Here is a 57671-nt window from a genome sequence, read left to right on the forward strand (position 1 = left end):
CATTTGCCGGTCGGTCTAAGGTCAGCCGTTCCGCAGAAGCCGCAGGTAGTGGTGGTCACCGCAGGTGCCCCAAGTCGCTCCTCAGACGGTGATGCCGACCGTGGACGACCCGCGATGCTGAGGCCATGGAGATCGAGATCCTCGTCGTACCGACTGTCTGCACGGCGAGCCCGCGGCCGAGCTGCTGCGGCAGGCGCTTGACGACGTCGGCCTGCACGGCGTCACGGTTACCACGCGTGTGGTCACTGGCCAGGGCGAGGCCGAAGAGCGCGGCTTCACCGGGTCCCCGACCTTCCTGATCGACGGACGCGACCCGTTCGCCGAGGCCGGTCGCCCGGCGGGGCTGGCGTGCCGTGGTCTTCTTCCGACCCGACGGCCGTCCGCTCGGACCCCACCAGGTCCTCGACCGGCTCCGCCGGCTCTCCGCCGAAGCTGGTGTTCCCCGAATCACGGTGCACGACCTGCGGCACCTGGCCGCCACCATCACCATCACCGCCGGTGTGCCGCTCACCGTCGTCTCCAAGACTCTGCGGCACTCCACCCTGTCGACGACCGCCAACCTCTACAGCCACCTCACCCAGCAGGCAGCCCGCGAAGCCGTCGACACCATCGACCACACCCTCACCGGAGACGAGAACGCCAGCCGTCAAACGGGCCGCACGCCGTGGCTGCGACCACCACGCGACCACATCCAATCCGCGAAGCCCTCCGCCAACTCCGCTCCCCCGCCGTTGCCGGGTTCAGTGCCACGGCCGACCGGCCACAGACCGGACGTGCGACCACATTGCGACCACCATGGCTCCGGGCGCACGAAAGGCCGCCCTCTCATGGATGAGAGAACGGCCTCCGACCTGCGTAATCGCAAGTCGGGACGACAGGATTTGAACCTGCGACCCCTTGACCCCCAGTCGGCCCGCCCAGCCGTCTCGGACGGCTAGGCGGGCGCGGCGAGTCAGGGAGCGGTGTGGAGCCGCCTCCTTTCGGCCCGGCGGCGAAGGTCGCTGACGACCTCTCGCCAACGCCACCTTCCCTCCCAGCTGCCGTTCTCGTGGCCGCCGGGCTGGGGCGGTAGCGGCCTCCCGCTGGGCGTACTGGGACCGGTGCAGATCTACGCCACGCCAAACCTGCCGGCCGACGCCCAGTCGACACCCTTGCCCGACGGCAGCTCCGTCCCTCGGGCCCCGCCGGGCGGAAGGCCGAGTGTCCCGCCCCGCTGCACGTTCCTTCCCGGAAAATCCGCTGATCAGCAGAGAGGCAACCCACGGGAAGCGCCGCGCCCCTGGCGGCATGTGAATCTCTCCGCCTTGTGGTCCGCGGCATAGAGGTCGTGGAGGCGCCGCGACAACCGGGGAGACTGTCCTCTATCGATCGGTTTTGTTCCGGTCTCCGGGTGCGCCGGGTGCGGTCTGCGGCGACAGTGGAGGACGGGTGACGCACAGCGTGTCACCGGGGCCCCTAGATGGAGACGTACCGTGAGCAGCAAGGACATCGTCGTCACGGCCGCAGGCGAGTTGTTCGGTCGGAAGGATCCTGGTGCGGTGGACCGCTGGGTGTCCGCCGCCTACCGTCAGCACAGCAGTCTGGCAGCGGACGGCCCTGAAGCGTTGCGCAAGCTGGTGGCAGGGTTGCCGGAGGGTTTCCGCTACGAGGGCGCCCGGGTGATCGCCGACGGCGACCTGGTGATGCTACACGGGACGTACCACGGCTTCGGGCCGCAGCCGCTCGTGGCCTTCGACCTGTTCCGGGTCGACGCGGACGGCCATCTGGCCGAGCACTGGGATGCGCTGACGCCTCTTGTGGCGGAGACGCTCTCCGGTCGCTCGCAGACCGACGGCCCCACCGAGCCCTCCGACCTTGGCAAGACCGAGGCCAACCGCGCCCTCGTCGTGGAGTTCGCCGGGAAGGTCCTCCAGGGCGGTGACTACTCGGTGCTCACCGACTACATTTCCGCCACCACCTACCTCCAGCACAATCCGGAGGCCGCCGACGGGCTGGACGGCTTCGGGGCCGCCGCCGCGAAGTGGGCCGAGCAGGGCAAGAACCTGGTCTACAAGACCGTCCACAAGGTCGTCGCCGAGGGTGACTTCGTGCTGCTGCAGTCCGAGGGCGAGTTCGGCGGGCCGGCCGCCTACTGGGACCTGTTCCGCATCGCCGACGGCAAGATCGTCGAGCACTGGGACATCATCGCCCCCGTCCCGGACAGCCTCCCCCACTCCAACGGCCTGTTCTGAAGGACAGGGGAGATACGGTGAGCAGTCCGACCTACGCGGGCAAGACCTTCCGGTTCAGCGTCGACAACGGCGTCGTCTTCCACAACGTCTACGCACCCGACGGCACCCGGCTCCACTACGAGACCGTCGCCGGACCGGCCAAGGGTGCAGTCGAAGACGTCGAACTGCACGCCGCCGAGGTCAGCCCCGGCATCTTCATCCTCGGCTGGGTCGAGCAGTCGGGCATGACCATCACCCACGCGATGAATCTGCACACCCACACCGTCCACGCCTTCTGGACCTACGAGACCCCAGACGGCCGCGTGGGCGAACTCCACACCGGCACTCTTCAAGAGATCTGACCGAACCGGGCCATTCCAATATGCCGACGGCCCACACCAAAGGCACGCCACGCTGGTCACCGCCTGCGGCGCTGCTTGCCCTTCGCCACCTGGCCGACGTTCAGGACTTTGCGAGTTGCCGCAGATGGGGGCGGGGGGCACGCTTCTTGACCCGCCGCCGTGCGCGGGAAGTCAACTCTGGGAGGGGAGTCCGAGTGTTCGGTCGCAGGAACGCCAAGCAGGAGCAAGGGGAGATGCGGCCAGCGGGTGATGACCTGGTGGGAGGCGATGTCGATCATGGTGGCGAGCCAGCCCTGCCCGGTCGGAATGTAGGTAATATCGTCGCACCCACGCGCGTCCAGGCCGGTGGAGTCGGGGTGGAAGTTCCGGACGATGAGGTCGAGCCGCGAGGCTTCCCTTGGACCGGCGGTCGCGGTCAGGTGCCGCCGGCGTCGCTGTGCGGCGGGCGCGCTCGTAGCCCTCGTTCACGGCCTGCCGGTCCATCGGGTCGGTGTGCGCCATGGCCTGCCATCTTTCGATCGGCACTCGTGGCTAGTGATGATGGCGGCTTCCGAGCACTGGTACCAGCGTGCGGACTCCCGGTGCCTTGCCCCGAAGGTGGGGGCGCGCCGTAGCAACAGGGGTGGGCCACCAGCGAGGATGCCCGTCATGACCACGGACCAGACCCTCTATCCCCTCCGGCCGACGCACTCAGCACCTGTGGTGTTCGGCGCGGGTGCGGCGATCGGAGTGCTGGGCGGGATGATCGGCCTGGGCGGTGCCGAATTCCGCCTGCCACTGCTGATCAGCCTCTTCGGGTTCGCCGCCCTCTCGGCGGTCATCCTGAACCAGGCGATGAGCCTGGTCGTGGTCCTGGTCGCGCTGCCCGCCCGCCTGGCAGCAGTCCCGGCCGCCGAGGTCGCGTCCCGCTGGCCCGTCGTGGTCAACCTACTGGCCGGCAGCCTCCTCGGAGCCTGGGCCGGAGCGAGCTGGGCAGTACGCATGCGCAGCACCACCCTCTACAAGGCCCTGGCAGCGCTGATGGTCCTCATGGCGGCCGCCCTGGTCCTCACCCACACCGCCACCCTGGACAACCTCGCGCTGCCGCTCTGGGCCCGGATCCCCGCCGGAGTCGCGGCCGGGTTCGGCATCGGCGTCGTCGCTGCGATCATGGGCGTCGCCGGCGGCGAGCTGCTTATCCCGACGATCGTGCTGCTGTTCGGAGAGGACATCAAGACCGCCGGAAGCCTCTCCCTGCTGGTCTCCCTACCGACCATGCTGGTCGCCTTCACCCGCTACAGCCGCGACGGCAGCTTCGCCATCCTCAGCGCCAGCCTCCGCTTCACCCTCACCATGGCCGCAGGCTCCGTCGCCGGGGCGGTGCTGGGCGGACTGCTCCTCGGCGTGTTCCCGGATCTGGTGCTCATCCCCGCGCTGGCCGTGATCCTCCTCGTCTCAGCGCTCAAGCTTGCCCGTCACGGCTGATCGGGCCAGGCGCCTCCCCATCTCATGAACATCGACTCTGGCCTGAGCTGGGTGCCTCCCGAAGCCCTGAACAAACCGCTGTCGAAACTCAACTCGCGAATAGAACCACGCCGGTCAGTCGTCCCGGAGGAGCGGGCCGAAGGTCTGCTGCCCGATCTCCACGGCGCGGGCCTGGCTGACGACCTGCCCTTTCACTTCCGGATGCTCCTTCTGCCACTGCTCGGCCGAGGCGTGGCCGGTGAAGAAGTTCAGCGCGTCGCAGCAGAGGGTGGCTGCGGGTCCCGTGCCTTCGCGGCGGCCTGCGAACACGACCGCGGCCACCGGCTCCCACACCGTGGTGCCGCTGGTGAAGGTCACGGTCACCGGCCGGCCGTCGACCGGGTCCGAGGAGGAGATCACCATGTCCTGGCCCAGCATGACGGAGAGGCCGAGGGTGTCGATGGCGCACATCGACCACACCTCCACTCCGCTTGCCAGTCGTACCCAGTGCGGGGTCTCCACCGCCGAGAACGGGTACGCCGCTTCGATCCGGCCCGCTTCGTCCAGAGACAGGAAGTCTTCCTGGTCCAGCTCGGCAAGCACCTCGGCGGCGGTCCTCCCGGCCTGCGCGGCGACGGCTTCGAGCACCGACATGTCCGGCGCGAGCCCTGTCTCGGCGAAGTGCCGCAGCACCGCCTGCTGCACGGCCCGCAGTCCGCGCTCGGCGGGGGCGCGGCGGCCTCGTCCGGCCCGGCCGACCGGATCCAGGACGTCCGCCTGACAGCACTCCTGGCCGGCCTCGGCCGAGGAAAGGCTCACGCCGGACAGAGCCCGGCGCAGGGCAAGGACGCTCGGCGCGCCCTCGGTGCGGCCGCCGGTGTCCCGGTAGAGGCGGCAGGACACGCTCGCCGGGGCGCCGGGCACCGCGAAGGGGTCGACGCCGTCGAGCAGCACGGTCGGCGAGCCCGTCATGCCCAACCGCTCGGCCTCCGCCTCCTGGCGCACCTCGATCAGTTCGACCTGGGCGGTACGCGGGCCGAGCGCGGCGGTGATCCGCTCCCGTACGACCGGCACGTTCGGGCAGTTGGGCACCGTCAGAATCGTGATCCGCATTCTGCTGTCCTCCGTGGTGGTGTGCCTCTCGGCCCGACGGTAGACCTTCCAGTGCACTGGAAGGTCTAGGCGTAGCGTGGGGGTATGCGCATCGGTGAGCTCGCGGCATCCGGCCGGGTGACGGCCAAGGCCATCCGTTTCTATGAGCAGGCCGGCCTGCTGCCCGCCCCGCCCCGCACAACGGGTGGCTATCGTGAGTACCCGCCGGAGGCTGCGATGCGGCTGGCGTTCATCCGCGACGCCCAGGGCGCCGGTCTGACCCTTGCCGAGATCCGGTCCGTCCTGGACATCCGCGACAGCGGCGAAGCCCCCTGCGGCCACGTCACTACGCTGATCGATCAGCGCCTGGCGGACATCGAGCGGCGCATGGCCGAACTCCGCCAGACCCGCACCGCACTGCGTGAGCTCGCCGTCCAGGCCGCCGCCACCGATCCGGACACCTGCTCGGAAGGCGGGATCTGCACGATCCTCACGCGGCCGTGACCGGCTCCCGTTCCGGGACGAGGCGGGGAATGAGGCGTACGTAGGCGACCATGCCGATGACCTCGACCAGGGTCTGGGTCACTACGACGACCGCGGCGACCGCCAGCTCGTCTGGGAGGGCGAGCGCGAGGGGCAGTACGACCAGGGAGTTGCGGGTCGCGCCGGTGAAGACGACCGCCCGCGAGGCCGGGGTATCCAGGCGGAAGAGACGGGCGACAACCCGTCCGGCCAGGGCCATGACCACCAGGAACGCGGCGTAGAAGGGGATCACGGCGGCCACGTCGCCGAGGCTGCCGCCGAGCTTGGGGACCTGGGATGCGACCACGGTGATGAGGGTGGCGGCCATTAGCGGCACCATCGTCGTCGTGGCGGCAGCCGACACCCTCTGCCCGGCCGGTGTGCGAGCCGCCCACGCCTGGAGGGCCCAGGCCAGCACGAGGGGGATCACGATGAGGAAGAGGAAGGCTTCGAGGAACGGGCCGGCCTCGACGATGTCGGCAAGGTCCGGGCCCATGAACAAGTACAGCAAGCCCGGCAGGAGCAGCATCTGCACGACGAGCAGGAGCGGGGTAGCGGCCAGCAGGCGGCGGCTGTCCCCGCCGGCCAGGCCGCTGAAGACGATGACGTAGTCCACGCACGGACACAGCAGCACCAGCAGGACCCCGATGCGCACAGCCTGATCAGCGGGCAGGAAGGCGAACATCGCGGCGACGATCAGGGGAACGACAGCGAAGTTCACTACCAGAGCCGCGGACAAGAACCGGCCGTCACGCAGGGAGCGGAACAGCTCGCCGGCCGGGACCTGGAGGAAGGTCACGAACAGCAGCGCCCCGAGGACGGGGTTGATGGCGAGCTCGAGTCCGGGGCCGACAGCCGGGGCCGCCCAGCCGAGCAGTCCCCCGAGAGCCATGGCGCCGAGGTAGATCGCGATCTGGTGCTGTTCCATTCGCTCGACCAGACCCTGCGGTTCCTGCGACACCTTGCCGACTCCCTGCTGTACGTACGTGCTGATCGTGTGGCCGCCCTGTGGGCGGCGGGGTCATTGTGGCAAGCGGGCGTTTCCTGCCGCGGGCGGCGGGGTGGTGGGCAGGCCCAGGTCCACGGGACCCGGCGCGCTCGCGCAGGCGGCGGCACGACGACGCCGGTGCAGTACCCACACCATGGCGGCCACGGCGAGCACGGTGACGCCGGCCAGGGCGGGAACCCAGAGGGAGCCGATCGCGGTGAGTGCCCCCAGCCCGCCGAGGAAGGCCATGATCGGGCCGATGCAGCACGCCGCGCAGGCCAGGGCGGCGAGCGCGCCCACGCCGAGGAGGGACGTGCCGGAGGACTTCGTCTCGGGGTTCATACGGTGGCTCCGAACAGGTCGGCCAGCAGGGAGCCGGCGGCTTCGGGCGCCCGCACGGTCAGCGTCAGCCAGGCGGGGGCGAGGTTCAGGGTGAAGTCGAAGAACGCGCAGCAGTCCTGTTCGGCCGCCGTGAGAGCGGCGAGGTCGGCGGCCAGTTCCGGGGTGCTGGGGAAGGTCAGGCGCACTCCGTCCGAGATCTCCTCGCGGCTGGTGGCCTGCGTGATCAGGGCCTGCCATTGGGCGGTGCGCTCGCCAAGTTCGGCCCCGCCGAGCGTGCAGGCAACCGGTGCCTCGCGCCACGGCTCATCGGCGGCAACCCGGGGGCGGGTGGGCGAGAGTTCGATCAGGACCGGCCCCGGCGCCTGGGCCTTGTCGCCGGTGGGGGTGCAGCCGCAGTCCGGGCCGCACCCGCCGGCCGGCGCCGGACCGGACAGCTGCCGGTGGACGTCGGCGAGGCGGGCGGAGAACGCCGCCAGCTCGGCCGAGCGGCGGTCCGCGTCCGCGATCCGGTCGGAGACCAGCGGCACCATCCGCGCCCGCACAGCCGCGCACACACCGGCGTCCCGTACGTTCAGGAGATCGCGGATGTCCTCCAGCGCCAGCCCCAGCAGCTTCGCGGAGGAGATGAACGCCAGCCGCTCCACCGCGTCCGGCCCGTACTGGCGGTAGCCGGACGAGGTCCGCTCGGCGGGCAGCAACCCGGCCGTCTCGTAGAACCGCAGCGTGGAGGCAGGAACGCCGGAGCGTTCGGCCAGCTGCGAGATGCGCAGTGTGCTCATGCCTCGAACGTAAACCTTCAACCCGACTCGAAGGTCAAGCCCGCAGCAGCTCGGCAATCTCCCGGGCCGCGTCCCGGGCGGGGCGGCCGACGCCGATGAGGGTGGCGGAGGCAGGTCCGGTCCAGTCGCCGTAGCCGAGCAGGTGCAGGCGGGGTTCATCCACCGCGCGGGTGCCGTCGGTGGCGATCCGGCCACGGCGGCCGCGCAGGCGCAGGGAGGCGAAGTGGGCCAGTGCCGGGCGAAAACCGGTGCACCAGATGATCGCATCCGCCTCGGCGCGGGTACCGTCCGCCCATTTCACACCGGTCGGGGTGAGACTGCTGAACATCGGCGTCGCTGACAGGAGTCCGGCGTCGCGGGCGACGCGTACGGGCGGAACGGCGACGATGTCGCCGAGGGAGGCGACGCCGCCGGTGTCGGTGCGGCCGGTGTCGAGGGCGCGGCGGCGGGCGGTCGCGGCGTCGAAGAGGGCGCGGCCGTCGATGTCGTCGGCGAGGTAGCGGGGCGGGCGCTGGGTGACCCAGGTCAGCTCGGCGGTACCAGCGAGGTCGGCGGCGATCTGCGCGCCGGAGTTGCCGCCGCCCACGACGATCACCCGCTGGCCGGTGAAATCGGCAGGGCTGCCGTACTGAACGGTGTGCAGCTGGCGGCCGGTGTACTCCCGCCGGCCGGGCACAGCGGGCACGAACGGGCGGGTCCAGGTTCCGGTGGCGCTGACGACGGCACGGGCCTGCCAGTCGCCGCAATCGGTCTCGACGCGCAGGAACGCGCCGTCGCGGTGGACCGCATCGACCCAGACGCCGCGCTGGACCGGGAGTTCGTACCGCTTCTCGTAGTCCGCGAGGTACTCCACGACATGACCGGCGTCCGGGTACGCCTGCCCTGGCTGGAGCGGCATGAGCCGACCGGGCAGGGAGGAGTAGGCGGCCGGGGAAAACAGGCGCAGGGAGTCCCAGGTGTGCTGCCAGGCCCCGCCCGGTGTCGCCTGGGCGTCGAGAACGACGAATTCGATACCGAGGCGGCGCAGGTGGTAGCCGGCGGCGAGCCCGGACTGGCCGCCGCCGATCACCACCACTTCGGCGCGCTGCATCATGCTGCGGGCTGCTCCTGTCCGGTCTTGCCACGCATGAAGATGACCGCCACCAGGGCCAGGCCCACCACCGCGCCGATCAGCTGCATGCCGATGAAGCCGGGCACCGAGGCCGGGGCGATACCGGCGAAGGTGTCGGTGAAGGCACGTCCGATGGTCACCGCCGGGTTCGCGAAGGACGTGGAGGAGGTGAACCAGTACGCGGCGCCGATGTACGAGGCGACGGCGACGGGCGCGAAGCGCAGCCGGTCGGTGCGGGCCAGGCCGAAGATCAGCAGGATCAGGCCCGCGGTGGCGACGACTTCACCGAGGAGGAGGTTTCCGGCGGAGCGGTCGTGGGTGGCCCACTTCACCAGCGGCTCGCCGAACATAGCGTCCGCCAGAATCGCGCCCGCGACGGCGCCGACGATCTGGGAGGGCACGTACACGGCCACCTCACGGGCAGTGACGCCGGCGCCACCGCGGCGGGCGGTCCACCACTCCGCCAGCGTCACAGCCGGGTTGAAGTGGGCACCGGAGACTGGACCAAGCAGGGCAATCAGGACGCCGAGGCCGAAGACCGTCGCCGTGGAGTTGGCCAGCAGCCGGAGCGCCACGTCGTCGGTGAGATCGGTGGCCTGGATGCCGGAGCCGACGACGATCGCCACGAGTGCGGCGGTGCCCACCAGCTCGGCGGCGGCGCGGGCGATCAGTGGGGTGCGGGGCGGGGTCGCGCCGGGTGCCGGCTGGGGCACGTCGGCGGCTATGACGGACTCCGCCGTGGGGGCGGCGCCGACGGGCTCGGTGGCGGTCAAGACAGGATCTCCTCGGGCAGGTGAGGCAGACAGCGGACTACGGGCAGGACCGCTTGAGGTTCGCTTCGGCGGTGGCACGCGCGGTCAGAGCGAGGTCGGCGAACTGACCGGCGAGGGCTTCGATGACTTCCGGACGCAGCCGGTAGTAGATGTACCGCCCGCATGGCTCCGTCTCCACGACCCCGGCCTCGCGCAGCACCTTCAGGTGGTTGGAGAGGTTCGTCTGCTTGGCACCCGTCTCCTCCACAAGGTGGGTCGTGCAGAGCGTCTCGCGCGCGAGCAGGGTCACGATCTGGAGCCTGAGCGGGTCGGCAAGAACCCGGATCAGATCAGTGTCGACTGACGTCATCATGGGCTGATACTGTCACATCAGCTGGGCCTGACACCAGTCCGAGCTGACCTTACTGGCTCCTTTGAACGGGAACGCCATGCCCACGCCCTCTTCACCCCTCCTGCCGGACGAACGCCTGGCCGCGGGGGCTGCCCGCCTCGCCTCCCGGTATGCCGGCCACTTCTCGCCGGAGACCGTGCTAGGCCTACTCGCCGACTCGTACGCACGTCTTGCCGAGCAGGCACGGGTCCGTACGCACCTGGTCGTGCTGGCGGAACGGCTGACCGCCGAGCGCCTGGACGCCCTCGCCCACACCCAAGGGCTGGTGAACGGCCCGACCCGGGTGCTGTTCGTGGGCAGCCAGAACGCCGGGCGCTCGCAGATGGCCGCCGCCCTCCTCGCCCACCGGGCGGGCGAGCGCGTCACCGTCTCCTCAGCGGGCACTCGTCCGGCCGACGAGGTGGAGCCGCACATCGCGCAGGCCCTCACCGAAGCCGGTGCGGACCTCGCCGACGCGTACCCCAAGCCCCTGACCGAAGAGGTCGCCGAGGCTGCCGACATCGTGATCACGATGGGCTGCGGCGACGCCTGCCCTGTCGTGCCCGGTCGCCGCCACCTCGACTGGCCTCTAGCCGACCCCGAAGCTGCGCCGATCGCCCTCGTACGGGAGATCCGCGACGAGATCGACGCCCACATCAGCGAGCTGCTCGTGCAGCTCGCGCCGTAGAGCCGCAAGCCCCCGCATCCCCACCGCAGTCACCTCACCCCAAGGAAGAACAGATGTCCTCCGCTCTCCCCCAGCCTGGCGGCTGGGAGGTACCCCCAGCCGCCTCCGTCCTGTTCGTCTGCATCCACAACGCGGGCCGCTCCCAGATGGCGGCCGGGTTCCTCCGCCACCTCGCAGGTGACCGCGTCGAGGTGCGCTCCGCCGGCTCCATGCCCGGCGAGCAGATCAACCCCTCCGCCGTCGCCGCCATGGCCGAGCTGGGCATCGACATCTCCGACCAGAAGCCGAAGGTCCTCACCCCCGAAGCCGCCCAGGCCTCCGACTACATCATCACCATGGGCTGCGGCGACGCCTGCCCCTACTTCCCCGGCAAGACCTACCTCGACTGGCAGCTCGAAGACCCCGCGGGCCAGGGCGTCGAGGCCGTGCGCCCCATCCGCGACGAGATCAAGGGCCTCATCGAGGGCCTGATCGCCGAGATCGACGCCAAGAAGCAGGGGTGACCCCGTGACCGACGCGACCACCGCCGACGACGGCATACACAACGTCATCATCATCGGCTCCGGCCCCGCCGGATACACCGCTGCCCTCTACACCGCCCGCGCGCAGCTGAAGCCCCTGCTGTTCGGCAGCTCGATCTTCGTCGGCGGCTCGCTGACGACGACCACCGAGGTCGAGAACTTCCCCGGTTTCCCCGAGGGTGTCGACGGCCCGGACCTCATGGACAGCATGCGCGTCCAAGCGGAGAAGTTCGGCGCCCAGATGATCGACGACGACATCGTCTCCGTCGACCTGACCGGCCCCATCAAAGAAGTCACCGACTCCGAGGGCACCGTCCACCGCGCGAAGACGGTGATCATCGCCACCGGCTCCGGGTACCGCAAGCTCGGTCTTCCCAAGGAGGACGAGCTGTCGGGGCGCGGCGTGTCCTGGTGCGCGACCTGTGACGGGTTCTTCTTCCGCGACCGTGACATCGTCGTGGTGGGCGGCGGCGACACCGCCATGGAGGAGGCCACCTTCCTCACCCGCTTCGCCAAATCCGTCACCGTCGTCCACCGCCGCAGCACCCTGCGTGCCTCGAAGGTCATGCAGAACCGGGCCTTCACAGACGACAAGATCTCCTTCGCATTCGACAGCGAAATCGCCGAGATCAAGGAGAAGGACGGCATGCTGGCGGGCGTCGTCCTGCGCGACACCTTCACCGGAGAGCTCCGCGATGTGGAGGTGACCGGACTGTTCATCGCGATCGGGCACGACCCGCGCACCGAACTGTTCACCGGCCAGCTCGACCTCGACGACGAGGGCTACCTGAAGGTCCAAGCGCCCTCCACCCGCACGAGCCTCCCCGGCGTCTTCGCCGCCGGCGATGTCGTCGACCGCACTTACCGCCAAGCCATCACCGCCGCTGGCACCGGGTGCGCCGCAGCCCTCGACGCCGAGCGGTACCTTGCTGCTCTGCGTACGAAGAATGAACCTGCACCAGCAGCAGTCTGACCTGATCGCACCGAAGGGGGCGGCCCACACCAATGGTGTGGGCCGCCCCCTTCTCGTACGTGACGTCACGTCCCGGACTGACAGACAGCCGTCAAAGTCTGGCCAGGGTGGAAGCAACGTCACACGCACGGTTATGACAGCGGGACTGCAAGCTGAGAACGATGAAGATTCGAGTACGTCGGTTCAGTGGCTGGCGAGTTCGCCAGTGAGCTTGCCGTGGAGGTCGGCGCTCGGGTCGTTGAGACCCGTGATCTCGACCGTTTTGCCACGCTGAGCGTACTTGGTCTCGATGGCGTCCAGGGCTGCGACCGAGGAGGCGTCCCAGACGTGGGCGGCGGACAGGTCGATGACGATCTTGTCGGGGTCGCCTGTGTAGTTGAACTGGCCGACGAGGTCGTTGGAGGAGGCGAAGAACAGTTCTCCGGTCACCGTGTAGATCACGCTGGTGCCGTCGGGGGCGGTGACGGGGGTGACTTCGGCGAGGTGGGCGACGCGCTTGGCGAAGATGACCATCGCGGTGACCGAGCCGACGACGACGCCGATGGCCAGGTTGTCGGTGGCGACCACGCAGATCACGGTAATGACCATGACAGTGATCTCACCGGCCGGCATCCGCTTGAGGGTCTTGGGAGCGATGGAGTGCCAGTCGAAGGTCGCGAACGACACCATGACCATCACCGAGACCAGGGCAGCCATGGGGATGTCTGAGACGACCGGTCCGAAGACGATGCACAGCACCATCAGGAACGCGCCCGCGAGGAACGTGGACAGGCGGGTGCGGGCGCCGGACACCTTCACGTTGATCATGGTCTGACCGATCATGGCGCAGCCGCCCATGCCGCCGAAGAATCCGGTAACGATGTTGGCGATGCCCTGGCCGACCGATTCGCGGGTTTTGGAGGAGTGGGTGTCGGTGATCTCGTCGACGAGCTTGGCCGTCATGAGGGATTCCATCAGGCCGACCAGCGCCATCGCGAACGCGTAGGGAGCGATGGTGGTCAGGGTGTCCACCGTGAACGGTACGTCCGGCAGGCCGGGGACGGGCAGGGATGACGGCAGGGCTCCCTTGTCGCCCACGGTCGGCACGGCGATCGCGGCCGCGACCGTGATGACGGTCAGGATCACGATGGAGACGAGCGGCGCCGGGATCACGGTGGTGACCTTCGGGAAGAACACCATCAGCGCCAACCCGCCGATGATCAGCGGATACACGGCCCACGGCACGTCGTGCATTTCGGGGACCTGGGCCATGAAGATCAGGATGGCGAGGGCATTGACGAAGCCGACCATCACCGAGCGCGGAACGAACCGCATCAGCTTCGCGACGCCGAGGGCGCCGAGCGCCACCTGGATGACGCCGGCCAGTATGACCGCCGCCACGAGGTAGCCGAAGCCGTGCTCACGGTTGAGCGGCGCGATCACGAGCGCGACGGCACCAGTGGCCGCCGAGATCATCGCCCGGCGCCCGCCCACGATCGAGATGACCACGGCCATCGTGAAGGAGGCGAACAGACCGACCGCCGGGTCGACCCCGGCAATAATCGAGAACGAGATCGCCTCGGGGATCAGGGCGAGCGCGACAACCAGACCGGCCAGGACCTCGGTCCGCCAGACCTTCGGGTTGCTCAGCCAGGCGGGGCGCAGGCTGCGCAGGCGCGCGGCGGGGGACGTCAGGGAAGCAGAAGACAAGGGAGTAGGAACCTGTCGTGCTCGGGCACACCCACTTCTGGGCAGGCCGGGGTGTGCGGGAGACGCGGAGCGGCCGGGCCGGCACCCCGCGGTCGGCCCGAGAAATCAAGCGGGCCGGAAGTTCGGAAAGATGGATGCGGCGGGCCTGCGCAGTACGCGGCCGGGCAGCTCGCATCCGAAGCGAAACATCACGGTGGGCAGGCGGCAGCGCGGGGCGTCATCGGCTCGCGCATGCTCGGCTCCTGCGGAATCGGATCTTCGCGGGGGCACCATCGGCCCCGACACGGCTACACCGCAGGAGGCCAGGGGCCACCCGCGCACGACCAACTCTACCTTAACGTTAGAGTAGAGATCGGAGGGGTCGCAGAACGCGGCCCGCCACGATGGGAAGGGCCAGGAGCACGGGCGTGGACGACAAGCACATGCAGATCGGCGAGGTCGCCGCGCGAACGGAGCTGTCGCTGCGCACGATCCGGCACTACGAGGAAACCGGCCTCGTCGTCCCCTCGGCCCGCTCCCAGGGCGGATTCCGCCTCTACACCGAGACCGACGTGCAGCGCCTCATGGTCATCCGCCGCATGAAGCCGCTCGGCTTCACCCTGGACCAGATGCGCGACCTCTTGGCCGCCACCGATCGCCTGGATGGCGATGACACTCTCGACACCGATGCGCGTGAGGCCCTCCTCGAGCGTGTGCGCGAGTACGAGCAGGCCGCTACCGAGGAGGTCGACAAGCTCCGGGTTCAGCTGGCCCGCGCTGAGGATTTCGCCGGAACGCTCCGCACGCGCCTGCACCAGACCGCACCCGCCGGGTCCTGAGCCGCGAGCCGCCCGAGAGACCGTACAGCCGCCGGCCGCAGTCAGTCTGTGCGACGCTGCGCGTGACAGAGCCCTCCTGTCAGGAGCCCCGTATGGAAGGGCCGTCCGCTCGTACCGGCCGCGCCGCCCGAAAAGCGGCAGCGACCCGCTGACCCGCCCGCTGTCCGGCCTCACGCCTGCTGGTGATGGGCGCGGTCCTCACGATCGCGGCGCCGCCCTGCATACGATGCCCGCCGAGCGGCCTGAGCTGCACGCGCGCCGCACTGGCGCTCGCGGCAGCTGCTGTCTGGAGGCGTGCCTCCCGCCAGGGCGGATCACAACCTGACACTGATGTGATCTTGGGGAGTCGCGCGGGGCAGACAGCCTGAGGTTGCTTCGGTTTGGCGGACATCCTGGCGATCGCGTCGCCCACAACTGGCTGGAGAGGCGCCACAACCCGAGCACTGGGGTAGCCAACACCAAGATCCGGGCCAGACGCGGGTCAGCACCCCATCAGCAGCAGTTACCGCCAGCATTTGCAGGTCAAATCGGGTACGGCACGTGTACCACCAGACACCGAGAATCTGAGACGCTCCCCGGGTTGGGGAGCGGTATCAAGGGAAACCGGCTGGTCACGGTGCTCGGGAGAGGTGCGGTGGTCGCCTGTGGTCGCAGGCTGGAGATACCCACTCCCCCTCCGCCTCCCGGAGGCGATCCCCATGCGCACCACCGCCGGCCGCGGCCGTATCTACCGCCGCTGTGGCTGCAGGGACACCCAGCAGCACCAGCTCGGCGCCCACTGTCCTCACCTGGTCACCGACAGCGAGCACGGCACCTGGAGCTTCGCCGTCGATGTCCCCACCCCAGGCCATCGCCGCACCACGGTGCGCCGGAGCGGATTCCCTACCCAGGACAGCGCCGAACAGGCCCTGAGCCGCTACCTCGAGGGCGAGGCCGGCGGATACAACGCGGACCCGAACCAGACCGTCGCCGCCTACCTGAACGCGTGGCTGGGAGCGAAGGCCCTCGTGCTGAAGCCGACCACCATGGCCCGATACCGCGACTACGTCCGCAACGACCTCATCCCGGCCTTCGGCACCCTCAAGCTGGACCAGCTCGCCCACCGCCACATCGCCGGCTTCATCACCGGCCAGCTCGCGGCCGGCCGCGGCGAGACCACCCTCTACCGGTGCCTGGCCACCCTCTCCAGCGCCCTCGGCGACGCCGTCCGGCAACACCGACTCCCACACAACCCGGCCCGTCCCCCACTAATGCGCCGCCCTCCGTCGCCGGAGCGACGGATCTGGACGGCGGAGGAGGCCGCCCGCTTCCTCGGCTACTGCCACCGCGCCGACCCCGAGATGGCCGACCTATTCGAGTTCCTCATCGGCACCGGCCTGCGCAAGGGAGAAGCCCTCGGCCTCCACTGGGACGATGTCCACCTCGGCCAGGGCGTCTTCTACGTGCGCTGCACCCTCTCCGCGATCGACAACAACCATCTCGTCATCACCACACCGAAGACCCGGTCGAGCCGAGGCTGGGTCGCCATCTCACCCAGAGTCGCCACCGCCCTCCGGCACCGCGCCCATACGGTGCCCCGGAGGCGCGGCGATCCTGACGATCCGTTCGCCGGACTGGTGTTCTGCCAACCCGACGGCCGTCCGCTCGGCCCCCACCAAGTCCTCGACCGGCTTCGCCGCCTCTCCGTCGAAGCTGGTGTCCCCAGGATCACGGTGCACGACCTGCGTCATCTGGCCGCCACGATCACCATCACGGCCGGTGTGCCGCTCACCGTGGTCTCCAAGACCCTGCGGCACTCCACCCTGTCGACGACCGCCAACATCTACAGCCACCTCACCCAGCAGGCAGCCCGCGAAGCCGTCGACACCATCGACCGCACCCTCACCGGAGCCGAGAGGGCCGGCCACGAGACAAGCCGCCCGGCGTGGCTGCGACCACCACGCGACCACATCCACCGGCTCGGCGAAGTTGTCCGCCGACTCCGCTCCCCCATGAAGCCCGCCTTCAGCGCTACAGCCTCCCAGCCGCAGACTGGACGTGCGACCACACTGCGACCACCATGGCTCCGGACGCACGAAAGGCCGTCCTCCCATGGATGAGAGAACGGCCTCCGACCAGCTCAAAGCGTGGTCGGGACGACAGGATTTGAACCTGCGACCCCTTGACCCCCAGCGCTGGTCCCCAACTGGTCCCCAAGGGGCGCCACCTGGCTCTCGTCCGGGGCGCCCGCTGGGACTGAGCGGCAGCAGACCGCCCCCGCTGGTTCCCGAGAACGGGATCGGCGGGCGGCCATCGACAAAAGAGCCCCACGGCAGCCGAGCTAGCGGCCGACGGTGCTCCAGTCGGCGGGGGCGGGCGGCACCGAGCGGCCTGCGGCGAGCTCGCGGAGGCGACGGTTCAGTTCCGGCAGGTCGTACGCCGGGAAACTCACCTGGAGAAGCTGCAGGCGGAACTGCGATGGCAGCTCCTCCTGGAACATCGCCACGTCCATCGGCTTGACTGTCACGTCCCATGCGTCCGGAGCCGCCCAGTGCGTCATCCGGACATAGAACGCGTCCCGCGGGCCGGCGTTCGCCAGGGCCGAGAGGAGGGCGAGGCCGCTGTCGACCGGGAAGTCGATGAGCATCCAGCCGCGCCTGGACTTCACCCACTCCGCCATGTGCGGCAGCTTCTCCGGCCAGTCCGTATTGCTCTCTCCCACGTCCTGGCAGCAGGTGAAGGTATCGAACCCGCACTCCCACATCGCCTGGATCGTGGGTGCGAGCTGCTCGTCAATCTCTGCGTGCCGATCGCCCACCCGGACGAGAACGGTGGGGTGGGTGCCTTCGTAAGACGTCATCGGGCGAGCATACGAGCGGGGTACGACAGGCCTGCCGCAGCCCTATGAAGCTGTACGCGATCGGCCGTCCACCAGGTTGGGTGGCCAGCCCCAAACCCCTTCGGTGGTCACCTTTTGGAAGGGCTATGTCGGGGCGTTCCAACCTGGCATACGATCCGAACCGAAACACCTGTGACGTGGGGCTGGTTACAGGTCGTGTTCGCCGAGGGGACAAACCAGATGTCGTTGGAGTCTGTTGACGAGGCCCGTACCGAGGAGCTTCGCCAGATTGAGCGGGAGAAGCGCGAACAGCGACGACTCGCCCGGGAGAGGGGCGAGATACCTGCTCTCCGGGCTCGTCGCAGAGCAGCGAATCCCAGCGGCCCCGGCGTGGCAGTTACTACACCGGATGCCGCGCCTGCACCGTTGGTGCTACCCGCACGCCTCGTCACGATCCTGGATCGTGTCGGCGAAGAAGCCGGGGTCGCAGACATGTTCCACGACGTACTCATGCGAGCAGGCAACCTGCGCGATCCGATGGAGTGTGTCGCCAACGTCGTACGGGAAAGCATCTCCGCCGCATTCCCTGCCCTCGTTGCCCTTGCCCATCTCGCCGATCTCACGACGGCGGGGATGGCTGTGTTCAGCGACGACGAATCGCTGCGGGCAGAAGCCATTCTCACGGACCGCCTTCCCGCTCCCCCGGTGGCTCCCGCCAAGGCGGACTCATGGCAGCTGCTCCTGGAGGCCCACGAGGCAGGTACGCGTGCCGTCCTCTCCAAAGAGGCGTGGCGCCGTGTCGTGCATACGCTGCCACTGGCCGTCGTAGACGACCTCATCGACTCCGGGAAACTCGATGCAAGGGCCGACCCGGCCAGCTGGCCAGACCGCAACGACCGCTCCCGATACGTAACGGCCCGCGTGTCGCCAGGCGCACTCGACGCCTCCGACGTCCGGGCCCTCGCTTGGACGAGCGAGCTGCGACGGCGCGCCGTGGTGGAGGGGGCTGAGGTCCTTCCGATCGATGGGCGGCACGACGAGTGGAGTCTGCGTGCAGCACTGCTCGCTGGTGATGTCAATGCGCTCGACAAGGTCGGGCCGCTCGACGAAACGCAATTCCCGTCGGATCTGTCCCGGCTGGTCCACTCCCTTCAGGCCGTACGCCGCGGAGCTGCCGTGGGACCGGAGCTGGGGCACGAACCGGGTCTGTTCTTCCTGCTGGAGGACTGTCTCCCACACGATCGCCTGGTCTCCGGCTCGTCCAAATTCCACTACTGGGCTGGCACACGGCGCCTGTATCGGCTGCTCGACGAGGCTCATTGGTTCATGGCAGCTGAACCCGACATTGCGCCGGACGTCCTTCGCGGCGTGGTGGAGCAGGCGACCGCTCTTCGCAACGAGAAGGAGGGAGCGGCGGCTGGTAAAGCGGACCGGGAAGCACGCGCGGTGTTGGCGTATGTCTACTTCCTGACCGCTCGTCCGGGAGACCGGGACAGACTGGACCGGGCTGTCGGGCTCCTGGAAGAGGTACTCATGCGCGGTACTCGGCGTCGCGGAGGCGTGGACCCCAAGGCCCGCCGACGCATGATCTGGCTCAGTGAACTACTGCAGGCTCTACGCCAGAAGTCGAGGCCTCACGACGTCCTCAACCCGTATCTGGCCCTCTCCGTCGAACACGGCTCATCTGAGTGGCGCCACGGCTGGCGAAATCTACGCGGTCAAGTCCCCGCCGATCAGCTGGAGTACATCAACAACGCCAAGGACCGAATCCAGCGGCGCGAGATGGCCTCACGCCTGGGCAGGGACGTTGAGATTCTCTACGAGCTTCCCCTCGACGAACGATTCCTGTGGATACCTCGCGCCCACTCACCCGTTCTCCAACCGCAGATACGACCCATGGAACGACGCACGGAACCAAGCACATCCGACGAACGGAACTGGACCGCGTCCGAAGCGGCTCGGGACATCATCAGCCGCAGCAGCAACACGAGGCAGGACTACTGATGGGCAGCAGAAGCAGGAAGCAACCCCTCAACGCCATCCCCGACTTCCAGGGACTACGCACCCGCCCCAGGCCCGGTGTCGCCCAGGACGAGCCGAAGGCGCGGAGGCAACAACCCCGGTCGCCCGGCCGACAAGCCGCATCCGACACCAGGGCGAACACCTCCACGCAGCAGACGTCCGGGAACTCGGACCGTGAAGTCGCAGAGGAACACGACAGGCACACTCCAGTGGTGGGCGACGCACTCGCCGACCCCGGCGTGCTCTTCGAGAAGCTGACCATGAAGTTGGCCTCTCAGGTGGACAAGGCAGCCTCCAAGGCCGGCCTGAAAGCATCACAAGAACTGTCCCGCAAGCTCACCGAAGAACTCGACGACGCCATCCGCGTGGCCATGTCCACAGCCGACAAAGTGGGCACACTGGTACGTCAAGCTGTCCAGGCAGCGGTGGACGACACCCTGCGGACCGCCGTGCTCGACGCTACTCGCGTCCGCGACCAGCAGTTGGCGCAACTCGCGCTGATCGATCGCACCGCATGGGGCACCGACGACATCGAGGCTGTGCGCCTGCGAGTCGACGCTGAGATGAAGCGAGCGGGACTCACTCGCCTGGCGACCCCAGCCGACCTGACGCCGTTCGACATCATGGATCTAGAGGAGCACAACGACGCGGCCAGTTACGAGGTTGTGTCGCCGGCATACATCGAGACGGCGACCGGCCGCGTCGTCCAGCGGGGCACAGCACGGACGCTGCCAACAGACAGCACTAGCGAGTCGAAAGGCAGAGGATGACGTTCGGAATCGACTTCGGCACGAGCAACTCGGTCGTCGCACGCTGGACGGGGCACGGCACTGAGGTGATCCGGGTGGACAGCGGGGGCCTGCCCGCCGAATGGAACCGCCCCGGCTTCGACGAGTTGTTTCCTTCGGTGGTCTCCATTCGCGACGTGCAGCGAACGCTGTGCTTCGGATGGTCTGCAAAGTGCGATACCGCAACACCCCAGGACGCGGTCAAGCGCATGCTCGCGTCCAGGCCCAGGGCCTCCTCGGAAGAAGACGAGAGCGTGCGCTTCGCCGTACCCGAAGAGCACAATGTCTGGCTGGGCAACGAGCCCTATCGGAGTACGACGGTAGCGGCTTCCCTGTTCGACCAGATGCGCGCCGGGGTCCGCCGCAATCTTCGGGAGATGGACGAGGCAGTCGTCACTGTCCCCGCCAACGCGACCGGCGCGGCCCGCTACCGAACACGGGCCGCGGCACGCCTTGCCGGCATCAAAGTGAAGGCTCTTATCAACGAGCCCACCGCGGCAGCCATCAGCTACGCCCACGACTACCCCGGCGAAGGATGCTTCCTCGTCTTCGACTGGGGCGGCGGCACCATCGACATCACGGTCCTCGAGCACTACGACGGCATCTTCGACGAGATCGCCTCACGAGGGATCACGGCGCTCGGCGGACTCGAATTCGACGAGGCACTTGTGAAGCTCGTACTGCCCAAGCTCGGTACGAGGCCTGAGCACCTCACGCGCGCGGAAGCCCTTCGCTGGCGGCGTCATGTGGAGCTCACCAAGATCGCACTGTCCCAGCCAGGCACGACGGAGGTCCTCTTCGAGCCGCCCGGCGGCGGCCGCGCCGTGATCATCCACCGCGAGGAGTTCGAGCAGGCGGTCGAACCCCTCGTACGGCGAGCTCTGGTGCCGCTGGAAGAATGCCTCAACGACGTCGGGCTCTCCCCCGACGCACTCGACGCCGTGCTGATGATCGGCGGAACCTCACAGATCCCGATGGTCCGTCGCGAGGTCGAAGAGTCACTGATCCGGGATGTCGTCGACGCGAGTTTGTGTAACCCCATGACGGCAGTCGCCCGGGGAGCCGCGATCACAGCCGCCGAGATCGACGGCCTGGTTCCGGGCACCACTATCTCGGTGGCCGCCAGCCATGATCTGGGCCTTGCCTTCCAAGCCGGCGGCCGTCGCGGATTCGCCACGTTGATCCCGCGCTACTCCACCCTGCCCGCACGCGGCAGCCGCAGTGCAATGCCCGCCGTTCCCGGTGCCTCAAGAGTCGTCCTTGAAATCGTTGAGGGAGACAGCGCCCGTGCCGCCGATGACGAGCGCACGTTCCCACTCGCCCGGCTCGAGCTGCCCGTTCCGCACCCCACGGCCGATCCCTCAGCCAATCTCTTCGACGTCGACTACCGATACGACCGCGATGGAATCCTCAAGGTCCGAGCCGTTCTGCGTCACGGGGGCCGCGAGATCCTCAACGAGGAACTCGACTGCTTCGGACCAGACGGAACGCCCATCGAGCGAGGCCTCGACCGTGAGCTGGAACGACTGCTGCGACGGATCGCCGAGCCGGCTCCCAACAGCAACGTAAAGTCGGCTGGTGCGTCCCAGGTAAACGCCGAACCGCAGGTGGAGGAACCCGGTCCGACCGCTCCGGCTCTGGTTGTTGACGGCAGAGCAGTCATGACGGCAGGGCGCACTGCGGCATCACGGCGACCGCCAAGTTACAGGCTGCTCACCTCCGCACTCGCAGCGATCAGGCAGCGCTTCCCGGACCGGCGCATTGTCACGGTCATCGGCACAGATGTGTCCGAGGCGGTCGAGCACCACGAACGAGACCTCCTGGACCAGGCCATCGCCGAAGGGGGCGTAATCCCCGTTCCCTCGATGTCCTCGCATGCGGTGCTCAACGTTGCGGGGCAGCTCGACGCACCAGTGGTATCAATGGAGAACCTGACACGGTTCCGCACTCCCTACCCCTGGCTCGCAGAGAAGGGGCGCTTCATCCAGATCGCCTGGGTGGACAGGCGCTGGCTGTTCCCGTGACCGTCTGGCGGGGCACCGCCGAGTGGCCCAGCCACCGTCGGCTGCCCTGCAGCCGGGCGCCCCACCGGATCGGCCCGGCCCCTTGCCCCGCCCTGTTCACGGCTGCGGCCCCTCCAGACCGAGGCGGGCCAGGAGTTCCTCGGCGAGTGGAAACAGCCGACGCTGTGGGCCGTGGTCGACACGGTGCCGGAGCTGATCAGCCCCAAGACTCGCGTCGCCAACCACGTGGCCGCACACTGGAAGAAGCCGCTGAACCAGACTCCAATGACTGCATTGGACTTAAACAAAGTTACTGGCTCTGGCTCACATCCGATCGTTGCGGAGCTACTGCACGTGCTGGAGTATGCAGCCCTCGACTCTGCATGTCGATGGATCGGAGGATGCCCGGCCCGATGTTCCGGTCCGCCGAGATAAAGACGCTCCCGCCCCGGAGCCAACTCGGCAAACGTCAGGCTAGAGGGCCTGCAAGCATCGAATCATCACTTTTCATGACGGCGGCAACAGACCGCGAGCTGCGGGCAAGCCCAGCGTCTCGTCTATTACTACCTCAACTGGGCGCCCAAATAAGGACCGGCAGAACGAAAGATTCTTACTCCTCCAGCGTGCCGGGTAATTGCCCAGGAGTTCATGATCGGTGGAGTGCGCCATGGTGGAGCGTCTACTGGTGGATTTGGGCACAGATGGCCGAGTGGCGGTGTCCGAGTGGCGCTCGGGGGAGGCGTTCCCGAGTCCCGTAGGCGGGCCAATGCAGCTGACTTGGCCGCTGGATACTCAGTCACTGGATGATCTGTGCTGGTATCTGGAGGAGTATCTGCGGGCCCCATTCGGGGTTTACAGCGACCGGGGGCCGCAGATTGCCGGCCAGTTGCCGGGATGGGGCGCCCAGGTATTTGAGGCCATCTTCGGAACCGGGCCTGCCAGGGATGCCTATATGCGGGCATGGACGCGGGCAGGCAGCGGGTCGCTGGAGATCGTGCTGCGGTCTGAATCAGCCCAGCTGCTCGGGCTGCCGTGGGAGGTGATGGCGGATCCAGGCCATCCCAAGCCGATCGCTCTGGGTTGGGCTGCGATGACGCGCAGCCTGCCTACAGCGAAGCTGGGCGAGGTGTTCACGGTCGAGGGTTCGCGGCTGCGGGTACTGATGGTGATCTCCCGCCCACGGGGCGAAGCCGATGTGGGCTATCAGATGATCGCCCGGCCGTTGTTGCGCCGTCTGGAGGCGGTGCGGGGGAACGTGGATTTGGTGGTGCTGCGGCCACCGACCTTGGAACGGCTCGGTGAGGTGCTGCACGAGGCACGGGAGGCGGGTGAGCCGTTCCAGATCGTTCACTTCGACGGGCACGGAGCCTTCGGTGAGCCAGCCGAGCCTGAGAGCAATTGGGGTCCGTCGACCTTCCAGGGTCCGGGGCCGCGGGGAATGTTGGAGTTCGAGCAGCCAGCAGGTGGTTCGGACTTGGTGCCCGCTGAGCGCGTGGCGCAGGTACTGGGACAGGCCCGGGTGCCTGTGGTGGTGCTGAACGCCTGCCAGTCGGCCATGGTCGGCTCGCAGGTGGAGGCGGCGGTGGCGACCCGATTGCTGCAGGAAGGCGCCAGGGCTGTCGTGGCGATGGCATACAGCGTCTACGCCGTGGCGGCGGCTGAGTTCATGACGGCGTTCTACGAGCGCTTGTTCGCTGGTGACCGGGTCGCGGACGCGGTGGCGGCCGGACGCCGGCGACTGGCACAGCATGACCAGCGGCCCTCACCGAAAGGGCTGCTTCCGCTGGATGACTGGATGGTCCCGGTCCTGTACTACCGCAGCGAGGTTTCCTTTCCCGGATTGCGCACTGAGCGGAAAGCCGGCGAGTCGACCGAAGCGATCCTGGACCGGATCAGCAAGCAACCCAACGACGGCAATGACGGCACAGCCAGCCCTGATGAGCGTCTGACATCGGATGGCGAATTCGTCGGCCGGGATGGCCTTCTTTACAGCTTGGATGTGGCCGCGCGGCTACAGCGGGTAGTGGTGCTGCACGGGTCCGCCGGCATTGGGAAGACTGAGCTGGCTAAGGCGTTCGGCCGCTGGTGCCGTGACACTGGAGCCGTCGACGCGACGGACTCGGTGATCTGGCATTCTTTCGAGCCCGGCCTGGCCTCCTTCGGCCTGGACGGGGTGATCAACAGCATCGGCTTGCGCATGTTCGGCACCCGATTCGCACTCCTCCAAAACCGCACCCAGCGTGAGACGGCGGTCAAGGAGGTACTGAAGCACCGGAGGCTGCTGCTGATCTGGGACAATTTCGAGTGCGTTTACACCATGCCTGACCCGACCAGAGCCACCCCGGCCCTGAGCGAAGAAGAACGTGGTGCGCTGCGCGGATTTCTCAACCACATCACTCGGAATGGCAAGAGTGCGGTCATCATTACCAGCCGCACCCCAGAGACCTGGCTGGGCGAGGTGCGTCGGATAGAGGTGCCCGGCCTGGAACCCGAGGAAGCCAATCAGTACGCTGAAGAGATCCTCGCCCCGTACTCCCGGGGCAGGCAGCGGCGCGCACAGAAGGCGTTCGGAGAGCTAATGCAGTGGCTTGAGGGGAATCCGCTTTGTATGCGGCTTATGCTTCCGCACCTGGATACCCGCGAACCGCAGGATCTGCTGGACGTCCTCCAAGGCGCCGTCCCCATGCCCGAAAACGAGAGCGACATACTGTCCGCCAGCGTCGCCTATTCCTTCGCCCACGTGCCCGCCGCCGACCAGCAGACACTGGCCGCGCTCAGCCTGCTCCACGGCGCCGCCGACGCCAAAGTCTTGGGAACCTTTTCACAGGATGCTGTGGCGCCCGGACGCTTCCGCGGTCACACCGCAGAGGACTGGCAGCAGCTCTTGAGGCGCGCAGCTGGTATCGGCCTGCTCACGGAGCTGGGCGATGACATCTACCGTATACCCCCGGCCCTGCCGGCGTTCCTCGCCGCCCGATGGCGCAACGAGGAACCGAAAGGCTACAGAGATCAGCACCAGGCAGCCTCTCTCGCACTGCTCAACGCCTATGCCGCCCTTTCCGAACGGCTTAAATATCGGCTGTCAGCTGGGGATGCCCAGTCCGCGATCGCCGTCATCGACACCCAGCGGCGGACTCTCGGCAGCCTGCTTGGTTATGCTCTCGATCACGCCATGTGGGAACAGGCCAAGCAAATCGTGGAACTGCTGGATACTTACTGGAAGGTCCGGGGGCTGTTCATTGAGGCAGGCTTGTGGCTCGGCCGTGCGCGGCTCGCCCTCGAAAACTCCAACGGCGCCCCACCCTGTCTGGATAGTGCCGCAGGCGCGCTCTGGCTGATCGTGGTCGAATCGGAAGCCAGCCAGCAGGTTCGGGCGCACCAGCTCAGCCAAGCCGAGAACACATACCAGGACATCCTCCAAGCCCTGCAGGAGCAACCACCCAGTAATGAACAGCGCAGCCACCTCGCGACCACCTATCACGGCCTCGGCAGGGTCGGCCAGGAGCGGGGGTGGCTGAATGAGGCGGAACAGTGGTACCAGCAGTCTCTGGCCATCAGAAGGGACCTGCGGGACCGGCCCGGGATCGCCTCGAGCTACCACCAACTCGGCATCGTGGCCCACGTACGAGGCCAGCTGGACGAGGCAGAACAGTGGTACCGGCAGTCACTCGCCATCAGAAAGGACCTGCGGGACCGGCCCGGAATCGCCTCGAGCTACCACCAACTCGGCATCGTGGCCCACGTACGAGGCCAGCTGGACGAGGCAGAACAGTGGCACCAGCGTTCCCTGGCGGTCAAGGAGAATCTGAGAGATCGACCCGGCATGGCCTCGAGCTATCACGAACTCGGCATGGTGGCCCAGTTCTGCAGGCGGCTGGACAAGGCGGAACGGCGGTACCTGCAGGCTCTGGCCATCGAGGAGGATCTTAGGGATCGGCCCGGGATGGTCTTGACTTATCACCAGCTCGGCAGGGTGGCTCAGGAGCGAGGGCGACTGGACGAGGCGGAACAGTGGTACCGGCAGTCACTCGCCATCGCCGAGGACCTGCGGGACCGGCCCGGGATCGCCTCGAGCTACCACCAGCTCGGCATCGTGGCCCAGTTGCAGGGGCGACTGGGCAAGGCGGAACGGCGGTACCGGCAGTCACTGGCCATCAGGAAGGACCTGCGGGACCAGCCCGGAATCGCCTCGAGCTACCACCAGCTCGGCAGGGTGGCCCAGGAGCGAGGGCGGCTGGACAAGGCGGAACGGCGGTACCGGCAGTCACTGGCCATCAAGGAGGGCTTGCCGGATCGGCCCGGGATGGCTTTCAGCTACGGGCAGCTCGGGCTTCTCTCTGAGGAACGAGGCGACCCGCGAGAAGCCCTGGAATGGATGGTCAGGTGTGTGGCCTGCTTTGAGGAATTCCCTCACCCCGCGACTGGGCCGGGCCCCGAACTTCTCAAGCGCATGGTGTCGTCACTTGGGTTGGAGGCCCTTGAAGAATCCTGGCAGGCGGTCACGGGCGAGCCGGTGCCCCCCTCGGTTCGCGACTACGTCCAAGGTGATCCGTAACCCCATGACTGATGGAACAGGAGACCTGTCCATGACCCATCCGGTTGAAGCTGGCGCCCGAGCAGCGGCACGACGCCTTACGACGCCGAGCACGCCCGCCCTTCTCACCGATGTAGAGGCCGCCTTGCACGGCCGCAGGGCGACAGATCGACCCGATCAGTACGGCGATCCCATCTCCCTCGGCGCTCTGATCGTCAGCATCGCCAGCCTCGCCTGGACAATCTATAACGACCGTAAGGAGGACAACCCGGCTCCTCGCCGAGACGTGATCACCCGATGCATCCGCGTCCAACTCGACCAGTCCGATGTGCAGCGTGTTGCACTCAGCCCGGTAGAGCAGGAGCGGGTCATCGACGTCACCGTGGAAGAGACACTGAACTCGGCCCAACCCGAGCAACCGCGCCGCGAATAGACACCGAGCCAATTTCAACCATATGGCCCACGGCTCCGGAGAGGGCGCTTATTAGGGAGACGCACCTCAAATGAGGTGCCTGCTTGTCGGCGGTAGGTTCGATCTCCGAATCTATTCACCGAAACCGACTCCTTCGGAGAGGTTCATATCACCGCACTTCGAAAAGGAAGGAATCATGAACAGCTTCTACGAAGACCAACCCACGGCGAAGCTGTCAGGAATGCTTGCCATTGCGGACGGCCTCAGCGACTTCAAGTCCTGCGATGAGATTATCGACGTTCTACGGGCACGCCATCCTGAAGTCCGCGAAGCGACTCTCAAATGGGCGAAAACTGGGAGTTTCGAGGGAGAGAGCGACCTGCATCAAGTCGTGATCAAGGTTTGCTTTAGAGCGGCAAGGGATCACGGGTGAGGAGCGTCTCGAAGCTCTCCCCACGGCACGCTGACCTTCAGTCGGGGAACGGGAGAGGGATGGGGAGCCTGCCCCGGGTGCAGCTGGCCCATCGCATTTCAGAACAGGTCGCTATGGTCGGAGCGAGGCTATTCATCGCTGCCATACCACTTGGCGGGACACCGCCGCCGGCCGAAGTCCGCTAGGTCCGGAAGTCACGTCAGCAGCGTCGCTCACAGCTCGGGGTGGGGGAGTCAATGCACTGGGTCCGCGTCCGCAGGCCTCACCAGTCGCAGGACATAACGAAATAGCACCCTTGCTCACTTCGACAATCGGCGCAGAGCTCGCCGGTTGGACTGCCAGACCGACCCTTCTCAGGTACCAGGCACTCACCCGATATTCTGCACACATACATGACACCGGCACGCCTTCGCCGCCATATCGAGGCATTGGCGAACCGACTTGGCGAACAGCGTCCGCTTGGTCGTGCACTTCAGTGGACGTCCGGTGCCTGCCGTGTCGCCCGGCCTTCACCCGAGCGATATGGGCCCTTGTGGCGCTGACAAGGGAAACTCCCTGGTCACGGTCGGTGTGACAGCCGTGGTGGTCGCCCGTGGTCGCAGGCTGGAAGCATCCACTTCCCCCTCCTCACGGAGGCGATCCCCATGCGTACCAGCGTCGGCCGTGGCCGTATCTACCGCCGCTGCGGCTGCAGGGACACCCACCACCAGCTCGGTACACACTGCCCTCGCCTGCTCACCGACAGCGACCATGGAACTTGGAACTTCGCCGTTGACGTCCCCACCCCAGCCCGTCGCCGGACGACGGTGCGCCGGGGCGGATTCCCCAGCCAGGATTCAGCCGAGCAGGCCCTGCGCCGGTTCCTCGAAGGCGAGGCCGGCGGATACGACGCGGACCCCAACCAGACGGTCGCCTCCTACCTGAACGCCTGGCTGACCGCGAAGGCCCTTGTACTGAAGCCCACCACCATGGCCCGCTACCGCGACTATGTCCGAAACGACCTCACCCCCGCGTTCGGCACCCTCAAACTCGACCAGCTCGCACACCGCCACATCTCGGCCTACGTCACCTGCCAGCTCGCCGCCGGCCGCGGCCACACCACCCTCTACCGCTGCCTGGCCACCCTCTCCAGCGCCCTCGGCGACGCCGTCCGCCAACACCGCCTCCCCCACAACCCGGCCAGTCCCCCGATCCTGCGCCGCCCGGCAGCGCCGGAGCGACACATCTGGACAGCGCAGGAGGCCGCCCGCTTCCTCACGTACTGCCACCAGGCGGACCCGGAGATGGCCGACCTGTTCGAGTTCCTCATCGGCACTGGCCTGCGCAAGGGCGAAGCCCTCGGCCTCCACTGGAACGACGTCCACCTGACCGAAGACGTCCTCTACGTGCGCTGCACGCTCTCGGCCATCGACAACAACCACCTGGTCATCACCGCGCCGAAGACCCGATCGAGCCGAGGCTGGGTGGCCATCTCACCCCGTGTCGCCACCGCCCTCCGACACCATGCACGAACAACTCCCCTTACGCGGGGCGATCCCGACGATCCGTTCACCGGACTGGTCTTCTGCCGGCCCGACGGCCGTCCTCTCGGACCGCATCAGGTTCTGGACCGGCTCCACCAACTGTCCGAGGAAGCAGGCGTCCCGCGGATCACGGTGCACGACCTGCGTCACCTGGCCGCCACGATCACGATCACCGCCGGCGTTCCCCTCACCGTGGTCTCCAAGACGCTGCGGCACTCCACCCTGTCGACGACCGCCAACCTCTACAGCCACCTCACCCAGCAGGCAGCCCGCGAAGCCGTCGACACCATCGACCACACGCTCACCGGAGCCGAGAAGGCCAGCCACAAAACGAGCCATACATCGTGGCTGCGACCACCACGCGACCACATCCACCGGCTCCGCGAGGTTGTGCGCCGACTCCGCTCCCCCGCCGTTGCCGGGTTCAGTGCCACGGCCGACCGGGCGCAGACCGGACGTGCGACCACACTGCGACCACCACGCCCCCGGACGCACGAAAGGCCGCCCTCCCATTTCTGAGAAGACGGCCTCCGACCTGCGTAAAGCACAGTCGGGACGACAGGATTTGAACCTGCGACCCCTTGACCCCCAGTCAAGTGCGCTACCAAGCTGCGCCACGTCCCGATGCCCGCTGACCTGGGGTTTCCCCTGGTTGAACGTGCAGGAGAACAATACCGCACTTCGGAGGGTGGTCGCGCGCACCTTTCCGTGACCCCTCCGGGAGGTCGCGGCTCAGCCCGGGTCCGGGGCCAGCTCGGGGTGGGCGGCGGCCAGGCGTTTCGGGGCCGCCTGGAGCCAGGAGTCGGTCAGGATCGCGCGCAGCTCGGCCTGGTCCTGGACGGCCGCCAGGCGGATCCGGAGCCAGGCGTAGTTGTCGTCGTGGCCCGCGCGCACGAAGAACTTCTCCGGCTCGGCCGCGATCAGCTCGGCCCGGTCCTCTTTCGGACATTTCACGCCGATCGAGGTGTCGTCGTCGGAGAGCGCGACGAAGATCTTCCCGCTCACCCGGAAGGTCGGCATGCCCCAGGCGAGCCTTTCGCTGCTGTCCGGGAGCGACAGCGCGATCGTGCGGACGTCCTGCGCGGTTGCGGCCATACCGCGTCTCCTCTCCGAAGCCGGCCACCGGTGACCTTTTTCGGATGACCGTAGACCCCGTCCTCTTCTCCGGCCGTCTCAGCCGCGCCGGTCCTCCCGCTCGTGGAGCAGGGCCACCAGCTCCGCCGCCAGGGCCTTGGCGGTGGCGAGTCCCTCCGTCCCCCACCGGCGCGGCACCACGTCCACCGCGCACACCGTGCCCAGGACGATCCCGCGCCGGTCCGTCAGCGGCGCGCCCACGTACGAGCGCACCCCGCTCCCGTCCACCACCGCGTTGCCCGCGAAGCGCGCGAAGTCCCGTACGTCCTCCAGCACCAGCGCCCGCCGGCGCACCACCACGTGCGGACAGTAGCCGTGGTCCCGGGCCAGCACCCGGGCCGGGTAGCCGCTCGCCGGGGCGTCGGACGCGTGGTGCAGGCCGGCGAAGAACTGCCGTTCCTCGCCGATGAAGTTGACCCCGGCGTAGGGCGCGGCCAGTTCGTCCGCGACGCGCCGGGCGAAGGCGTCCAGTTCGGTGTCCGCCCGTTCTCCCAGGCCCAGTTCGCGCAGCCGGACGACGCGGGTCGGCGCCTCCCGGTCCACGGGTGTGAGCAGCAGGTGTCCGGTCGATTCGTAGTACGTCATGACGGTTCCCCCGACTCCGAAGACGAAGAGCTGGTTATGGATGCGGATGCGGATGCGGACATGCACAGAAGATGGCGGACCAGGGCGGCCAGCGCCCCCGTCCCCGAGCTCGCCAGGCGCGCGTCGCACCGTACGACGGGCACCTCGGGCCCGAGCCCCATCGCGTCGCGGACCTCGCCGGGCGCGTAGCGGTGACCGTCGTCGAACTCGTTGACGGCGACGATGAAGCCGATGCCGCGCCGCTCGAAGAAGTCCACGGCGGGGAAGCAGTCGGCCAGGCGGCGGGTGTCGGCGAGGACCACCGCCCCGAGCGCGCCGGCGCACAGCTCCTCCCACAGGAACCAGAAGCGGTGCTGGCCGGGCGTGCCGAAGAGGTAGAGCACGGTGCGCCGGTCGAGCGTGATGCGGCCGAAGTCCAGCGCGACGGTGGTCGTGGTCTTCGCCTCGACGCCGTCCAGCGGGTCGGCGGTCTCGCTGAGGTCGCTCAGCAGCTCCTCCGTACTCAGCGGCTCGATCTCGCTCACCGCGCTCACGAAGGTGGTCTTGCCCGCCCCGAAGCCCCCCGCCACCAGGATCTTCAGGGTCGCGGGAGCGTCACAGTCGTTTGCGTAGGCCATCGAGCACCGCCTGGAGCAGGTTCTGGTCGTCGGCGGCGAACGCGCCGCCGCCCGGGAAGCGCGGCGCCTGCGCCATGACGGCCCCGTGTTCCATCAGATCGGACAGCAGCACTTTCACCACCACCGCGGGCAGGCGCAGCTGTCCGGCCACTTCGGCGACCGTGACGGCCGCGGCGCCCGCGCACAGCCGGAGCGCGAGGGTGTGTTCCGCCCCCAGCGGTACGCGCGGGCGTACGCCGGTGGCCGTCACCAGGGAGAGCAGGTCGAGGGCGACGCCGGGCCGGGTCCGCCCGCCGCTGGCGGTGTACGGGCGCATCACCCGGCCGGCCGAATCGTCGAGCCAGGGCGTGTCCCGCCCCTTCGCGTACGCCCCCGTCGCGCGGGTCCTCATCACTCCGGGTCGGCGGCGGGCCGCCGCGGCGGGGCCGCCAGGTACGGTCGGACGCTCTTGACCAGCATCGCCATCTCGTAGCCGAGCACCCCGGCGTCGGCCTCGCGGTCGGCGAGCACGGCCAGACAGGTGCCGGATCCGGCCGCGGAGACGAACACGAGCGCGGTGTCGAGTTCGACGACGACCTGCCGCACCTCGGCGCCGTCCCCGAAGCGGGAGCCGGCGCTGCGGCCCAGCGAGTACAGGCCGGAGGCCAGCGCCGCCATGTGGTCGGCGCTGTCCGGGTCCAGGCCGTGCACGCAGGTCACGAGGCCGTCGGCGGTGAGGAGTACGGCGCTGCGCGTGTACGGCACGCGCTGCACGAGGCCGCTGAGCAGCCAGTCGAGGTCCGAGAGCCGGCTGCCGGTCTTCGTCGCCACTTCGCCGCTCATGGGGGTGAGCTCCTTGCTGAGGTGAGGGGTCGGGGTCATACCTGGTTCTCCGACTGCGCGAGGCCGAAGCCCCGCTGGAAGGCGGCCATCAGGCCCGGGTCGTGCACGGGTGGGTCGCTGTCCGGGGACCGCCGGGGGGCGGGAGTCTCGCGCAGCTGCGGTGCGAGGTGTTCCTGGGCCCGGCGCCGGGGCAGCGACGGCCGCTCGCCGCCGGCCCGCGCGGCGGGCACGGCCGGTGCGGCGGGCACGGCCGGTGCGGCGGGCACGGCCGGTGCGGCGGGCACGGCCGGTGCGGCGGGCACGGCCGGTGCGGCGGGCACGGCCGGTGCGGCGGGCACGGCCGGTGCGGCCGCCTTCGGCGCAGGGTGCGGGGACTCGGGCCGCCACGCCCCGTACCTCCCCCCTGCCTCCCCCTCGCCACCGGCGGCCGCCCGGGAGCGGCTCTCGGGCCCGGTCGCCTGCCCGGGCAGGGCCACGGTCCGCGGGTCGGCTCCGGCACCGGGCCGCGTCCCCGTACCGCCTGCGGCCCGGGGGCGGGGTGACGGGTCAGGCCCGGGGCCCTGCCCGGGCAGCGCCGCGAGTCCGGGTCGCGGCTCGGACGCGGGTTCGGGCCGGGTCACCGGGCCGGGTGCGGGTACGGAGTGGTGGTCGGTCGTCGGCACCGGTGGGCCCGGGCGGGCGGGGGCCGGGGCGCGCCGGGCCTCGGCGACGGGCTCCCGCAGGGGCTGCGGCGCGGACACCCGTACGGGCTCCAGTGGCGGCAGCGGCGCGGTCGTCGCGCCGCCCGCGCCGGTGCCCCACGACGTGGCCCGGGAGCCGCCCGCCGCGTCGGCGGCACTCGGCGCCTCCGCGCCCAGCAGCTCCTGCGGCAGCACCAGCACGGCGAGGACGCCGCCGTAGATGTTGGACTTGAGCTCGACGGCGATCCCGTGCCGCCGGGCCAGCGCCGAGACGACGAACAGGCCGATCCGCCCGTCGGCCAGCAGGTGCCGGACGCTGATCTGGTCGGGGTCGCCGAGCAGGGCGTTCATCCGGTGCTGTTCCTCGGTCGGCATGCCCAGCCCGCGGTCCTCCACCTCGATCGCGATCCCGGCGGTGACCCGTTCGGCGCGCAGCACCACATCCGTATCGGGGGCGGAGAACACGGTGGCGTTCTCCACCAGTTCGGCGAGCAGGTGCACCACGTCGGCCACGGCGTGCCCGCGCACGCTGCCGCCCGCCGGCGGCACGACCTTGACCCGCGTGTACTGCTCCACCTCCGCCACCGAGGAGCGCAGGACCTCGCTGAGGTCGATCGGCCGGGTCCACTGGCGGCGGGACGCGGCGCCGCCGAGCACCGCGAGGTTCTCGGCGTGGCGGCGGATGCGGGTGGCGAGGTGGTCGACGTGGAAGAGCTCCTTGAGCAGGTCCGGGTCCTCGACCGTGTCCTCCAGACCGTCCAGGAGCGAGATCTCCCGGTGGACGAGGGACTGCAACCGGCGCGCGAGGTTGACGAAGACCTCGACCTTGCGCTCGCTGTCGGAGGGGGCCGCCGGACCCGCCAGCCGTACGAGGGTGGCGTGGGCCTGTTCCCGGGCGCCGCGCAGCTCCTGCGAGAGCAGCCAGAACTCGTCCACCCCGGCCGGATCCGCCCCGAGGGGCGGCGCGCCCGGGCCGCCGCGCACCGGGCGGGGCGGGGTCTCGCCCCGCTCCAGCCGGTCGGCGGCGGTGCGCAGCTCCTGGCGTCCGCGCACGCTGGAGCGGCGCAGCGCCTCGCACCGGTCCCGGACGGCCTTGGCGGCGCGCTGGGCTCCGAGCAGGGCCGCCGCGAGGGCGCCGACGACGAGGAGGGCACAGCCCGTGAGCACCGGCCAGAGCCGGGCATCCCGGTCGCCCGCTCCGCCGCCGAGCTGGAGGGTGAAGATGACCGCGGCGGCGCCGCTGAGCGCGGCCGCGAGTGTGGGCAGCACGGCGGCGCGGACCAGCTGGGGGCGTATCTGCCGGGCCGGACCGGTGACGGCGTGTCTCGACGGGGCGTGGCGGGCGGCGCGGAGTCCGGACATCGGCGTCCTCGGTACGTGGGGCCCGGCCCCCAGCGATCCCGGGGCCCGGTGTTGATCACCGGGTACCCACGCTAGACCGCACCGTCCTGCCCCGGAATGCCAGTTGGGAAGTTCGCGGGGGTGCTTCCCGCTCCCGGTGGAGCGCTCGTACGGACGCCCGAATCCGCCGGGTCGCCTGCGGCGGGCTCGTCGGAGTACGGGGCCGGCCCCGGTGCGCCGGATCCGCCCCCGGACGCGGGCCGCCGGCGGTAGCCGGGACACGGCCCAGGTTCCGGCGGGGCCGGGTGTGTGCCGGGGCGCCCCCGCAGGGCGCCGAACACAGTCCCGCGGAACTGTCCCGACCCCTGGCCACGTTCGGCGCCCGAGGAGGTGCCCCGGCGCGCACCCGGCCCCGCCGGAACCGTCCCTGCCCCGGGGTCGCCCCGAGGCTACGAGCCGACGGCCTCCGGCTCCTCCCGGGCCATCCCCTGCGGCTGCTCCACGGCGACCGGGACCGAGGCCGAGACCGAGACCGGGGCCGGCGTCAGACCCTGGGCCGGAGCCAGGGTCGGCGTCGGGCCCGCCGCGGCCGGGCCGCCCGCCACGAACGGCCGCCACCACGGCTTCGCGGGGGCCTCCGCGGTGCCCGGCTCGAACGGCTGGCCCGGAATCGGCAGGGCGACCGCCGCCCCGGCTCCCTCGGCCGCGGCCAGGGTGCCCTCGCCCGGCTCGTCCCACGGGTGCGGGGCCAGGTTGAAGGTGCCCCAGTGGATCGGCAGCATCGTGCCGTGCGGGACGCCGCCCTGGAGGTCGAGGTGGGCGCGCATGCCTTCCTCGGGCGTCATGTGGATGTCGGGCCAGTACTCCGAATACGCGCCGATCTGGATCATCGTCGCGTCGAAGGGCCCGTGCTCGGCGCCGATCTCCTTGAAGCCGGGGAAGTAGCCGGTGTCCCCGCTGTGGTAGATCCGGTGCTCATCGCCCGCGACCACCCAGGAGGCCCACAGGGTGTGCTGCTGGTTGCGCAGCCCGCGTCCGCAGAAGTGCCGGGCGGGAGTCGCGGTCAGCGAGAGGCCGGCGACCTTGGCGGTCTCGTTCCAGTCCAGCTCGCGCAGCCGGTCGGCCGGCACGCCCCAGCGCTCCAGGTGTGCGCCGACCCCCAGCGGGACGGCGAAGACCGTGTCCGTACCGGCCAGGTCCTTGATGGTGGGGAGGTCGAGGTGGTCGTAGTGGTCGTGCGAGATGACCACGACGTCTACCTTCCCCAACGAGGCCAGCGGCACCGGTACCGGGTGCAGCCGCTTGGGCCCGGCGAAGGGGAAGGGGGAGCACCGCTCGCCCCACACGGGGTCGAAGAGCACCCGGCGCCCGTCGATCTCCGCGAGCACGCTGGAGTGGCCCATCCAGGTCAGCCGCAGTCCGCTCGCCGGCGGCTTCGCCAGCTCCGCGAGGGTGGTCGGGTACACGGGGATCGGCGCGCCGGGGCTGCGCCGCAGGCGCTGCTCTTTCTGGAAGTAGATCTTGGCGAACTCCTTCATCGACCCGGAGGGCCTGGTCCGGGCACCGACCGGATTCTGGAAGACGCCGTCGGCGAAGTTCGGCGAGCGGCGGATCCGCTCCAGCCGGGCGCCGGACGGGTCCGCGCCGAAGGCTTCGGGCCGCAGGGCACGCAGCCGAGGGCGCAGGGGACTGGAGCCGGTCAAGGCGCCTCCTGGGAGGAAGGGGTCAGGATGGTCGTCGGTCTACGACCATCCCAACGCACACGTGCCCCCAAGGATTCCGCTTGCGGCCCCCGCTCCCCTCCCGCCCCGCCTACAGCGGGAGCAGGTCCGGCCGCTTCGCCTCCACGTGGTCCCCGGAGGACTCCCCGCGCAGCCGCCGGCCGATCCACGGCACCAAGTGCTCGCGTGCCCACTGGATGTTGTCCCGGGTCACGTCCACCGAGCCGCGCGGCTGTTGCGGCGGCCACGGCTGGTCGGGGTCGGTGGGCACCTCCAGCCCGAGCACCTGGGCGGCGCGCAGCGCGACCCGCGTGTGACCCTCCGGCGACAGGTGCAGCCGGTCGGCGTCCCAGGCCCGCCGGTCCTGTACGGACTTCAGCGACCAGAGGTCGAGCACCGGGCAGTCGTAGCGGTCGGCGATGGCGCGGACGTGCGCGCTGTACGTCGCCACCTTGCCCCGGAGGTGCTTGAGGACCGGGACGCCCCGGGTGTCGAAGCCGGTGGTGATCATGACGCGGCCGACCGCTCCCGTGAGGTCGGCGACGGCGGCCTCGAACCGCTCCGCCACGTCGTCGGGGTCACTGCCGGGCCGGATGATGTCGTTGCCGCCCGCGCAGAAGCTCACCAGGTCCGGGGCGAGCTCCTTGGCGCGCGGCACCTGCTCGGCCACGATCTGGTCGAGGAGCCGGCCGCGCACGGCCAGGTTCGCATAACGGAAGTCGTGCTCGTCGCGCTGGTCGGCCAGGAGCACGGCGAGCCGGTCCGCCCAGCCGAGATGGGAATCCCCGGGCCCCGGGTCCCCCACGCCTTCGGTGAAGCTGTCCCCGATCGCCGCGTACGAGCCGATGGTCTTGAGTTTCGTCGTCGTCGCTGCCACGACGACATCCTTCACTCCCGCCACCAACCTACGCCAACGTAATGAGGGGTTGACGGACCGTGATCTATACCACCTGGGGGGTAAGGAATAAGTACACGTGCGGCCGGAACCCCCCTCGGGTCCCGGCCTCACGTGTGTCCGCGCTCCGACGGCGGGTGCCGTCAGATGCTGACGCCCTTGGAACGGAGGTAGGCGAGCGGGTCGATGTCCGAGCCGTAGGACGGTCCGGTGCGGATCTCGAAGTGCAGGTGCGGGCCGGTCGAGTTGCCCGTGGAGCCGGAGAGGCCGATGGTCTGGCCGGCGGTGACGCTCTGGCCCACCGAGACGGAGAGCGAGGACAGGTGGCCGTACTGCGAGTAGTTGCCGTCCGCGTGCCGGATGACGACCTCGTTGCCGTACGAGCCGCCCCATCCGGCGGAGACGACGGTGCCCGCGCCGACGGCCTTGACGGTGGTGCCGGAGCTCGCGATGAAGTCGACGCCGGTGTGGTAGCCGGAGGACCACATGGCGCCGGGGGTCTTGTACTGGGTGGAGATCCCACCGCCCACCGGGGCCACGAAGCCGGCGGCACTGGGGGCCTTGGCCTCCGTGGACGAACCGGTGCCCTTCGGCTTCTGGGCCTGCTTGGGCTGCGGGGCGGGGGCGGCGGCGGGCGCCTCCTGCTCGTCTGCGGAGCCCTCGTCGGAGGCAGCCTCGTCGGAGGAGGCCTCGGCCGGAGCGGCAGCCTCGGCCGGGGCGGGCTCGGCGGCCGGGGCGGACCGGCCCTTCGCGCCGAGCGTCAGCTTCAGACCGGGGTGGATGAGGGAGGGGTTGCTGCCGACGGCCTCGCGGTTGTCGGCGTACAGCCGCTCCCAGCCGCCGGCCAGGTGGCGCTCGGCGGCGATCTTGGAGAGGTAGTCGCCCGGCACGACCGTGTACACGGTCGGCGCGGCCTGGTGCGCGGCCGGAACCTGCGGGGCCGCGGCGGGGGCGGGGGCGGCGGCCACCGCGGACGCCGAGGCCGCAGCCGCGGCCGGGGCGCCGGCCGCGTGGGCGCCGGCGGCACCCAGCAGGGGCAGCGCGAGCGCCGCGCCACCGGTGCCGGCGGCGGCGAAGCCGCGGGATATCGAGAGGGACTTGGGACGGCGGTGCTTGCCCTTTGCAGGCATGTCGAATTCCTCTCCGGCGCCTGCGAGGTGAGCTGTCGGGTTCGGACTGGAGATGTCCGGTCGTCCACGAACGGACCATGTACGACTTCACCCCGAGCCGTCCCGGATTCGGAGATCCGGATCGGCGGCTTACCTGGTTCCCCCGCTCCTGCCGCGCGCGTGAATAGTCGGGTGCGGTTCCCGGGTGGCGGCAGGATTCGGCGGTCCACCCGGATCGATCGCGAAGGTAATCGAGTTCGGCCGCGCGTAACAAGCCATGAATTTCCCAACAGAATCGCGGGGATGAGAGATCGATGGAATTCCGGTCACCCTCCGTCCATTCCCCACCGTCAACAGCCGCCCCGGCCGGGCCATTCGGCTTTAGCGATCAGGCACTCACGGTCACCGTATGATCTGGCTCACGGGGACGTGCCCGATCTCGCCTCCGCTTATGGCAAGTTGGCGCCAAGTAGTGCAATTCGGACACTCACGACGAAGCGGAGGAGTTCCTTGACCCAGCAGATACCCCCGGCCCCGCCGGTGCGTCCGCAGCCGGAGCCGGAGCTGACCGGAGTGCGCAATTTCCGGGATGTGGGCGGATTGCCGACATCTGACGGGCGGCGGGTCAGTTCGGGACGACTGTTCCGAAGCGGACATCTCGCACATGCCACCGAAACCGATGCAGAATTCCTCGGTTCGCTCGGCCTGCACACCGTCTTCGACTTCCGCAACGCGGCCGACCACGCCCTGGAGGGGCCGGACGTGGCGCTGCCCGGCGTGCGCAACGTCAACATCCCGCTGTCGGATCCGGCCGACGGCCGGGAGTTCTGGAAGCTGGTCCGCGACGGCGACCTCGACCAGCTCCGCTCGCTCCTGGGCGACGGCAAGGCAGCGGCCCGGATGTCCCACTCGTACCGCGGGATCATCAGGCACCGCACCGCCGAGCACAGCCGGGTGGTGCACGCCCTCGCCGAGGACAGTGTCCCGGCCCTGCTGCACTGCGCGGCCGGCAAGGACCGGGCCGGCCTGTCGATCGCCGTCACCCTGCTCGCGCTCGGCGTCCCGCGCGAGGCGATCGTGGCGGACTACCTGGAGTCGAACGCCCCGCGCAACCGCTACCGGGTACGCCGCAGCAGCCAGTCGGCCGAGGCCCGCTCCCCCGAGGTGATGGAGCTGCTCGCGCCGCTCTTCGACGCCCGCGCCGAGTACCTGGTCGCGGCCTTCGACACCATGGAGGAGATCTGGGGCGGAGTCGACCGCTACCTTTCGCAGGGCCTGGGGCTCACCCCCGAGACCCTCGACCGCCTCCGCGGGCGGTTGCTCGACTGAGGCCCCGGGCCGGAGGCGCGCGCCGAAGCGCCCCTCCGGCCCACTGACACCTCACGCCCCGGCAGGGCCCCGGCAGGCCGTCAGGCCCTCACCGGTTGCCGACGGCCTGCTTCACCAGCGTTCTGCCGAAGTCCCACATCAGGCCGGATCCGCCGTGCGCCTCGTCCATGACCTCGCGGAAGGCGCCGACGAACCGGTCGACGTCCCGCTCGTCCACGATCAGCGGCGGAATGAGCTTGATGACCTCCAGGTGGTCTCCGGACACCTGGGTGAGGATCCGGTGCTTCTGGAGCAGCGGCACCACGACCATCTGGGCGAAGAGCCCCTTGCGGGCCGCCTGGAGCATGGCCCACCGGCTGCGCAGCCCCAGCGAGGACGGCCGGCCGAACTCGATGCCGATCATCAGCCCGCGCCCCCGCACCTCGTGCAGCAGCTCGTACTCGTCCACCAGGGCCGCGAGCCGCCCGCGCAGCAGGTCGCCCATCGCCCGGGCGTTGGCCACGACCTCCTCGTCCTCCATGACCGACAGCACCGCCAGCCCGGCCGCCATCGCCTGCGCGTTGGAGCCGAAGCTCGCGGAGTGCACGAGCACCCGGTCCATGGAGGAGTAGACCTTCTTGAAGATCCAGTCCTTGCCCAGGGTCGCGCCGACCGGCACGTAGCCGCCCGAGAGGGCCTTGGCCACGCACACCAGGTCCGGCTCCACTCCCGGTTCGTGCTGGTACGCGTAGAAGTCCCCGGTACGTCCCAGGCCGGTCTGCACCTCGTCCGCGATCAGCAGGGCCTTGTGCCGGCGCAGCAGCTCCTGCGCGGCGGACAGGAATCCGGGCGGGGCGGCGAGCACCCCCTTGCCCTGGACCGGTTCGACGACGAAGGCGGCCACGTCCCCGCGCCCCAGCTCCCGCTCCAGGGCGGCCAGGTCGCCGAGCGCGATCTTCGTGTCGGGGAGCAGGGGCGCGAAGCCGTCCCGGAAGCCGCCTTCCCCGTTCACCGAGAGGGATCCCGTGGTGAGCCCGTGGAAGGCGTGGTCGCAGTAGAGGATCCTGGGCCGCCCGGTGGCGTACCGGGCGAACTTCAGGGCCGTCTCCACGGCCTCGGTGCCGCTGTTGCCGAAGAAGACCCGGTCCAGGTGCGGGCTGTAGGAGAGCAGCTTCTCGGCCAGCAGCCCGGGCAGCGGCTGGCAGTCGAAGCGGGTGAGGTCGGCGAGCTGGGCGTCCAGGACGTCGTGCAGCGCACGGCGGACGACGGGGTGGTGCCGGCCCAGGCCCATCACTCCGAAACCGGCCAGCATGTCGAGGTAGTCGTTGCCCTCGGCGTCCCAGAAGTGGGCGCCCTCGGCCCGTTCGTAGACCCTGTCGAAGCCGATGGTGTGCAGCATCCGGGGCAGCTGGTGGTTGAGGTGGCGGGCGTGCAGCTCGTACCGCTCGCCGCCGCGCTCGGCCAGCAGGGCGCCGAGATCGAAGCCCTTGCCAGGGCCGCGCTCGCCCTGTTCGGCCTGTTCGGCCTGCTCCGCCTTCTCCGCCGGCGTCATGCCGACTTGTCCCGGTTCCCGCCCACGGTCTCGCGGGCCGCCCGCAGCGACTCCTTCAGCGACCCCATGGTGGCGAGGACGGCGGTGGGCTCGTAGCCGCAGTGCGCCATGCAGTTCGCGCAGCGCGGGTCCTTTCCGCGGCCGTACTTGCTCCAGTCGGTGTCGTTGATCAGCTCCCGGTACGTCGGCACGTATCCGTCGCTCATCAGATAGCAGGGGCGCTGCCAGCCGAAGAGGGAGTAATTCGGAATGGCCCAGGCCGTGCAGGGGAAATCGGCCTTTCCTTCCAGGAAGTCGAGGAAGAGCGGCGAGTGGTTGAGCCGCCAGCGCCGCCGGTTGCCGCCCGCGAAGGCCTTCCTGAAGAGTTCGCGGGTCTGTTCGACACCCAGGAAGTGCTCCTGGTCGGGGGCCTTTTCGTAGGCGTAGGCGGGCGAGATCATCATCTCGTCCACCTGGAGGTCGTCATTGAGGTAGTTGAGTACTTCGATGATGGTCTGCGGGGTGTCCGTGTTGAAGAAGGTGGAGTTGGTGGTCACCCGGAAACCGCGCCGCTTCGCCTCCTTGATGGCCGCGACCGCCTCGTCGAAGACGCCTTCCTTGGCCACGGACTCGTCGTGGCGTTCGCGCAGGCCGTCGATGTGCACGGCGAAGGCGAAATGCGGGGACGGGGTGAACTTCTCGATCTTCTTGCGCAGGAGCATCGCGTTGGTGCAGAGGAAGACGTACTTCCGCCTGGCCACCAACTGGCGCACGATCTCGTCGATCTGCGGGTGCATCAAGGGCTCGCCGCCCGCGATGGACACCATGGGTGCGCCGGACTCCAACACGGCGCCGACCGCCTGGGCGACCGGCATGCGCTGCTTGAGCACTCCGGCCGGGTGCTGGATCTTCCCGCACCCCTCACAGGCCAGGTTGCAGGCGTAGAGCGGTTCCAGCTCGACGATCAGGGGGAACTTCTCACGCTTGCGGAGCTTCTGTTCGAGCAGATAGGTCCCGACCCTGATGGTCTGGCGCAGCGGCATGGCCATCTGGCTCACCTCCTGGGGAGCAGCAAAGAACGGTGCCAGTCATAGAACGCGGGCAGTACGGCACGCAGGACACGGAAGGCCGATATTCCTCCGCGAAACGTGCCGATACGGACGAGCTCGTGCTCCGGAGCGTCCACGATCACCCGGACGGCCGCAACCGGACGGCTGCCGCCGCGGGTGGCGGTCCACAGGGTGGCCGCGGACTCCATGTCGACGGCGATGGCGCCGGTGGCGCGCAGCTGCGCGCGCTCCTGGCCGCGGACGACGTGGTCGGATCGGGTCAGTGCGCCGAGGTGCACGGTGCGGCCGGGTGCGGCCCGGGCCAGTGCCTCGGCGAGCAGGGCGGTGCCGGTGCAGGGGACGGCCCCCTGCGGGTCCCGGGTCTCCTCGGCGACGACCAGGTCGCCGGGGTGCATGCCGGGGACCAGTCCGGCGCAGAATCCAGTTGCGAGGACGGCGGCCCGGTCCATCCCCGGGCGCTCCAGGGCCCGGCCGACGGCCCGTTCGGCCGCGCGCGGGCCCATGCCGGTGCGCAGCAGCCCGTAGGCCTCCGGCGCGCCGCGGGCCGCGCTGCGCAGGGCCGCCTGCTCGATGCGCAGCGCGCAGGCGACCAGCAGCGGGCCCGGGTTCCCGGCTCTGTCGCCCCTGGCCGCGGACATCAGGCACCCCCGGCGGGGGCGAACGGTTCCCCGTACAGGTAGCGGCCGAGCGCGGTGAGCGGGAACACCTGGCGGTACAGGTGGTAGTTGATGGAGAAGTCCCAGGGGAAGCCGGTTCCGGTGAACCAGGGCTCGAACCAGGATCCGTCCCCGGCCTGCGTCCGGACGAGGTGGTCGATGCCCCGTTCGACGGCCTTGCCGTCCCGTTCGCCGGCCGAGAGCAGGGCCATCAGCGCCCACGCGGTCTGCGAGGCGGTCGAGGCGCCCTTCCCGGCCCACGACCGGTCCTGGTAGGAGCGCTGGTCCTCGCCCCACCCGCCGTCCTCGTTCTGTACGGATTCCAGCCAGTGCACGGCCCGCCGGATCGCGGGATGCGACGGGGCGATGCCCGCGGCGGTCAGGGCGGGGACCACCGATCCGGTGCCGTAGATGTAGTTGGTGCCCCAGCGGCCGAACCAGGATCCGTCCGGCTCCTGTGCGGCGAGCAGCCAGGCGATGCCGCAGCGGGCGCGGGCGTCGCCCGCCCTGCCCTCGAAGGCGAGCATCTCGACCACGTGGGCGGTGACATCGGCCGAGGGCGGGTCGATGACCTCGCCGAAGTCGCAGAAAGGCAGCTTGTTCGGGAAGGGGCTGGTGTTGTCGGCGTCGAAGGCGGCCCACGCCCCGTTCTTCGACTGCATGCCGAGGTTCCAGGAGACGCCCCGGGCGATCGCCGCCTCGACGCGGGCCGGGTCGGGATGCTTGATGCGGCGCAGCGCGAGGACGACCTCGGCGGTGTCGTCGATGTCGGGGTAGGTGTCGTTGTGGAACTCGAACGCCCAGCCGCCGGGGGCGAGTCCGGGCCGGCGCACCGCCCAGTCCCCGCTGCGGGTGATCTCTTCGCCGAGCATCCAGTCGGCGGCCTTGACCAGCGCCGGGTGGTCGGGGCGCAGGCCCGCGTCGGCGAGCGCGATCGCGGCGAGGCAGGTGTCCCAGACCGGGGACTGGCAGGCCTCGATCATGCGGGCCCCGTCCTCGCGCCACACCGCGAACCGGTCCAGGGATTCCAGGCCGGCCCGCATCACGGGGTGGCCGAGGTCGTAGCCGAGCAGGTGCAGGGCGATCACGGAGTACACGGCGGGTGGCTGGATCCCGCCCCAGCAGCCGTCGTTCTCCTGGCGCTCGATGATCCACCGGGCGGCGCTGTCCATGGCCGCCTTGCGGAGCCGGCGCGGGGCGAACCGGCGGTAGACGTGCAGGACCTTGTCCATCCGCTGGAAGGCGCCGTCCCAACTCGCCGCCGGGGCAAGCGGCTTGGCGGGATACGGTGCCCGGGCGTCGGTGTGCAGCTCGTCCAGGGCGAAGGGCGCGGGGCGGACGGGGCGCAGCGCGGAGACCACGGTGAGCGGGACGATGGTCTGGCGGGCCCAGCAGCCGAAGTCGTAGATGTTCAGCGGGACCCAGGGCGGCAGGAAGACCAGCTCGGGCGGGATTTCGGGGAGGTGGTCCCAGCTCCACCAGCCGAAGAGGGCCAGCCAGATCCGGGTGAAGACCCGGGCGGCGGCGATCCCGCCGTGGGCCCGGATCCAGGCGGAGGCCCGGGACATGTGCGGTGCGTCCGGCGCGTCCCCGGCGAGGCGCAGGGCGACGTACGCCTCGATGGTGGCGGAGAGTTCGGGCGGTCCGCCGTGGAAGGTGGCCCAGGTGCCGTCGTCGCGCTGCTCGCCGCGGATGAACAGGGCGGCGGCCTGGGTGGTGGCCTCGTCCCGGATCCCCAGGAACTGCCGCAGCAGCAGGTCCTCGGCGTCCATGGTGACGTTGGTCTCCAGGTCGCCCTTCCACCACCCCTCGGGGTCCTGCCGCTCCAGCAGGTGCCGGGTGGCGCGCGCGGCGGCCTCCCGGACCCTTTCCGGCCCGTACCCGTCCGGCGGTTCGGGCGGAGCCGCGGCGACCCGCGGGCCGGCCGCCGCCGCCGCCCGGCCGGGGTCGCTCTGCTGCGGCATCGGGCCGGCAGGCCGGTCCGTGAGCGCGCTCACGCCCACCCGGCCGGGCGGCGGGGCGCCCGGGGTGGTTTCGCTGCCAGCACCAGCGCCCTCGGCGCTGCCGTCGGTCGTCGCTGTCATGGCTTCCCCTTCGTGCAGTCTGTCCTCTGCTGTGCTGGGGTCTGCCGTCGGCCGGCGCCGCACCTTCGGTCCGAAGGAGTGGCGCCGGCCGGCGACTCGCGAGTCATATCCGCTTGCGGGCGGCGTTCACCTCTTGCGTACGACGACGAAGTCGGCCAGCGCGACGAGCTGGTCGCGGACCCGCTGCGGCATGTGGACGTCGTCCAGGGCCTTGATCGCGACGGCGTGCTGCCGGCGCGCCTCGTCGGCGGTCCACTGGCGGCCGCCGGCCGCCTCGATGAGCGCCGCGCGGGCCGCGAACTCCCCCTCGGAGAAGTTCTCGAAGTCGTTGCTCTTGGCGTCGGCGGCGAGCAGCCGGCCCAGTTCGACCGAGGCCTCGCCGCCGGCCGCGAGGGCGGCGACGACGGGCAGGGACTTCTTGCGCTGGCGCAGGTCGCTCCAGGTCTGCTTGCCGGTGGACTCGGGGTCGCCCCAGATGCCGAGCAGGTCGTCGATGGCCTGGAAAGCGAGGCCCAGGTGGTAGCCGTACTCCTCCAGCTTGTCGGCCGTACGGTCGTCCGCACCGCCGAGCACCGCGCCGATGGAGACCGCGCAGGCGATGAGGGCGCCGGTCTTGTTGCCCTCCATCTCCAGGCACTCCTCGACGCTGACGCGCTCGCGGTGCTCGTAGGAGATGTCCTGCGCCTGCCCGTCGATGAGCTTGCGCGTGGCCGTGGTCAGCCGGCGCGCCGCGCGCCCCGCCTCCACGGTGCCGAGCTCCAGCAGGACTTCGTTGGCGAGGGCGAACAGGGCGTCGCCGACCAGGATCGCCTGGGCGGGGCCGTGCACCTTCCACACCGTGTCGCGGTGGCGGCGCTGCTCGTCGCCGTCCATCAGGTCGTCGTGCAGCAGCGAGAAGTTGTGCACGAGCTCGACGGCGACGGCGCCCGGGATGCCGACCTCGGCGGAGGCGCCGGCGGCCTCGGCGGAGAGCAGCGCGAGGGCGGGCCGGACGGCCTTGCCGCTGTCGCCGTCCGCGGGGTTGCCCTGGGCGTCGATCCAGCCGAAGTGGTAGGCGGCGACGGTGTCCATGGGCGCCGCGAGCCGGTCGACGGCGGCGCGGAGCGCGGGCGTCGACAGCGTGCGGCCGCGCTCCAGGAGGGCGAGCGTGTCCGCCTTCTCCACTCCCCCGCCGGCTGTGCCCGCACTGGCATCCGTGTTCTCGACAGCCGGATTCCCCGGGTTCACTGGCTCTCCTCTTGTTCCTGTACGTGCTGTGCCGGTCGTGCTGGTGGTCGTCGTCATGCCGCCTCCTGCAGAGGGTGTGCGCGGGGACGGCCGAGCGCGGCGAGTGCGGCGTGCGCCGCGCTCAGTCCGCTCCGGACGGCGCTCTCCATGGTCGCGGGCCAACCGGTGGCAGTCCACGCACCGGCAAGGTAGAGCCCCGGCGTGTCGGTCCGCGCGCCGGGGCGCAGCCGGCCGACGCCGGGGGTGGGGGCGAAGGTGGCCGTCCGCTCCCGGGTGACGAAGAAGTCCCGTACCTTGGCGCCTCGCGCGGCCGGCAGCAGCCGCTCCAGCTCGGGCAGGTATGTGGCGCGCAGGACGGAGACGGGTTCGTCGATGTCGTCCTGGGCGACGGACTGCGAGAGCGCGAGGTACTGGCCGCCGTCGGGGAGCCCGGAGGAGTCGGTGCGGTCGAAGACCCACTGCACGGGGGAGCCGAGCGCCGCGAAGAAGGGTGCCTTGAGCACCTTGCGGTCGTAGACGACGTGGACGTTGAGGATGGGCGCGGTGCCGATGTCGAGGAGCTTGTCTGGGTCGGCCAGTGCCCCGGCCGGGAGCAGTCCGTGCGCCTCGCGCTGCGGGACGGCGAGGACGACGGTGCCGGCGTCGAAGGACTCGTCCTCGGTGTCGACCCGCCAGTTCCCTTCGGGGGTACGGGAGATGGCGGTGACCCGCGCGCGCAGCCCGGTCCGTACGCCCACCGCGTCGAGGGCCTTGCGGGCGAGCGTGTCGTGCAGGTCGCCGAGCGGTACGCGGGCCCAGCCGATGTCGGCGGCGCCGTTCTCGGAGAGCAGGCCGGTCTTGAAGACCATGGCGGCCAGGCCCAGCGAGGAGTGTTCGGCGGTGGCGTTGAGCGTGGCGATGCCGATGAGGTCCCACAGGGCCTCGATGGCGCGCGGGGACTGGCCGTAGCGGCCGAGCCAGGTGGCGAAGTCCAGGCCGTCGAGGGCCGGGTCGGAGGGGTCGAGGCGGCGCAGCGCGAGGGCGGCGCGGCCGACACTGACGCGCTCGGCGAGGGACAGGTGGGGGTAGCGGGCCAGGGAGCCGGTCAGGTGCAGGGGCACGGGCAGGGCGCTTCGGCGCAGCCGGCCGAGGCGCGGTCCCTTGGCGTGGGCCACGTCGAGTACGGGTACGTCGAGCCGGTCCTGGATGGGCGCCAGCTCGGCGCCGTCGACGCGGTCGAGGAACCACCGGTAGGCGGTGCAGCAGCGCAGGTAGACGTGCTGGCCGTTGTCGACGGTGAGGTCGCCGCGCTTGAAGGAGAAGGCGAGCCCGCCGAGCCGCGGGCGGCCCTCCAGGAGGGTCACCTGGAGCCCGGCGTCGGCGAGTTCGAGCGCGGCGGTGACCCCGGCGAGGCCCCCGCCGACGACGACGGCAGCGCGCCGGTCGCCGCCCTGGGTGTCGCCGGTGCTCATGAGCCCTCCCTGCGTCCGCCGGGCGCGGAGTCCTCCGGAAGAGACGCGACCGGCGGCGCCGGGGTTGCGCGCCCGCTGGTGCCGCCGCACGCGCTCCGCGCGGGACGGGCGGATCCCGCCCGCGGGAGCACGGCCGTCCGCACGGGGACCGCGGACCCGCCGCCGTGGCCGCGGGCGCCGGGCGCGGCCTGGCGCCGCGCCGTGCCTGCGGGCGGACCGGCCGGGGTGGTCCTCGTCGAGGTCGTCACATCCGCCTCCGGGTGCTCTGGCGTGAGATGGTCCGGGCGTCGAGGCCGGAGAGCCCGCGCACGGCGACGTACGCCTTCTCGTGCGGCGGCAGCGAGACGCGGCCCCGCAGCACCGCTTCCGGCTCGCGCTCGATGCGGTCGAGGAGGCGGCGGTAGATGCCGGCCATGGCGGCCACGCAGGCGCCGCTGCGCCGGTCGAGCATCGGCAGCAGCCGGTAGCCCTCGGCGAACAGGGCCCGTGCGCGCCGGACTTCGTGGTGGACCAGTCCGGCGAAGTCGGAGCCCTCGGGGGCCCGGTCTCCGTGGAAGCCTGCCGCGCAGCCGAACTTGGCGAGGTCCTCGGCGGGCAGGTAGGTGCGCCCGTTGCCGGCGTCCTCGCGCACGTCCCGGAGGATGTTGGTGAGTTGCAGGGCGAGGCCGAGCGTGTCGGCGTACTCCCCGGCGCGTTCGGCGTCGCGCGCGCCTGCGGTGGTGCCGAACACCCCGAGCGAGAGCCTCCCGATGGCGCCGGCCACGCAGCGGCAGTAGGCCTTGAGGTCGTCCCACGTCTCGTAGGTCTCGCCGCGCACGTCCATCAGGACGCCGTCGATGAGCTCGTCGAGGCCGCCGAGCGGGATGGGGAACCGGCGCGCGGCGTGCGCGAGGGCGACGGCGACCGGGTCGGTGTCGTCCTCGTCGATCTCCTCGGCCCGGATCCGCCCGAGCAGGGCGCGGGTCTCCTCCAGCCGGGCCAGCTTGGCGTCGGGTGCCAGTGCGCCGTCGCCGATGTCGTCGACACGCCGGGAGAAGGCGTAGAGCGCGGACATCGCCTGCCGCTTGTCGGTCGGCAGCAGCCGGATGCCGTACGCGAAGTTGCGCGCCTGCGATCCGGTGACGGCCTCGCAGTAGCTGTACGCCGCCGAAACCGGTGCAGGCAGTGCGGTCGGTGCGTACACGTGTGTGGGGCCCTCCACCGGGCTCACCCCTTTCTCGGCGCTGTGCGCAGGACGGCGGCCACCTCGCGGAGCAGGCCACTCCGGGTGGGCTTGGGCGGGCCGGGAAGTACGTCGAAACCGGCGGCGGTGACGGCTCGCAGGGCTGCGCGCCCCCCTCCCACGAAGCCCGCGAGGAGCAACCGGAGTCTGCCGTGCACGCTACCCACGAGCGGGGTGCCCTCATTCAGGAGCCGGCGTGCGCGTTCGGTCTCGTATGCGACCAGGGCGCGTACGGACGCGCCGGCGGTCGGGGCCTTGAGGTCGGCCTCGACCACGTGGAAGCGCCTCATGTCCTCGGCGGGGAGGTAGATCCGGTCCCGGCCGAGGTCCTCGGCGACGTCCTGGAGGTGTTCGGCGATCTGCAGGGCGGTGCAGATGGCGTCGGAGCGGCGGATCCGCTCGGGGGTGCTGGTGCCGGTGAGGGACAGCACGAGGCGGCCCACGGGGTTGGCCGAGAGCTCGCAGTAGGCGAGGAGTTCCGCGTAGGTCTCGTAGCGCGCGACCCGCTGGTCCTGGCGGTTGGCCTCGATGAGCCCGAGGAACGGCTCGGGGGTGAGACCGTGGTCGCGGACGACGGGCTGGAGGGCGAGGAGCAGGGGGTGGCGCGGGGGGCCGTCGGCGGCGCCGAACACCCGTAGCAGGTCGGCTTCGAAGGCGTCGAGCAGGGCGAGCCGGTCGTCGGCGGCGGCCGCGTCGAGGCCGAGGAGGACGGCGTCGCGCCCGCCGGGGGCGAGGTCGCCGTCGCCGATGTCGTCGACGAGCCGGGCGTACCCGTAGACCGCCATCAGGCCGTCACGCCAGGCGCGGGGCAGGAAGGCGGGGGCGACGGGGAAGTTCTCCGTAGCGGCCTTGTCGAGGGTGGCGCGCGCGTGGGCGGTGTCGGACCGGGGACGGATGCCGTGCCCCGGGGTCACCGCCCGCCGCCCGGGGCGGGGACGGCCGTAATGCCTGGGGGCCGGAGAATTCCCGTAGCCATTGCCGTCACATCTCCCGTTCTACACTGCCGACCCAATACATCCTATTTCGGACACGCCGCCGGGGTTTCCCCGGGGCGGCCCCAGGGCCTTTCACCTGCGGGGAATCGTCCCCTCTTGCCGCGATTCAGGACTGCTTCAGCTTACGCTGTACAACGCCGCGGAAGCCTCTGGGGTATTCGCTGCGCCACCTCATGTCGCCGTCATGGCGGCGGCGGAGGCGGCGGAGTGCTCGCCGCAGACACGCCGAGGCCCCCGCCGCGCGGAGCGGCGGGGGCCTCGGGCGGTCCGGACCGGGGGACGGCCCGGCGGCGGTCAGCCGTTGGACGCCTTCTCGTACGCCGAGACGACTTCCTCCGTGGGCCCGTCCATCAGGAGTTCGCCCTTTTCCAGCCACAGCACCCGGTCGCAGGTGTCGCGGATGGACTTGTTGTTGTGGCTCACCAGGAAGACCGTGCCGGCCTTCTGCCGCAGTTCGCGGATGCGGTTCTCCGAGCGCACCTGGAAGCTGCGGTCACCCGTGGCCAGGGCCTCGTCGATCATGAGGACGTCGTGGTCCTTGGCCGCCGCGATGGAGAAGCGCAGGCGCGCCGCCATGCCGGAGGAGTAGGTGCGCATCGGCAGGGAGATGAAGTCGCCCTTCTCGTTGATGCCCGAGAAGTCGACGATGTCCTGGTAGCGCTCCTTGATCTGCTCGCGGCTCATGCCCATCGCGAGACCGCCGAGGACGATGTTGCGCTCGCCGGTCAGGTCGTTCATCAGCGCCGCGTTGACACCCAGCAGCGAGGGCTGGCCGTCGGTGTAGACCTTGCCCTCCTCGCAGGGCAGCAGGCCGGCGATGGCGCGCAGCAGGGTGGACTTGCCGGAGCCGTTCGAGCCGATGAGCCCGATGGCCTCGCCGCGGTACGCCGTGAAGGAGACACCGCGCACGGCGTGGACCCGGCGGACGCCCGGGGCGTCGCCCTTGCCCCGTCGGATTATCTTGTTCAGCGCCGCGGTGGCGCTGCCCCTGCCGGAGCTGCCGGTGTTGACGCGGTAGACGATGTGGACGTCGTCGGCGATGACGGTGGGGACGCGCCCCTGGGTGTTCTCAGCCACGGCCGTAACGCTCCTCAGCCTTCCAGAAGTACACGAAACCGCCCAGGCCGATCACAACGGCCCAGCCGACGGCGAAGGCCCAGACGTGCGGCGGCAGGTTCTCCGGGCCGTAGTTGTCGATCAGCGCGAACCGGATCAGGTCCATGTAGATCGCCGCGGGGTTCCACTGGAGCGCGTCGGCGATCCACGCGGGCTTGTCCTTGAGCATCGTGCTGATCGAGAACATGACGCCGGAGGCGTACATCCACGTCCGCGTGACGAACGGCATGAGCTGCGCGAGGTCGGGGGTCTTGGAGCCCGCCCGCGCGAAGACCATGGCGAGGCCGGTGTTGAAGACGAACTGCAGCACCAGCACCGGGACGACCAGCAGCCAGGACAGCCGCGGGAAGTTCCCGAAGGCCATCACGACGACGACCACGACGATCATCGAGTACAGCAGCTGCTGGAGCTGCTGCATCGAGAAGGAGATCGGCAGGGAGGCGCGCGGGAAGTGCAGCGCGCGGACCAGGCCGAGGTTCCCGGGGATGGCCCGGACACCCGCCATCAGCGAGCTCTGGGTGAAGGTGAAGACGAAGATCCCGATCACCAGGAAGGGGATGTAGACCCCAGGGGGCATGCCGCGGTCCGCCTGGAGGATCAGCGCGAAGATCAGGTAGTAGACCAGGGCGTTCAGCAGCGGCGTCGCCACCTGCCAGACCTGGCCGAGCTTGGCCTGGCTGTACTGCGCGACCAGCTTGGCCCGGGAGAAGGCCATGATGAAGTGGCGCCGGCCCCAGAGCTGCCGCACGTACTCGCCCAGACCGGGCCGCGCCCCGCTCACGGAGAGGCCGTACTTCCTGGCGAGCTCCGCGGGGCTCAGCCCCGCGTCTGCGGACGGCGGCCGGCTCGTGGCCAGGGCGCCGTCGTGGGTTGTGTCACTCACAAGTTGAAACTTTCGTCTTCAAGATGCGGCAGGAAGGGCATCAGGCTGGTGGCGCGAGACCCGTGATCGCGCCATGTTCCCAGACGCGGGATCTTCAGATGACAGGTGGTCGGCCCAGTCGGGTCAACCGCCAGACCGTACGCCATCTCATCGGGCGGCGGGGACCGCAGGCGGTGGTCCACCCCTCCGCGAACCCGCCGAACCAGGCCTTGAGCGCCGGTACGGAAGGCCTGCGCAGGAGCGTCAGCAGGAGCCAGACGCCCACGTAGACCGGCACCAGCAGAGCGGGCAGGTTGCGGCGGGCGAGCCACACCCGGTTACGGGCCACCATACGGTGGTAGACCGCGTGCCGGGAGGGGGCGGTCGTCGGGTGCAGCAGCACCATGTCCGCCCGGTAGTCGATCGACCACCCCGCGTCGAGCGCCCGCCAGGCCAGGTCGGTCTCCTCGTGGGCGTAGAAGAACTCCCCGGGCAGCGCTCCGACCTGCTCGAACACCGCCGTGCGGACGGCGTTGGCGCCGCCCAGGAAGGTGGTCACGCGCGAGGAGCGCATCGGGTCCGAGGCGCGCAGCCGGGGCACGTGCCGGCGCTGGGTCTCGCCGGTCTCCGGATCGGCGATCCGGAAGCTGACGATCCCGAGCCCCGGGTCCCCGGTGAAGGCCTGGCGGCACAGCTCGGCGGTGTCGGTCCGCTCCAGCAGGCCGTCGTCGTCCAGGAAGAGCAGGGCGTCGACCTCGCGGCCGCCGGGGCCGAAGGCCTCGATGCCGACGTTGCGGCCGCCCGGGATGCCCAGGTTCTCGGGCAGCGACACGGTGCGCACAACCGCCGGCAGATCCGCGAGCCCGGTGACCTCGACGCCCTGGCCCACGACGACCACCTCGACGGGGTCGCCCTGCTGGCGGGCGACCGAGTCGAGCAGCGCCTTGAGCTCGTCGGGCCGGTTGCCCATGGTGATGATCACGGCGCCCAGCCGCATCGGGGCGGTCACTTGAGCCTGCTGGAGGCCAGGACCGACACCAGGTGCAGCAGGGTCTGGAGCAGCGCGATGCCGGCCAGCACGGCGACGCCGAGCCGGGAGAAGTACAGGTCGCCCCGGACCTGGTCCAGGACGGCCAGCACCAGGATGAGCAGGGAGGCCTCGATGCCGAGGATCAGGCGGTGGAACTTCAGCGCGGCGGCGGCCCGGCGGGCGAGCGCCATGCCGGACGAGCGCGGCTCGGACGCCGCTTCCTTGACCGGCTCCTTGCCGACCTGGTGCCGGGCGACGCCGACCAGGTCGGTCTCTGCCTTGATCAGGATCGCGCCGAGCGCCGCGAGGGTGCCCAGGAAGGCCCACAGCCAGTCGATCCGCCCGCCGCCCCACAGGTCCGCGGCGCGCAGGCCGAAGCCGACCAGGACCGCCGCGTCGCACAGGTAGGCGCCGACCCGGTCCAGGTACACGCCGGACAGCGAGAACTGCTTCTTCCAGCGGGCGACCTCCCCGTCGACGCAGTCGAGCAGCAGGTACAGCTGGACGGCCACGACGCCGAGGACCGCGCCCCAGACGCCCGGCACCAGCAGGGCCGGGGCGGCGAGGACGCCTGCGAGGGTCATCACGTAGGTCAGCTGGTTCGGCGTGACCTTGGTGGTGACCAGGAGGCGGGTGATGCGCAGGGAGACCTCGCGCATGTAGAGGCGCCCGCCCCAGTGCTCGCCGCTGCGCCGGTCCTTGACGCCCGGCGGGTGGACGACGGGCCGGAGTTCAGCTACGGATGGTGTGGGCATAGTCGGCGTACGCGTCCCTGATCTCGGCGGCGGACAGGTTGAGGTGCTCCAGGATCGTGAAGCGTCCCGGGCGGGTCTGCGGGGCGTACTCGACGGCCGTGACGAACTCGTCGACGCTGAACCCGATCTCCTCGGGCAGCACCGGCAGGCCGTGCCGGCGCAGCACCTCCACGAAGAGCCCGGACTGCTGCTCGGCCCCGCGCAGGTGCATCGCGAAGGCGGCGCCGATGCCCACCTGCTCGCCGTGGAGCGCGGAGCGTCCGGGGTAGAGCAGGTCGAAGGCGTGGCTGATCTCGTGGCAGGCGCCGGACGAGGGGCGGCTGTCGCCGCTGATCGACATCGCGATGCCGGAGAGGACGAGGGCCTCGGAGAGCACGGTGAGGAACTCGTCGTCGCCGCAGCCGCCCGGGTGGCGCAGCACGGCCTCGCCGGCCGTACGGGCCATGGCGGCGGCCAGGCCGTCCACGGGCTCGCCGGTGACCTGGTGGGAGAGCTCCCAGTCGGCGATGGCCGAGATGTTGGAGATCGCGTCGCCGATGCCCGCGCGGACGAACCGCACCGGGGCTTCCTTGATCACATCGAGGTCGATGACCATGGCGATCGGCGTCGGGACGCCGTAGGAGCCGCGCCCGTTGTCGTTGTCCAGGATGGACACCGGCGAGCAGATGCCGTCGTGCGAGAGGTTGGTGGCGACGGCCACTATGGGCAGCCCGACCCGCGCCGCGGCGTATTTCGCCACGTCGATGATCTTGCCGCCGCCCAGGCCCACGACGGCGTCGTACCGGCGGCCCTTTATGTCGTCGGCCAGCTTGACCGCGGAGTCGATGGTGCCGTCCACGACCGGGTACCAGTCGGCGTTCGGCAGTGCGGACTCCAGCTTGGCGCGCAGTGCGACGCCGGAGCCGCCGCTGATCGCGATCGCGAGCGTGCCGGACGCCGAGATCCGCTGGTCTGCCAGGATGCTGTCCAGCTTGTCCATCGCCCCGCAGCTGATGTCGACGACGACCGGCGAGGGGATGAGCCTCGTCAGTACTGGCATGCGATCGTCCGGCCCTTGGCGAGGTCGTCGTGGTTGTCGATCTCGACCCACTTGACGTCGCCGATGGGGGCCACGTCGATGGTGAAGCCGTCGTTGACGAGCTGCTGGTAGCCGTCCTCGTAGTAGAGGTCGGGGTCGCGCTCGAAGGTGGTCTTGAGGGCCTCGGCGAGCTGCTCGGCGGCCTCGGGCTCGATGAGGGTGACACCGATGTACTCGCCGGTGGCGTCGGCGGGGTCCATCAGCTTGGTGATCTTCTGCACGCCCTTCCCGTCGGCGGTGACGACCTTCATCTCCTCGTCGGCCAGGTTCTTGACCGTGTCGAGGGCGAGGATGATCTTCCGGCCGTTGCCGCGGGCGGCGAGCAGGGTCTTCTCGACGGAGACCGGGTGGACGGTGTCGCCGTTGGCGAGGATCACGCCCTGCTTCAGGACGTCACGGGCGCACCACAGGGAGTAGGCGTTGTTCCACTCCTCGGCCTTGTCGTTGTCGATCAGCGTGATCGTGACGCCGTACTTGGCCTCCAGCGCCTCGCGGCGCTCGTAGACGGCCTCCTTGCGGTAGCCGACGACGATGGCGACCTCGGTGAGGCCGACCTCGGCGAAGTTGCCGAGCGTCAGGTCGAGGACCGTGAGGCTCTCCTCCTGGCCCTCGGGACCGACGGGCACGAGGGCCTTGGGCAGGGTGTCGGTGTAGGGACGCAGGCGGCGTCCGGCACCGGCCGCGAGTACAAGGCCGATCATGCTGGTTCTCCTTCGTCATGTACGGCGGGTGCTCCGGAGGAGACCCAGAAGCGGATGCTCTCCACGAGCACCACCAGTGCCACGAACACGGCCATGGCCGTGAGCGCGACGGGGAACGCGTCCCGGGGCAGGACCACGGCCAGGACCACGGTCAGCAGGACCCGGCCCTCGTGGCCGCCGATCGTCCGCACCAGCCAGTGCGGGGGCGCGCCCGAGCCACCGCGGATGCGGTAGACCGTGTCGTAGTGATGGTAGGCGACGGCCGCGACCAGTCCGAATGCCGCGGGAAGGGCCCCCGGGACGTCCGCCTTCGCGGCGAGCGCGAGGACGGTCGCGTACTCGGCGAACCGGAAGAGCGGCGGGATGAGCCAGTCGAGGGGGCCCTTGAGGGGGCCGGCGACGGCCGCACCGGCGAAGAAGACGTAGCCCACGGCGGTCCCGACCAGCCAGGGGGTGCCGAAGTCGCGGGTCACGGCCCCGCCTGCCATCAGCACGGAGCCGGCCAGGGCCAGCCCCACCGATTCGAAGTTCGGCCGCCGCTTCGTGCGACGGGGGGAGCCGGTCCAGGCGAGCACGCCCGAGTCGGCGAGGTCCGCGAGGGCCTGTGCGGCCCGGTCGGTACGGATCGCCTTGCGGGTCAGCGAACGCAGGACCCGGCCGGCGGTGGTGTAGAGGGCGCCGAAAGCGCAGCCGGCGAGCAGGGCGTAGAAGACGGTCCGGGGGGTGGTCACGGCGGTCAGCACCGCGATCATGGCCCAGCGCTCGCCGATCGGGAGGATGATCATCCGCCGGACCCAGACCGTCCAGCCGACGCTGTCGAGCTTGTCGGACAGGGCGGCGGTGGGACTCGTATTGGCCGTGGCGTCGTGGTTGGCCTCGTTGAAGGCGAAGTCGACGACGTGCCGGCAGGTCATCAGGATCATCGAGCCGAGCGCGAGGGCCCAGACGTCGTCGCCGTTCCTGGCGGCCCCGAGCGCGAGGCCCGCGTAGAAGGAGTACTCCTTCGCGCGGTCGAAGGTCGCGTCGAGCCAGGCGCCCATCGTCGAGTACTGGAGCGAGTAGCGGGCCAGCTGCCCGTCGGTGCAGTCCAGGACGAAGGAGACGAGGAGCAGCACACCGGCGGCCACGTAGCCCCAGCGCTCGCCGGTGGCGGCGCAGCCGGCCGCGATCAGCGCGGTGATCAGCGAGGCGGTGGTGACCTGGTTCGGGGTCAGCCCCCGGCGCGCGCACCAGCGGGCGATGTAGCGCGAGTACGGGCTGATGAAGAAGGTGGTGAAGAAGCCGTCGCGGGACTTCACGGCGGTCCGCAGGCGTACGGCCTCGTCGTCGACGGCGGCGACGGCGGCGGCCGCGGCGCGGTGCTCCGCGTCGGTGGCCGGGACGGCGGCGACGAGCGTGCCGAGCTCCGGCCGCTGGACGGCGGTCCCGGCGCCCTCCACCTCGGCGGCCAGCAGGTCGGGGTACGGCGCCGGGCCGTGGCCCGCGGTCGCGGCGGCCTTGTCCAGGGCGGCCCGGGCACCCGGCTGCACGGCGAAGGCGCCGGTGACGGCGCAGGCGTCGAAGCGGGGGTCGGTCAGCGCGAGGCGCAGGGCGTGCAGGTGTCCGACGAAGGCGCTGTCCACGACGGCCACCCGCTGGTCGGCGGGTACGGCGCCCAGCGCGGCGGAGACGTCCTCGGGGCCCGCGGCGGGGCGGACCTCGAAGCCGAGGGAGCGCAGCTCGCCCGCGAGCGGTGATCCGGGGACCGGCAGGCCGGTGAGGATGGCGGTCGGCAGACGAACTCACTCCTTGTAACGGGCGCCTCGGGGGGCGGCGGCACGTCGGCAGAGGCTATCGGATGAATGGAAGCGGGGGTTCACCGCCCGTTTACACCCCGACAAGCCCTGCGTCCCGGGGCTCCGGGCCCTGCCGGCTCATCATTGACGATCACCGCGCGGTACCACAAACGGCGCCGGTGTTACGGTGGACACGCCCCTGAACGAGCCGAGTGGAAAGAGGTGGGTTGATGACCGTCGCAGTGGGCGCGGCCATGCGCAGCGAACTCCGGTGCATCCCCCCTCTCCTCCTCCGGGCATCCGGCCAGGCCTGATCCTCCGCTGATCCCCCCAGCCAGCGCTGGGGGTGCGCCTCGTCGGCCGGGGCCCCCGCTTCCAAGGGTTCACGTTGACCGACAACACCGGCTCCACCGACAACACCGGCTCCACCGACATCGACGCCACCAGCGGCGCGGCCACCGACGCGGCCACCGACGGCGCCGCCTTCTGGGAGGCGTTCTTCGAGCTGCACCGCGGCCTGCCCCGGCAGGCTCCCGGTTCCGACGCGAGCACCCGGCACCTGCTGTCCCTGTGCGGACCGCTGCCCGAGCGGCCGCGCGTCCTCGACCTGGGCTGCGGTCCGGGCCGCAGCGCCCTGCTGCTCGCCGCCGAGGCGGGCGGGGCCGGCGGCGCCGAGGTGACCGCCGTGGACC

At 70.2% G+C, this 57671-nt stretch carries 51 protein-coding genes, 1 tRNA gene, 1 pseudogene and 1 riboswitch (1 of these 54 running past the window's edge); of the genes and pseudogenes, 19 read left to right on the plus strand and 34 right to left on the minus strand.

Annotation, left to right across the window (positions count from 1 at the left end; genetic code table 11):
• Positions 1-353 precede the first annotated feature (353 nt).
• The 4 genes from J7E94_RS30620 to J7E94_RS30635 all read left to right on the plus strand — a co-directional run bounded on the left by J7E94_RS30620 (position 354) and on the right by J7E94_RS30635 (position 4036).
• A complete protein-coding gene (locus tag J7E94_RS30620) occupies positions 354-938 on the plus strand; it encodes a tyrosine-type recombinase/integrase (RefSeq protein ID WP_308345536.1) in 585 nt (194 codons plus the stop codon).
• A 534-nt stretch (positions 939-1472) separates the two neighbouring features.
• Complete coding sequence (locus J7E94_RS30625) at positions 1473-2231, plus strand: nuclear transport factor 2 family protein (RefSeq protein WP_215020073.1); 759 nt, start codon at positions 1473-1475, stop codon at positions 2229-2231.
• Positions 2232-2248: 17 nt separating this feature from the next.
• Entirely contained in the window at positions 2249-2572 is a 324-nt protein-coding gene (locus tag J7E94_RS30630; RefSeq protein WP_215020074.1) for a hypothetical protein, read from the plus strand.
• Positions 2573-3220: 648 nt separating this feature from the next.
• Complete coding sequence (locus J7E94_RS30635; RefSeq protein WP_215020075.1) at positions 3221-4036, plus strand: sulfite exporter TauE/SafE family protein; 816 nt, start codon at positions 3221-3223, stop codon at positions 4034-4036.
• A gap of 114 nt (positions 4037-4150) precedes the next feature.
• Here J7E94_RS30635 and J7E94_RS30640 read toward each other — a convergent pair whose 3' ends face one another.
• The gene (locus J7E94_RS30640) at positions 4151-5128 is read right to left on the minus strand and encodes an alkylmercury lyase family protein (protein ID WP_215020076.1); all 978 of its coding nucleotides are present in this window, start codon (positions 5126-5128) and stop codon (positions 4151-4153) included.
• 84 nt (positions 5129-5212) lie between these two features.
• Here J7E94_RS30640 and J7E94_RS30645 point away from each other — a divergent pair, with 84 nt between their 5' ends.
• On the plus strand, positions 5213-5611 hold the full coding sequence (locus tag J7E94_RS30645; protein WP_215020077.1) for a heavy metal-responsive transcriptional regulator: 399 nt from the start codon (positions 5213-5215) through the stop codon (positions 5609-5611).
• Here the strand turns inward: J7E94_RS30645 and J7E94_RS30650 are convergent.
• Genes J7E94_RS30650 through J7E94_RS30675 form a run of 6 tightly spaced genes read right to left on the minus strand, consistent with a single transcriptional unit; the run spans position 5598 to position 9974 of the window.
• A complete protein-coding gene (locus tag J7E94_RS30650) occupies positions 5598-6590 on the minus strand; it encodes an arsenic resistance protein (protein ID WP_215020078.1) in 993 nt (330 codons plus the stop codon). The genes J7E94_RS30645 and J7E94_RS30650 overlap by 14 nt on opposite strands.
• A 60-nt stretch (positions 6591-6650) precedes the next feature.
• Positions 6651-6959: a hypothetical protein gene (locus J7E94_RS30655; RefSeq protein WP_251057472.1), complete on the minus strand. Its 309-nt coding sequence runs from the start codon at positions 6957-6959 to the stop codon at positions 6651-6653.
• Positions 6956-7738 (minus strand): heavy metal-responsive transcriptional regulator, encoded by a 783-nt coding sequence (locus J7E94_RS30660; protein ID WP_215020079.1) that lies wholly within the window; start codon positions 7736-7738, stop codon positions 6956-6958. Before J7E94_RS30660 ends, J7E94_RS30655 begins: the two co-directional genes overlap by 4 nt.
• Positions 7739-7772: 34 nt before the next feature.
• Positions 7773-8831 (minus strand): ArsO family NAD(P)H-dependent flavin-containing monooxygenase, encoded by a 1059-nt coding sequence (locus J7E94_RS30665; RefSeq protein WP_215020080.1) that lies wholly within the window; start codon positions 8829-8831, stop codon positions 7773-7775.
• Positions 8828-9622: an MIP/aquaporin family protein gene (locus J7E94_RS30670; protein WP_215020081.1), complete on the minus strand. Its 795-nt coding sequence runs from the start codon at positions 9620-9622 to the stop codon at positions 8828-8830. Before J7E94_RS30670 ends, J7E94_RS30665 begins: the two co-directional genes overlap by 4 nt.
• Positions 9623-9659: 37 nt before the next feature.
• A complete protein-coding gene (locus J7E94_RS30675) occupies positions 9660-9974 on the minus strand; it encodes a helix-turn-helix transcriptional regulator (RefSeq protein ID WP_214953416.1) in 315 nt (104 codons plus the stop codon).
• A 76-nt stretch (positions 9975-10050) separates the two neighbouring features.
• Here J7E94_RS30675 and J7E94_RS30680 point away from each other — a divergent pair, with 76 nt between their 5' ends.
• Genes J7E94_RS30680 through trxB form a run of 3 tightly spaced genes read left to right on the plus strand, consistent with a single transcriptional unit; the run spans position 10051 to position 12174 of the window.
• A complete protein-coding gene (locus J7E94_RS30680) occupies positions 10051-10680 on the plus strand; it encodes a low molecular weight phosphatase family protein (RefSeq protein WP_215020082.1) in 630 nt (209 codons plus the stop codon).
• 53 nt (positions 10681-10733) lie between these two features.
• Positions 10734-11183 (plus strand): arsenate reductase ArsC, encoded by a 450-nt coding sequence (locus tag J7E94_RS30685; protein ID WP_214938002.1) that lies wholly within the window; start codon positions 10734-10736, stop codon positions 11181-11183.
• A gap of 4 nt (positions 11184-11187) precedes the next feature.
• On the plus strand, positions 11188-12174 hold the full coding sequence (gene trxB / locus J7E94_RS30690) for a thioredoxin-disulfide reductase (protein ID WP_308345540.1): 987 nt from the start codon (positions 11188-11190) through the stop codon (positions 12172-12174).
• A 183-nt stretch (positions 12175-12357) separates the two neighbouring features.
• Here the strand turns inward: trxB and J7E94_RS30695 are convergent, their stop codons facing one another.
• Positions 12358-13863: a SulP family inorganic anion transporter gene (locus J7E94_RS30695; protein WP_215020083.1), complete on the minus strand. Its 1506-nt coding sequence runs from the start codon at positions 13861-13863 to the stop codon at positions 12358-12360.
• A 407-nt stretch (positions 13864-14270) separates the two neighbouring features.
• Here J7E94_RS30695 and J7E94_RS30700 point away from each other — a divergent pair, with 407 nt between their 5' ends.
• Both J7E94_RS30700 and J7E94_RS30705 read left to right on the plus strand, forming a co-directional pair.
• Entirely contained in the window at positions 14271-14681 is a 411-nt protein-coding gene (locus J7E94_RS30700; RefSeq protein ID WP_215020084.1) for a MerR family transcriptional regulator, read from the plus strand.
• 698 nt (positions 14682-15379) lie between these two features.
• Positions 15380-16780 (plus strand): site-specific integrase, encoded by a 1401-nt coding sequence (locus J7E94_RS30705; RefSeq protein WP_251057474.1) that lies wholly within the window; start codon positions 15380-15382, stop codon positions 16778-16780.
• A gap of 221 nt (positions 16781-17001) precedes the next feature.
• Here J7E94_RS30705 and J7E94_RS30710 read toward each other — a convergent pair whose 3' ends face one another.
• A complete protein-coding gene (locus J7E94_RS30710; RefSeq protein ID WP_215020085.1) occupies positions 17002-17520 on the minus strand; it encodes a hypothetical protein in 519 nt (172 codons plus the stop codon).
• Positions 17521-17715: 195 nt separating this feature from the next.
• Here J7E94_RS30710 and J7E94_RS30715 point away from each other — a divergent pair, with 195 nt between their 5' ends.
• The 7 genes from J7E94_RS30715 to J7E94_RS30745 all read left to right on the plus strand — a co-directional run bounded on the left by J7E94_RS30715 (position 17716) and on the right by J7E94_RS30745 (position 29733).
• The gene (locus J7E94_RS30715; RefSeq protein ID WP_215020086.1) at positions 17716-19503 is read left to right on the plus strand and encodes a hypothetical protein; all 1788 of its coding nucleotides are present in this window, start codon (positions 17716-17718) and stop codon (positions 19501-19503) included.
• A gap of 230 nt (positions 19504-19733) precedes the next feature.
• Complete coding sequence (locus J7E94_RS30720; protein WP_215020087.1) at positions 19734-20291, plus strand: hypothetical protein; 558 nt, start codon at positions 19734-19736, stop codon at positions 20289-20291.
• On the plus strand, positions 20288-22333 hold the full coding sequence (locus J7E94_RS30725) for an Hsp70 family protein (protein WP_215020088.1): 2046 nt from the start codon (positions 20288-20290) through the stop codon (positions 22331-22333). Before J7E94_RS30720 ends, J7E94_RS30725 begins: the two co-directional genes overlap by 4 nt.
• Positions 22334-23078: 745 nt before the next feature.
• Positions 23079-26867, plus strand: coding sequence for a tetratricopeptide repeat protein (locus J7E94_RS30730; RefSeq protein ID WP_215020089.1), 3789 nt, complete (start codon positions 23079-23081; stop codon positions 26865-26867).
• A gap of 4 nt (positions 26868-26871) precedes the next feature.
• The gene (locus J7E94_RS30735; protein WP_251057475.1) at positions 26872-27279 is read left to right on the plus strand and encodes a hypothetical protein; all 408 of its coding nucleotides are present in this window, start codon (positions 26872-26874) and stop codon (positions 27277-27279) included.
• A gap of 175 nt (positions 27280-27454) precedes the next feature.
• A complete protein-coding gene (locus tag J7E94_RS30740) occupies positions 27455-27691 on the plus strand; it encodes a hypothetical protein (RefSeq protein ID WP_215020090.1) in 237 nt (78 codons plus the stop codon).
• Positions 27692-28335: 644 nt separating this feature from the next.
• The gene (locus J7E94_RS30745) at positions 28336-29733 is read left to right on the plus strand and encodes a site-specific integrase (RefSeq protein WP_251057476.1); all 1398 of its coding nucleotides are present in this window, start codon (positions 28336-28338) and stop codon (positions 29731-29733) included.
• A 31-nt stretch (positions 29734-29764) separates the two neighbouring features.
• On the opposite strand, the gene J7E94_RS30750 is transcribed toward J7E94_RS30745, so the two are convergent.
• The 10 genes from J7E94_RS30750 to J7E94_RS30795 all read right to left on the minus strand — a co-directional run bounded on the left by J7E94_RS30750 (position 29765) and on the right by J7E94_RS30795 (position 38139).
• Positions 29765-29838, minus strand: a tRNA-Pro gene (locus J7E94_RS30750).
• A 108-nt stretch (positions 29839-29946) separates the two neighbouring features.
• Positions 29947-30309, minus strand: coding sequence for an MmcQ/YjbR family DNA-binding protein (locus J7E94_RS30755; protein ID WP_215020091.1), 363 nt, complete (start codon positions 30307-30309; stop codon positions 29947-29949).
• A 78-nt stretch (positions 30310-30387) separates the two neighbouring features.
• Entirely contained in the window at positions 30388-30933 is a 546-nt protein-coding gene (locus J7E94_RS30760) for a GAF domain-containing protein (RefSeq protein WP_215020092.1), read from the minus strand.
• On the minus strand, positions 30930-31550 hold the full coding sequence (locus J7E94_RS30765) for an ATP/GTP-binding protein (RefSeq protein WP_215020093.1): 621 nt from the start codon (positions 31548-31550) through the stop codon (positions 30930-30932). The genes J7E94_RS30760 and J7E94_RS30765 overlap by 4 nt, the downstream gene beginning before the upstream one ends.
• Complete coding sequence (locus J7E94_RS30770) at positions 31528-31941, minus strand: DUF742 domain-containing protein (protein WP_215020094.1); 414 nt, start codon at positions 31939-31941, stop codon at positions 31528-31530. The genes J7E94_RS30765 and J7E94_RS30770 overlap by 23 nt, the downstream gene beginning before the upstream one ends.
• The gene (locus J7E94_RS30775; protein ID WP_215020095.1) at positions 31941-32372 is read right to left on the minus strand and encodes a roadblock/LC7 domain-containing protein; all 432 of its coding nucleotides are present in this window, start codon (positions 32370-32372) and stop codon (positions 31941-31943) included. Before J7E94_RS30775 ends, J7E94_RS30770 begins: the two co-directional genes overlap by 1 nt.
• A 35-nt stretch (positions 32373-32407) precedes the next feature.
• Positions 32408-34414 (minus strand): ATP-binding protein, encoded by a 2007-nt coding sequence (locus J7E94_RS30780; RefSeq protein WP_215020096.1) that lies wholly within the window; start codon positions 34412-34414, stop codon positions 32408-32410.
• A gap of 428 nt (positions 34415-34842) precedes the next feature.
• Positions 34843-36096, minus strand: a complete 1254-nt coding sequence (locus J7E94_RS30785) for an MBL fold metallo-hydrolase (RefSeq protein WP_215020097.1) — start codon at positions 36094-36096, stop codon at positions 34843-34845.
• 109 nt (positions 36097-36205) lie between these two features.
• Positions 36206-36991, minus strand: coding sequence for an SGNH/GDSL hydrolase family protein (locus tag J7E94_RS30790; RefSeq protein WP_215020098.1), 786 nt, complete (start codon positions 36989-36991; stop codon positions 36206-36208).
• A gap of 161 nt (positions 36992-37152) precedes the next feature.
• The gene (locus J7E94_RS30795; RefSeq protein ID WP_215020099.1) at positions 37153-38139 is read right to left on the minus strand and encodes a LysM peptidoglycan-binding domain-containing M23 family metallopeptidase; all 987 of its coding nucleotides are present in this window, start codon (positions 38137-38139) and stop codon (positions 37153-37155) included.
• 4 nt (positions 38140-38143) lie between these two features.
• Positions 38144-38319: riboswitch (cyclic di-AMP (ydaO/yuaA leader) on the minus strand.
• Positions 38320-38628: 309 nt separating this feature from the next.
• On the opposite strand from J7E94_RS30795, the gene J7E94_RS30800 reads away from it, so the two are divergent.
• Complete coding sequence (locus tag J7E94_RS30800) at positions 38629-39447, plus strand: tyrosine-protein phosphatase (RefSeq protein ID WP_215020100.1); 819 nt, start codon at positions 38629-38631, stop codon at positions 39445-39447.
• Positions 39448-39535: 88 nt separating this feature from the next.
• Here J7E94_RS30800 and J7E94_RS30805 read toward each other — a convergent pair whose 3' ends face one another.
• The 15 genes from J7E94_RS30805 to J7E94_RS30875 all read right to left on the minus strand — a co-directional run bounded on the left by J7E94_RS30805 (position 39536) and on the right by J7E94_RS30875 (position 56979).
• Positions 39536-40978 (minus strand): aspartate aminotransferase family protein, encoded by a 1443-nt coding sequence (locus tag J7E94_RS30805; RefSeq protein ID WP_215020101.1) that lies wholly within the window; start codon positions 40976-40978, stop codon positions 39536-39538.
• Complete coding sequence (hpnH, locus tag J7E94_RS30810) at positions 40975-42006, minus strand: adenosyl-hopene transferase HpnH (RefSeq protein WP_215020102.1); 1032 nt, start codon at positions 42004-42006, stop codon at positions 40975-40977. Before hpnH ends, J7E94_RS30805 begins: the two co-directional genes overlap by 4 nt.
• A gap of 5 nt (positions 42007-42011) precedes the next feature.
• The gene (locus J7E94_RS30815; protein ID WP_215020103.1) at positions 42012-42665 is read right to left on the minus strand and encodes a 1-hydroxy-2-methyl-2-butenyl 4-diphosphate reductase; all 654 of its coding nucleotides are present in this window, start codon (positions 42663-42665) and stop codon (positions 42012-42014) included.
• Complete coding sequence (gene shc, locus J7E94_RS30820; protein WP_215020142.1) at positions 42665-44647, minus strand: squalene--hopene cyclase; 1983 nt, start codon at positions 44645-44647, stop codon at positions 42665-42667. Before shc ends, J7E94_RS30815 begins: the two co-directional genes overlap by 1 nt.
• Before the next feature lie 246 nt (positions 44648-44893).
• Entirely contained in the window at positions 44894-45994 is a 1101-nt protein-coding gene (locus J7E94_RS30825; protein ID WP_374224517.1) for a polyprenyl synthetase family protein, read from the minus strand.
• A 53-nt stretch (positions 45995-46047) separates the two neighbouring features.
• Positions 46048-47445 (minus strand): hydroxysqualene dehydroxylase HpnE, encoded by a 1398-nt coding sequence (gene hpnE, locus J7E94_RS30830; protein WP_215020104.1) that lies wholly within the window; start codon positions 47443-47445, stop codon positions 46048-46050.
• Between the two features lie 244 nt (positions 47446-47689).
• Positions 47690-48628 (minus strand): presqualene diphosphate synthase HpnD, encoded by a 939-nt coding sequence (gene hpnD / locus J7E94_RS30835; protein WP_215020105.1) that lies wholly within the window; start codon positions 48626-48628, stop codon positions 47690-47692.
• Between the two features lie 23 nt (positions 48629-48651).
• Entirely contained in the window at positions 48652-49581 is a 930-nt protein-coding gene (gene hpnC / locus J7E94_RS30840) for a squalene synthase HpnC (protein ID WP_215020106.1), read from the minus strand.
• A gap of 375 nt (positions 49582-49956) precedes the next feature.
• Positions 49957-50739 carry an ABC transporter ATP-binding protein gene (locus J7E94_RS30845; RefSeq protein ID WP_215020107.1) on the minus strand — a complete coding sequence of 261 codons (783 nt, stop codon included), beginning with the start codon at positions 50737-50739 and terminating at the stop codon, positions 49957-49959.
• Positions 50732-51661, minus strand: coding sequence for an ABC transporter permease (locus J7E94_RS30850; protein ID WP_215020108.1), 930 nt, complete (start codon positions 51659-51661; stop codon positions 50732-50734). Before J7E94_RS30850 ends, J7E94_RS30845 begins: the two co-directional genes overlap by 8 nt.
• Positions 51662-51755: 94 nt before the next feature.
• Positions 51756-52637 carry a glycosyltransferase gene (locus J7E94_RS30855; protein ID WP_251057487.1) on the minus strand — a complete coding sequence of 294 codons (882 nt, stop codon included), beginning with the start codon at positions 52635-52637 and terminating at the stop codon, positions 51756-51758.
• An 8-nt stretch (positions 52638-52645) separates the two neighbouring features.
• The gene (locus J7E94_RS30860; protein ID WP_215020110.1) at positions 52646-53425 is read right to left on the minus strand and encodes a CDP-alcohol phosphatidyltransferase family protein; all 780 of its coding nucleotides are present in this window, start codon (positions 53423-53425) and stop codon (positions 52646-52648) included.
• The gene (locus tag J7E94_RS30865) at positions 53403-54464 is read right to left on the minus strand and encodes an iron-containing alcohol dehydrogenase family protein (protein ID WP_215020111.1); all 1062 of its coding nucleotides are present in this window, start codon (positions 54462-54464) and stop codon (positions 53403-53405) included. Before J7E94_RS30865 ends, J7E94_RS30860 begins: the two co-directional genes overlap by 23 nt.
• Positions 54452-55204 (minus strand): sugar phosphate nucleotidyltransferase, encoded by a 753-nt coding sequence (locus J7E94_RS30870; RefSeq protein WP_215020112.1) that lies wholly within the window; start codon positions 55202-55204, stop codon positions 54452-54454. Before J7E94_RS30870 ends, J7E94_RS30865 begins: the two co-directional genes overlap by 13 nt.
• A complete protein-coding gene (locus tag J7E94_RS30875) occupies positions 55201-56979 on the minus strand; it encodes a DUF5941 domain-containing protein (protein WP_215020144.1) in 1779 nt (592 codons plus the stop codon). The genes J7E94_RS30870 and J7E94_RS30875 overlap by 4 nt, the downstream gene beginning before the upstream one ends.
• A gap of 433 nt (positions 56980-57412) precedes the next feature.
• Here J7E94_RS30875 and J7E94_RS30880 point away from each other — a divergent pair.
• A pseudogene (locus tag J7E94_RS30880) lies at positions 57413-57671 on the plus strand (class I SAM-dependent methyltransferase); its annotated part runs 533 nt beyond the window's last position; the annotation flags it as partial.

The organism is Streptomyces sp. ISL-94 (assembly GCF_018614075.1).
GTDB lineage: Bacteria > Actinomycetota > Actinomycetes > Streptomycetales > Streptomycetaceae > Streptomyces.

Excerpts from the sequence above, each read along its gene's own strand:
- J7E94_RS30635 (WP_215020075.1), top strand. The coding sequence starts at position 3,221 with ATGACCACGGACCAGACCCTCTATCCCCTCCGGCCGACGCACTCAGCA.
- J7E94_RS30640 (WP_215020076.1), bottom strand. The coding sequence starts at position 5,128 with ATGCGGATCACGATTCTGACGGTGCCCAACTGCCCGAACGTGCCGGTC.
- J7E94_RS30645 (WP_215020077.1), top strand. The coding sequence starts at position 5,213 with ATGCGCATCGGTGAGCTCGCGGCATCCGGCCGGGTGACGGCCAAGGCC.
- J7E94_RS30655 (WP_251057472.1), bottom strand. The coding sequence starts at position 6,959 with ATGAACCCCGAGACGAAGTCCTCCGGCACGTCCCTCCTCGGCGTGGGC.
- J7E94_RS30660 (WP_215020079.1), bottom strand. The coding sequence starts at position 7,738 with ATGAGCACACTGCGCATCTCGCAGCTGGCCGAACGCTCCGGCGTTCCT.
- J7E94_RS30665 (WP_215020080.1), bottom strand. The coding sequence starts at position 8,831 with ATGATGCAGCGCGCCGAAGTGGTGGTGATCGGCGGCGGCCAGTCCGGG.
- J7E94_RS30675 (WP_214953416.1), bottom strand. The coding sequence starts at position 9,974 with ATGATGACGTCAGTCGACACTGATCTGATCCGGGTTCTTGCCGACCCG.
- J7E94_RS30680 (WP_215020082.1), top strand. The coding sequence starts at position 10,051 with ATGCCCACGCCCTCTTCACCCCTCCTGCCGGACGAACGCCTGGCCGCG.
- J7E94_RS30685 (WP_214938002.1), top strand. The coding sequence starts at position 10,734 with ATGTCCTCCGCTCTCCCCCAGCCTGGCGGCTGGGAGGTACCCCCAGCC.
- J7E94_RS30705 (WP_251057474.1), top strand. The coding sequence starts at position 15,380 with ATGCGCACCACCGCCGGCCGCGGCCGTATCTACCGCCGCTGTGGCTGC.
- J7E94_RS30710 (WP_215020085.1), bottom strand. The coding sequence starts at position 17,520 with ATGACGTCTTACGAAGGCACCCACCCCACCGTTCTCGTCCGGGTGGGC.
- J7E94_RS30725 (WP_215020088.1), top strand. The coding sequence starts at position 20,288 with ATGACGTTCGGAATCGACTTCGGCACGAGCAACTCGGTCGTCGCACGC.
- J7E94_RS30730 (WP_215020089.1), top strand. The coding sequence starts at position 23,079 with ATGCAGCTGACTTGGCCGCTGGATACTCAGTCACTGGATGATCTGTGC.
- J7E94_RS30735 (WP_251057475.1), top strand. The coding sequence starts at position 26,872 with ATGACTGATGGAACAGGAGACCTGTCCATGACCCATCCGGTTGAAGCT.
- J7E94_RS30740 (WP_215020090.1), top strand. The coding sequence starts at position 27,455 with ATGAACAGCTTCTACGAAGACCAACCCACGGCGAAGCTGTCAGGAATG.
- J7E94_RS30745 (WP_251057476.1), top strand. The coding sequence starts at position 28,336 with ATGCGTACCAGCGTCGGCCGTGGCCGTATCTACCGCCGCTGCGGCTGC.
- J7E94_RS30755 (WP_215020091.1), bottom strand. The coding sequence starts at position 30,309 with ATGGCCGCAACCGCGCAGGACGTCCGCACGATCGCGCTGTCGCTCCCG.
- J7E94_RS30760 (WP_215020092.1), bottom strand. The coding sequence starts at position 30,933 with ATGACGTACTACGAATCGACCGGACACCTGCTGCTCACACCCGTGGAC.
- J7E94_RS30765 (WP_215020093.1), bottom strand. The coding sequence starts at position 31,550 with ATGGCCTACGCAAACGACTGTGACGCTCCCGCGACCCTGAAGATCCTG.
- J7E94_RS30770 (WP_215020094.1), bottom strand. The coding sequence starts at position 31,941 with ATGAGGACCCGCGCGACGGGGGCGTACGCGAAGGGGCGGGACACGCCC.
- J7E94_RS30775 (WP_215020095.1), bottom strand. The coding sequence starts at position 32,372 with ATGAGCGGCGAAGTGGCGACGAAGACCGGCAGCCGGCTCTCGGACCTC.
- J7E94_RS30780 (WP_215020096.1), bottom strand. The coding sequence starts at position 34,414 with ATGTCCGGACTCCGCGCCGCCCGCCACGCCCCGTCGAGACACGCCGTC.
- J7E94_RS30795 (WP_215020099.1), bottom strand. The coding sequence starts at position 38,139 with ATGCCTGCAAAGGGCAAGCACCGCCGTCCCAAGTCCCTCTCGATATCC.
- J7E94_RS30805 (WP_215020101.1), bottom strand. The coding sequence starts at position 40,978 with ATGACGCCGGCGGAGAAGGCGGAGCAGGCCGAACAGGCCGAACAGGGC.
- hpnH (WP_215020102.1), bottom strand. The coding sequence starts at position 42,006 with ATGGCCATGCCGCTGCGCCAGACCATCAGGGTCGGGACCTATCTGCTC.
- J7E94_RS30815 (WP_215020103.1), bottom strand. The coding sequence starts at position 42,665 with ATGTCCGCGGCCAGGGGCGACAGAGCCGGGAACCCGGGCCCGCTGCTG.
- shc (WP_215020142.1), bottom strand. The coding sequence starts at position 44,647 with ATGCCGCAGCAGAGCGACCCCGGCCGGGCGGCGGCGGCGGCCGGCCCG.
- hpnE (WP_215020104.1), bottom strand. The coding sequence starts at position 47,445 with ATGAGCACCGGCGACACCCAGGGCGGCGACCGGCGCGCTGCCGTCGTC.
- J7E94_RS30855 (WP_251057487.1), bottom strand. The coding sequence starts at position 52,637 with ATGCGGCTGGGCGCCGTGATCATCACCATGGGCAACCGGCCCGACGAG.
- J7E94_RS30860 (WP_215020110.1), bottom strand. The coding sequence starts at position 53,425 with ATGCCCACACCATCCGTAGCTGAACTCCGGCCCGTCGTCCACCCGCCG.
- J7E94_RS30865 (WP_215020111.1), bottom strand. The coding sequence starts at position 54,464 with ATGCCAGTACTGACGAGGCTCATCCCCTCGCCGGTCGTCGTCGACATC.
- J7E94_RS30870 (WP_215020112.1), bottom strand. The coding sequence starts at position 55,204 with ATGATCGGCCTTGTACTCGCGGCCGGTGCCGGACGCCGCCTGCGTCCC.